This window comes from Streptomyces azureus, assembly GCF_001270025.1.
Lineage (GTDB): Bacteria > Actinomycetota > Actinomycetes > Streptomycetales > Streptomycetaceae > Streptomyces > Streptomyces azureus.
The window spans coordinates 99,741-155,984 of record NZ_DF968368.1 but is presented as its reverse complement, the minus strand read 5'-3'; the positions used below and the strand labels follow the sequence as shown (position 1 = coordinate 155,984).

The 56,244-nt window shown below is 72.0% G+C and carries 50 protein-coding genes and 3 pseudogenes (2 of these 53 running past the window's edge); 25 read left to right on the top strand and 28 right to left on the bottom strand.

Features of this window, described 5'->3' with window-relative positions; translation table 11 throughout:
• The 3 genes in view from AOQ53_RS30180 to AOQ53_RS30170 are tightly spaced (at most 21 nt apart) and all read right to left on the bottom strand, a layout consistent with a single transcriptional unit that may run on beyond the window.
• On the bottom strand, positions 1-120 hold the 5' portion of the coding sequence (locus AOQ53_RS30180) for a Dabb family protein (protein WP_059422045.1). The gene continues 1,092 nt to the left of window position 1, outside the view; the window shows 120 of its 1,212 coding nt (coding positions 1-120); the start codon lies at positions 118-120; its stop codon lies beyond the left edge, outside the window.
• 21 nt (positions 121-141) lie between these two features.
• A complete protein-coding gene (locus tag AOQ53_RS30175) occupies positions 142-669 on the bottom strand; it encodes an aromatic-ring-hydroxylating dioxygenase subunit beta (RefSeq protein ID WP_059422044.1) in 528 nt (175 codons plus the stop codon).
• On the bottom strand, positions 666-2,018 hold the full coding sequence (locus AOQ53_RS30170) for an aromatic ring-hydroxylating oxygenase subunit alpha (protein WP_063889011.1): 1,353 nt from the start codon (positions 2,016-2,018) through the stop codon (positions 666-668). The genes AOQ53_RS30175 and AOQ53_RS30170 overlap by 4 nt, the downstream gene beginning before the upstream one ends.
• Before the next feature lie 172 nt (positions 2,019-2,190).
• Here AOQ53_RS30170 and fdxA point away from each other — a divergent pair, with 172 nt between their 5' ends.
• The 3 genes from fdxA (at position 2,191) to AOQ53_RS30155 (ending at position 4,452) form a co-directional block, all read left to right on the top strand.
• The gene (gene fdxA, locus AOQ53_RS30165; RefSeq protein ID WP_408055203.1) at positions 2,191-2,538 is read left to right on the top strand and encodes a ferredoxin; all 348 of its coding nucleotides are present in this window, start codon (positions 2,191-2,193) and stop codon (positions 2,536-2,538) included.
• Positions 2,535-3,530 (top strand): NAD(P)/FAD-dependent oxidoreductase, encoded by a 996-nt coding sequence (locus AOQ53_RS30160; RefSeq protein ID WP_059422040.1) that lies wholly within the window; start codon positions 2,535-2,537, stop codon positions 3,528-3,530. The genes fdxA and AOQ53_RS30160 overlap by 4 nt, the downstream gene beginning before the upstream one ends.
• Before the next feature lie 127 nt (positions 3,531-3,657).
• Complete coding sequence (locus tag AOQ53_RS30155; protein WP_059422038.1) at positions 3,658-4,452, top strand: IclR family transcriptional regulator; 795 nt, start codon at positions 3,658-3,660, stop codon at positions 4,450-4,452.
• An 83-nt stretch (positions 4,453-4,535) separates the two neighbouring features.
• Here the strand turns inward: AOQ53_RS30155 and AOQ53_RS30150 are convergent, their stop codons facing one another.
• From AOQ53_RS30150 to AOQ53_RS30080, 15 genes are all read right to left on the bottom strand, one after another.
• Positions 4,536-4,892 (bottom strand): cupin domain-containing protein, encoded by a 357-nt coding sequence (locus AOQ53_RS30150; protein WP_059422037.1) that lies wholly within the window; start codon positions 4,890-4,892, stop codon positions 4,536-4,538.
• Positions 4,889-5,662: an HpcH/HpaI aldolase family protein gene (locus tag AOQ53_RS30145; protein ID WP_059422036.1), complete on the bottom strand. Its 774-nt coding sequence runs from the start codon at positions 5,660-5,662 to the stop codon at positions 4,889-4,891. The genes AOQ53_RS30150 and AOQ53_RS30145 overlap by 4 nt, the downstream gene beginning before the upstream one ends.
• A gap of 32 nt (positions 5,663-5,694) precedes the next feature.
• The gene (locus AOQ53_RS30140) at positions 5,695-6,858 is read right to left on the bottom strand and encodes an amidohydrolase family protein (protein WP_059422035.1); all 1,164 of its coding nucleotides are present in this window, start codon (positions 6,856-6,858) and stop codon (positions 5,695-5,697) included.
• 74 nt (positions 6,859-6,932) lie between these two features.
• Positions 6,933-7,751 carry a fumarylacetoacetate hydrolase family protein gene (locus AOQ53_RS30135; protein ID WP_059422033.1) on the bottom strand — a complete coding sequence of 273 codons (819 nt, stop codon included), beginning with the start codon at positions 7,749-7,751 and terminating at the stop codon, positions 6,933-6,935.
• Positions 7,752-7,896: 145 nt separating this feature from the next.
• Positions 7,897-8,292: a nuclear transport factor 2 family protein gene (locus AOQ53_RS30130; RefSeq protein ID WP_201785090.1), complete on the bottom strand. Its 396-nt coding sequence runs from the start codon at positions 8,290-8,292 to the stop codon at positions 7,897-7,899.
• A complete protein-coding gene (locus AOQ53_RS30125) occupies positions 8,277-8,729 on the bottom strand; it encodes a VOC family protein (RefSeq protein WP_059422031.1) in 453 nt (150 codons plus the stop codon). The genes AOQ53_RS30130 and AOQ53_RS30125 overlap by 16 nt, the downstream gene beginning before the upstream one ends.
• A 98-nt stretch (positions 8,730-8,827) precedes the next feature.
• A complete protein-coding gene (locus AOQ53_RS30120) occupies positions 8,828-9,742 on the bottom strand; it encodes an ABC transporter permease (protein WP_059422028.1) in 915 nt (304 codons plus the stop codon).
• A complete protein-coding gene (locus tag AOQ53_RS30115; RefSeq protein WP_063889009.1) occupies positions 9,739-10,920 on the bottom strand; it encodes an ABC transporter permease in 1,182 nt (393 codons plus the stop codon). Before AOQ53_RS30115 ends, AOQ53_RS30120 begins: the two co-directional genes overlap by 4 nt.
• A complete protein-coding gene (locus AOQ53_RS30110) occupies positions 10,917-12,473 on the bottom strand; it encodes an ABC transporter ATP-binding protein (RefSeq protein WP_059422027.1) in 1,557 nt (518 codons plus the stop codon). Before AOQ53_RS30110 ends, AOQ53_RS30115 begins: the two co-directional genes overlap by 4 nt.
• 29 nt (positions 12,474-12,502) lie before the next feature.
• Positions 12,503-13,591 carry a BMP family ABC transporter substrate-binding protein gene (locus tag AOQ53_RS30105; protein WP_059422025.1) on the bottom strand — a complete coding sequence of 363 codons (1,089 nt, stop codon included), beginning with the start codon at positions 13,589-13,591 and terminating at the stop codon, positions 12,503-12,505.
• A gap of 68 nt (positions 13,592-13,659) precedes the next feature.
• A complete protein-coding gene (locus AOQ53_RS30100) occupies positions 13,660-13,842 on the bottom strand; it encodes a hypothetical protein (protein ID WP_059422022.1) in 183 nt (60 codons plus the stop codon).
• Entirely contained in the window at positions 13,839-15,233 is a 1,395-nt protein-coding gene (locus AOQ53_RS30095; RefSeq protein WP_059422020.1) for an amidohydrolase family protein, read from the bottom strand. The genes AOQ53_RS30100 and AOQ53_RS30095 overlap by 4 nt, the downstream gene beginning before the upstream one ends.
• Positions 15,230-16,252, bottom strand: a complete 1,023-nt coding sequence (locus AOQ53_RS30090; RefSeq protein WP_059422019.1) for an alcohol dehydrogenase catalytic domain-containing protein — start codon at positions 16,250-16,252, stop codon at positions 15,230-15,232. Before AOQ53_RS30090 ends, AOQ53_RS30095 begins: the two co-directional genes overlap by 4 nt.
• Before the next feature lie 261 nt (positions 16,253-16,513).
• The gene (locus AOQ53_RS30085; protein ID WP_099054723.1) at positions 16,514-17,713 is read right to left on the bottom strand and encodes a PucR family transcriptional regulator; all 1,200 of its coding nucleotides are present in this window, start codon (positions 17,711-17,713) and stop codon (positions 16,514-16,516) included.
• An 11-nt stretch (positions 17,714-17,724) separates the two neighbouring features.
• Entirely contained in the window at positions 17,725-19,173 is a 1,449-nt protein-coding gene (locus AOQ53_RS30080; protein ID WP_059422017.1) for an aldehyde dehydrogenase family protein, read from the bottom strand.
• Between the two features lie 73 nt (positions 19,174-19,246).
• On the opposite strand from AOQ53_RS30080, the gene AOQ53_RS30075 reads away from it, so the two are divergent.
• The 7 genes from AOQ53_RS30075 to AOQ53_RS30045 all read left to right on the top strand — a co-directional run bounded on the left by AOQ53_RS30075 (position 19,247) and on the right by AOQ53_RS30045 (position 29,259).
• The gene (locus AOQ53_RS30075; protein ID WP_059422015.1) at positions 19,247-20,329 is read left to right on the top strand and encodes an NAD(P)-dependent alcohol dehydrogenase; all 1,083 of its coding nucleotides are present in this window, start codon (positions 19,247-19,249) and stop codon (positions 20,327-20,329) included.
• Positions 20,330-20,470: 141 nt separating this feature from the next.
• Positions 20,471-22,684, top strand: a complete 2,214-nt coding sequence (locus AOQ53_RS30070; protein ID WP_059422012.1) for a cytochrome P450/oxidoreductase — start codon at positions 20,471-20,473, stop codon at positions 22,682-22,684.
• 223 nt (positions 22,685-22,907) lie between these two features.
• On the top strand, positions 22,908-24,050 hold the full coding sequence (locus AOQ53_RS30065) for an acetamidase/formamidase family protein (RefSeq protein WP_059422010.1): 1,143 nt from the start codon (positions 22,908-22,910) through the stop codon (positions 24,048-24,050).
• A 298-nt stretch (positions 24,051-24,348) separates the two neighbouring features.
• Complete coding sequence (locus AOQ53_RS30060; protein WP_059422008.1) at positions 24,349-25,482, top strand: hypothetical protein; 1,134 nt, start codon at positions 24,349-24,351, stop codon at positions 25,480-25,482.
• Positions 25,483-25,574: 92 nt separating this feature from the next.
• Positions 25,575-26,105, top strand: coding sequence for a (2Fe-2S)-binding protein (locus AOQ53_RS30055; RefSeq protein WP_059422006.1), 531 nt, complete (start codon positions 25,575-25,577; stop codon positions 26,103-26,105).
• Positions 26,102-27,106: an FAD binding domain-containing protein gene (locus AOQ53_RS30050; protein ID WP_059422004.1), complete on the top strand. Its 1,005-nt coding sequence runs from the start codon at positions 26,102-26,104 to the stop codon at positions 27,104-27,106. The genes AOQ53_RS30055 and AOQ53_RS30050 overlap by 4 nt, the downstream gene beginning before the upstream one ends.
• Positions 27,103-29,259, top strand: coding sequence for a xanthine dehydrogenase family protein molybdopterin-binding subunit (locus AOQ53_RS30045; RefSeq protein ID WP_059422003.1), 2,157 nt, complete (start codon positions 27,103-27,105; stop codon positions 29,257-29,259). Before AOQ53_RS30050 ends, AOQ53_RS30045 begins: the two co-directional genes overlap by 4 nt.
• Positions 29,260-29,262: 3 nt before the next feature.
• Here the strand turns inward: AOQ53_RS30045 and AOQ53_RS44935 are convergent, their stop codons facing one another.
• Together AOQ53_RS44935 and AOQ53_RS46705 are read right to left on the bottom strand one after the other, a co-directional pair.
• Entirely contained in the window at positions 29,263-29,481 is a 219-nt protein-coding gene (locus AOQ53_RS44935) for a hypothetical protein (RefSeq protein WP_167745779.1), read from the bottom strand.
• A 734-nt stretch (positions 29,482-30,215) separates the two neighbouring features.
• Positions 30,216-31,013 (bottom strand): annotated as a pseudogene (locus AOQ53_RS46705) (PucR family transcriptional regulator); the annotation flags it as partial.
• A gap of 190 nt (positions 31,014-31,203) precedes the next feature.
• Here AOQ53_RS46705 and AOQ53_RS30025 point away from each other — a divergent pair.
• The 5 genes from AOQ53_RS30025 (at position 31,204) to AOQ53_RS43115 (ending at position 35,813) form a co-directional block, all read left to right on the top strand.
• Positions 31,204-32,130: a proline dehydrogenase family protein gene (locus tag AOQ53_RS30025; RefSeq protein WP_059421996.1), complete on the top strand. Its 927-nt coding sequence runs from the start codon at positions 31,204-31,206 to the stop codon at positions 32,128-32,130.
• 105 nt (positions 32,131-32,235) lie between these two features.
• Positions 32,236-33,867: an L-glutamate gamma-semialdehyde dehydrogenase gene (pruA, locus tag AOQ53_RS30020; RefSeq protein WP_059421994.1), complete on the top strand. Its 1,632-nt coding sequence runs from the start codon at positions 32,236-32,238 to the stop codon at positions 33,865-33,867.
• Positions 33,868-34,235: 368 nt separating this feature from the next.
• On the top strand, positions 34,236-34,793 hold the full coding sequence (locus AOQ53_RS40045; RefSeq protein WP_063889003.1) for a hypothetical protein: 558 nt from the start codon (positions 34,236-34,238) through the stop codon (positions 34,791-34,793).
• A gap of 88 nt (positions 34,794-34,881) precedes the next feature.
• Positions 34,882-35,424 (top strand): GNAT family N-acetyltransferase, encoded by a 543-nt coding sequence (locus AOQ53_RS30010; protein WP_059421992.1) that lies wholly within the window; start codon positions 34,882-34,884, stop codon positions 35,422-35,424.
• A gap of 248 nt (positions 35,425-35,672) precedes the next feature.
• On the top strand, positions 35,673-35,813 hold the full coding sequence (locus tag AOQ53_RS43115) for a hypothetical protein (RefSeq protein ID WP_099054722.1): 141 nt from the start codon (positions 35,673-35,675) through the stop codon (positions 35,811-35,813).
• 72 nt (positions 35,814-35,885) lie between these two features.
• Here the strand turns inward: AOQ53_RS43115 and AOQ53_RS30005 are convergent, their stop codons facing one another.
• On the bottom strand, positions 35,886-37,454 hold the full coding sequence (locus AOQ53_RS30005; protein ID WP_059421989.1) for a purple acid phosphatase family protein: 1,569 nt from the start codon (positions 37,452-37,454) through the stop codon (positions 35,886-35,888).
• 157 nt (positions 37,455-37,611) lie between these two features.
• Between AOQ53_RS30005 and AOQ53_RS30000 the strand changes: the two genes are divergently transcribed.
• Together AOQ53_RS30000 and AOQ53_RS29995 are read left to right on the top strand one after the other, a co-directional pair.
• A complete protein-coding gene (locus AOQ53_RS30000; RefSeq protein ID WP_059421987.1) occupies positions 37,612-38,655 on the top strand; it encodes a 3-isopropylmalate dehydrogenase in 1,044 nt (347 codons plus the stop codon).
• Between the two features lie 242 nt (positions 38,656-38,897).
• On the top strand, positions 38,898-39,986 hold the full coding sequence (locus AOQ53_RS29995) for a branched-chain amino acid aminotransferase (RefSeq protein ID WP_059421985.1): 1,089 nt from the start codon (positions 38,898-38,900) through the stop codon (positions 39,984-39,986).
• A gap of 67 nt (positions 39,987-40,053) precedes the next feature.
• Here AOQ53_RS29995 and AOQ53_RS41820 read toward each other — a convergent pair.
• Positions 40,054-40,594, bottom strand: a pseudogene (locus AOQ53_RS41820) (cytosine permease); the annotation flags it as partial.
• Between AOQ53_RS41820 and AOQ53_RS29990 the strand changes: the two are divergent.
• The 4 genes and pseudogenes from AOQ53_RS29990 to AOQ53_RS29975 form a co-directional block, all read left to right on the top strand.
• A pseudogene (locus tag AOQ53_RS29990) lies at positions 40,579-40,868 on the top strand (TetR family transcriptional regulator C-terminal domain-containing protein); the annotation flags it as partial. The pseudogenes AOQ53_RS41820 and AOQ53_RS29990 overlap by 16 nt on opposite strands.
• Positions 40,869-41,008: 140 nt before the next feature.
• On the top strand, positions 41,009-42,253 hold the full coding sequence (locus tag AOQ53_RS29985) for a TolB-like translocation protein (RefSeq protein ID WP_059421983.1): 1,245 nt from the start codon (positions 41,009-41,011) through the stop codon (positions 42,251-42,253).
• A gap of 301 nt (positions 42,254-42,554) precedes the next feature.
• Complete coding sequence (gene cimA, locus AOQ53_RS29980) at positions 42,555-44,159, top strand: citramalate synthase (RefSeq protein WP_059421980.1); 1,605 nt, start codon at positions 42,555-42,557, stop codon at positions 44,157-44,159.
• Between the two features lie 163 nt (positions 44,160-44,322).
• Positions 44,323-45,675, top strand: a complete 1,353-nt coding sequence (locus AOQ53_RS29975; protein WP_059421978.1) for a hypothetical protein — start codon at positions 44,323-44,325, stop codon at positions 45,673-45,675.
• Positions 45,676-45,800: 125 nt separating this feature from the next.
• Here AOQ53_RS29975 and AOQ53_RS29970 read toward each other — a convergent pair whose 3' ends face one another.
• Together AOQ53_RS29970 and AOQ53_RS29965 are read right to left on the bottom strand one after the other, a co-directional pair.
• Complete coding sequence (locus AOQ53_RS29970; RefSeq protein ID WP_059422080.1) at positions 45,801-46,979, bottom strand: Cmx/CmrA family chloramphenicol efflux MFS transporter; 1,179 nt, start codon at positions 46,977-46,979, stop codon at positions 45,801-45,803.
• A gap of 157 nt (positions 46,980-47,136) precedes the next feature.
• Complete coding sequence (locus tag AOQ53_RS29965) at positions 47,137-48,075, bottom strand: DMT family transporter (protein ID WP_059422078.1); 939 nt, start codon at positions 48,073-48,075, stop codon at positions 47,137-47,139.
• 73 nt (positions 48,076-48,148) lie between these two features.
• Between AOQ53_RS29965 and AOQ53_RS29960 the strand changes: the two genes are divergently transcribed.
• Positions 48,149-48,730, top strand: coding sequence for a TetR/AcrR family transcriptional regulator (locus AOQ53_RS29960; RefSeq protein ID WP_059421976.1), 582 nt, complete (start codon positions 48,149-48,151; stop codon positions 48,728-48,730).
• A gap of 39 nt (positions 48,731-48,769) precedes the next feature.
• Complete coding sequence (locus AOQ53_RS29955) at positions 48,770-49,342, top strand: YdeI/OmpD-associated family protein (RefSeq protein ID WP_059421974.1); 573 nt, start codon at positions 48,770-48,772, stop codon at positions 49,340-49,342.
• A 55-nt stretch (positions 49,343-49,397) separates the two neighbouring features.
• On the opposite strand, the gene AOQ53_RS29950 is transcribed toward AOQ53_RS29955, so the two are convergent.
• Together AOQ53_RS29950 and AOQ53_RS29945 are read right to left on the bottom strand one after the other, a co-directional pair.
• On the bottom strand, positions 49,398-50,183 hold the full coding sequence (locus AOQ53_RS29950) for a S1 family peptidase (RefSeq protein ID WP_059421971.1): 786 nt from the start codon (positions 50,181-50,183) through the stop codon (positions 49,398-49,400).
• Between the two features lie 217 nt (positions 50,184-50,400).
• A complete protein-coding gene (locus tag AOQ53_RS29945) occupies positions 50,401-51,000 on the bottom strand; it encodes a YceI family protein (RefSeq protein WP_059421970.1) in 600 nt (199 codons plus the stop codon).
• Positions 51,001-51,139: 139 nt separating this feature from the next.
• Here AOQ53_RS29945 and AOQ53_RS29940 point away from each other — a divergent pair, with 139 nt between their 5' ends.
• A complete protein-coding gene (locus AOQ53_RS29940) occupies positions 51,140-52,429 on the top strand; it encodes a glycosyltransferase (RefSeq protein WP_059422076.1) in 1,290 nt (429 codons plus the stop codon).
• Between the two features lie 235 nt (positions 52,430-52,664).
• Here the strand turns inward: AOQ53_RS29940 and AOQ53_RS29935 are convergent, their stop codons facing one another.
• Positions 52,665-53,543 carry a DMT family transporter gene (locus AOQ53_RS29935; RefSeq protein WP_059421968.1) on the bottom strand — a complete coding sequence of 293 codons (879 nt, stop codon included), beginning with the start codon at positions 53,541-53,543 and terminating at the stop codon, positions 52,665-52,667.
• A 15-nt stretch (positions 53,544-53,558) separates the two neighbouring features.
• A complete protein-coding gene (gene hpnR / locus AOQ53_RS29930; RefSeq protein WP_059422074.1) occupies positions 53,559-55,046 on the bottom strand; it encodes a hopanoid C-3 methylase HpnR in 1,488 nt (495 codons plus the stop codon).
• Between the two features lie 401 nt (positions 55,047-55,447).
• On the opposite strand from hpnR, the gene AOQ53_RS29925 reads away from it, so the two are divergent.
• Positions 55,448-56,244, top strand: partial view of an SDR family NAD(P)-dependent oxidoreductase gene (locus tag AOQ53_RS29925; protein ID WP_059421967.1) — the 5' portion only. The gene runs 55 nt beyond the window's last position; only the first 797 of its 852 coding nucleotides appear in the window; its start codon is at positions 55,448-55,450; its stop codon lies off the right edge, out of view.

Here is a 56,244-nt window from a genome sequence, read left to right as displayed (position 1 = left end):
GACGAAGCCGCGCATGGCCGGGTACCGGTCCGGGAAGGTGCGCAGCTCGGCCAGTACGGACTCCCGCGTGGCCTGGTCGGCTCCGTCGGCGAAACGGAAGGACAGGGTGTGTCGGATCATCGGGTCACCTTCCACCGCCGACTAGAGGATGAAGCTGAGCCGGGCGCCTGCCGCCAGCGACTCGTGGCCGAGGATCGAGCGCCGCAACCGGAAACGGAGTCCGTCCCCGGTCGGCACCAGCAGGTGGTCGTACCACCCGACGTAGGCGTCGAAGTGCCCGTCGCGGGCGCGGTGCACCACGAAGGACGCCGCCACCCGGAAGGAGTCCTCCGTGTCCCCCTCGGACAGCCGCACGTTCGACACCAGCCGGTGCGTGCGCGAGTGCGGGTTCTCGGCGTGCGCCTTGCGGGACTTCAGGCGCTTGACCCGCGCGTTCAGCAGGTCCCAGTCGTCGTCGACGAACGATCCGGTCTCGTGCGGGGACCAGCCGGGGCGGTGGTCGGTGGTCGGGATCTCGTAGCGGGCGCCTGGTTCGAAGAGGGCAAGCCAGCCGTCGTAGTCCCAGTGGTCGAGGATGTCCGCCTCGGCGTAGAGGAAGTCCTCCACCTCCTGCCGGGTGACGGTACGTCCGGCGCATCGCACGGCGCCGCGGTTGACGATCGCGCTCATCGCACGTCCCTCCCCGCCAGGAAGGACGCCGGTCGCTCGCCGTTGACCTCGATGCCGTCATCGAGCCCGGTGGCTTCGATCCAGTGCCGCCAGAAGCCCCGCATCGCGCCTTCGTCGATGGACCTGCCCTGCACGCCCTTGGCCTCGTCGGCCATGCCGCGCGACATGTCGCTGTAGTCCAGTTCGGGCGCGGCGGTGCCCGCCGTGGCCTGGATGCCGCGCTGGACCGCCTCGTACGCCTCGATGTCGTCCGGCGTCGCGAGCCCGCCCGGGCCGACGAAGCTGACGACCGTCTTCATGCGCAGGGCGCGCGTGTCGGGGTCCTCGTTGCGCGGGACGAGCTGCCAGGCACGTACGTCGGTCTGGTCGGGCGCCACCGGCTCCAGCTGCCGGATCGACAGCCCCTCGATGTCGAACAGCAGCAGGTTCGGGAACACGAACAGGATGTGGCTCTCGTCGGCCACGTAGTGCGCCCGCTTCTCCCCCAGCCGCTGTGTCATCTCGGCCCGGTGGGCCTCGGTACGGACCCGCTCGTCCTCGCCGAAGCGCGGTTCCCAGATCATGCTGATCCGTCCGCCGTGCCCGGTCAGGACCAGCAGCCCGTGGCCGTTGCCGAGGTTGTAGGCGTACTGGTTGTCGTCGGTGACGGCGTAGCCGCTCTCCCGCAGGTAGCCGACGAACGTGTTGTGCGTCGGCGCGAAGTGGTACCCGTCCATGGCGTTCTCGACGGCGAGTTTCCAGTTGCCGCGCACGCTGTAGAGCTGTGTGCCGGGCAGTGTGGTCATGCCGCCGGCGTGCTGCTGCTGGATCATCGTCATGTAGTCGGCCGCGTCGCCGAGGTACTCGAGCAGCGGTGGAACGTCGGGGTCGAAGGAGACGAAGACGAACCCCTCGTGGGTCTCCAGGCGCGGCACGCTACGCAGCCCCATCGACGCCCGGAACTCGTCGCTCGACTCGTACGCCCCGGCGTCGGGGATCGCGGCGACCTCGCCGTTGTTGCGGAACGTCCAGGCGTGGTAGAAGCACTGGAAAAGCCTGGTCGAGCCCTCGTTCTCGCGGCACAGCACGGTGCCGCGGTGGGGGCAGGAGTTCAGGAACGCGTGCACCTCGCCGGCAGTGTCCCGGCAGAAGATCAGCGGCCGGCCGCCGAGCGTACGGACCTTGAAGTCGTTGGGGTTGGGGATCTCCGTCTCGTGCCCGAGGTAGAGCCAGGTGTGCATCCACACCCAGCCGCGTTCCCGGGCGAAGATCTCCGCGCTGCGGTAGGCCTCGCGGTTGACCCGGAAGGTGAGCTGGTCCCAGTCCTCGACGATCATCGGCGCTGGGAGGGTCCGGGGGTTGCTTCCCATGGGGAGTTTGCCTCTCACAAGTCCCGACCCGAGTGGCGTGCTGTGAGACGCCATCTCGTATGTCGCATCAGAGTCCCCCAGCATTCTCAAGGTGTCAAGCATTCGTCTCGCGGTTGACACCCCGGCCCGGCACAGTCATCATCCTGTTCCACATTGAAATACACCGTCTCGCATGCTGTGCGACCGTGTGAAGGGCAACAAGCTCGTGCCGTACGTCATCACGCAGGCCTGCATCGACGTCATGGACAAGTCGTGCATGGAGGAGTGCCCGGCCGACTGCATCTACGAGGGCGACCGGATGCTCTACATCCAGCCCGACGAATGTGTCGAGTGCGGGCGCTGCGAACCCGTCTGCCCGCAGATCTCGATCTTCCATCACGAGGACCTGCCGGAGCAGAGCAAGCAGTTCGAGCGCATCAACGCCGAGTTCTTCACCCTCGGCACCGAACCGCTCGGCTCGCCCGGCGGGGCACGCAAGGTCGGCAAGGCCGGCCACGACCACCCTGAGGTGGGCGCGTGACCGGCCTCCCGGCCACGGACGCCGGCCCCGAGGCCTCCGTCGACCTGCTCATCATCGGCGCCGGCCCTACGGGGCTCTACGGCGCGTACTACGCCGGCTTCCGCGGCCTGAGCGTCGCGGTCGCCGACGCCCTGCCCGAGGTGGGCGGCCAGATCGCCGCGCTGTACCCCGAGAAGTTCATCTACGACGTGGCCGGCTTCCCCGCCGTCCGCGGCCAGGACCTTGTGGACCGGCTGGCCGAGCAGGCCGGGCGGTGGAACCCCGCCTACCTGCTCGGGCACGGGGTGACCCGGCTGGACGACACGGGCGAGGGCATCGTCGCCACGACCGACGCCGGCGCGCGGATCACCGCGGGCGCGGTGCTCGTCTGCGGCGGGATCGGCAACTTCATCCCCCGCGAGCTCCCCGTGGGCTCCGAGTACCTGGGCCGGGGGCTGCGGTACTTCGTGCCTCGGCTGAACGAGCTCGCCGGACAGGACGTCGTCGTGGTCGGCGGCGGGGACTCCGCACTGGACTGGGCGCTGTCACTGGAGCCGATCGCCTCGTCGGTGACGCTGGTGCACCGGCGCACGCGGTTCCGCGCCCACGAACGCACCGTCGAGCAGGTGCACGCGTCCTCAGTGCGGGTCCTGACGCCCTACGAGGTCGAGAAGATCTCCGGTGACGGTACGGTGTCGGAGGTCGTGGTCGCGAGCTCCGACGGCGACCCGATCACGCTGCCCGCCCAGTCCGTCGTGGCCGCGCTCGGCTTCATCGCCGATCTCGGCCCGATCGAGCAGTGGGGGCTGGAGCTGCGCCGTCGGCGTATCCTCGTCGACCCCACGATGCGCACCAGCCGGGAGCGTGTCTTCGCGGCCGGCGACATCGCCGACTACGACGGCAAGGTCAGCCTCATCTCGATCGGCTTCGGCGAAGCGGCCCTGGCCGTCAACCACATCGCCGCCCTGCTCGACCCGGCATGCTCGATCACGCCGGGGCACTCCTCCGAGTGAAGCCTCAGCACCGCTGAGAGTCCCGAAACCCTTCACGCCCGACTGCCCTGCGCCTTACCATTACTTTATTCGATACGGCGTTTCGTTTAGTGTCTTATGACCGACTACGAACAGGAGCGAGGAATCCATGCCCACGAAGGCGCGCGGCACCGGTGAGCAGGACGGCCCGGACAGGACAGCGCCGACGATCCAGACGGTGCAGCGTGCGGCGCTGATCCTCGGCTCGTTCACGGTCGGCAAGCCGCACATGAGCCTCAACGAGATCACCGCGCGTCTCGGGGCGAGCAAGGCGACCGCGCACCGCTACACGAAGGCGCTGCGGGCGGCGAACCTGCTGCGGTACGACGAGCGCACCTCGCTGTACTCCCTCGGCCCTCAGGTGCTCACACTCGCCACGGCCGCGCGTGCCGGCCTGCCGATCGTCGCCGCCGCCGAGCCGTACATGGAGGAACTGGTCAGGCGCATCGACGAGACGATCGTGCTGTCGGTCTGGGACGGCGAGTCGGCGACCGTGGTGCGTTCGGTGGACAACACCGACCACATGGTGCGTATCAGCGTCCGGGTCGGCTCGCGCCTGAACCTCACGTCCTCGGCACAGGGACGCGTCTTCCTCGCGTTCCTGCCCCCGGAGCAGGTACCGACGCTGCCTCGCGCGGTCCGCAAGTCGGCCGAGCTCACCGAGGAGCTGGAAGCCATCCGGAAGCACGGCCTGTCGGTCAACTCCCCCACGGTCAACGGGGTCCGCACGGTCGCGGCGCCGATCTTCGAGGGCGACACGATCAGCGGAACGCTGGCGATCGTCGGCACGACGGCGACCGTTTCCGACGATGTCACGTCGCCGATGGCCCAGGCGCTGCTGGAGACCGCCCGCGCGTTGTCGCAGCGGCTGGGCACCTCCGAAGACGGACCCAACGGCGGCTGACCAGTCGCGGCGCCCGCATGTCGTCCGGCCCCCACGGGATTCCCGTGTGGGCCGGACGCGTACGTGGTGAGCCCGTACGCCGGTCAGGGCAGCAGGTCGGCCCGCGGCGGGACGAAGAAGTCGATGTTCACGCAGGGGGTTTCCGTCGGCTCCACGTAGTGCTCGCTGCCGCGGGGAACGAGCAGGAACGATCCGGCACGCATGTCGTGCGCGACACCGTCCACGTAGTAGTTCGCACGCCCCTCGGCGATATGGACCAGCTGGTCGAAGTCCTCGTGCCGGTGCGGGTTGAGCGTCATGCCGGCCTCCAGCTCGTGGTGGCAGATCATCACCTCGTCCGTCGCGTAGACGCGACGGCGGACGCCCGCCCGCACCTGGGTCACCGGCAGCTCGTCCCAGTTGACGACGGTGCTGAACAGCGCTGCGTTGCGTGTGCTCACTGGTTTTCCTCTCCGGCGGCCGCTCTCAGGCCGGCCGCCAACATCTGCAGGTCCGAGCCGACGACCAGGTAGCCGGCGTCGCCGAGGCCCAGGTCCGCCGCGGCGCCCCGGGTCGGCGCCCAGCCGCCGAACGCCACCGCCGCGGAGCGGGCCGCGTCCCTCACCCGATCGACCGCGGCGCGCAGCACCGCCGGGTCCGCCGGCAGACCGAGGTCGACCGCGAGGTCGGTGCTGCCGACGAAGCACACGTCGAGAGCGGCGAGGAGATCCGGCAGCGGATCCGTCCGCGCCGTCTCGATCTGGCCGACCAGCACCGGCGGGTCGTCCTGCTCGGCTCGCAGGAATCCGGCCGGCGGGACCGCACCGAACCGGGCGGCCCTGTTGGCCAGGCTCACCGACCGGCGGCCGGCCGGCGCGAACCGGGTCGCCGCCACGAGTGCCTCGGCCTGGTCGACCCGGGTGAGCATGGACAGCTGGATTCCCGCCGCCCCCGCCTCCAGCAGCCGGTTGACGGCGGCGGCGTCCACCTCGGGCACGCGGACCAGGGCCGGCAGGCCGCACACGTCCGCGTGACGCACCAGGCCGACGGCGTCCCGCTCGGTGAGGGTGGAGTGTTCGAGGTCGACGACCACGAACACGAACCCGGCCGCCTCGGCCAGTTCCACCACGTCGGGCGACGCCAGCTTGACGAACGTGCCGACGGCTGGTCCCCCGGCCGTCAGGGCGGCTCGCAGTTGGCGCCGCAGCAGATGGACGTCACCAGCGGTCATCGGATCCTCCCCGGGCGGAATGTGTGGGTGTGTCAGGCCGGCCGCAGGCCCCGCCACGGCACGATGTCGACCTCGGTGCCGCCGTGCAGCACCACGGTCGGTTCCAGGCGCGGCGCGACGATGGTGTTGCCCGCGGCGTCGGGCAGGGTGACCTCGTCGGTCCAGTCGACGACCGTGACGTCGGCCCGCCCGCCGACCTCCAGGCGCCCGTAGCCCTCGGCGTCGAGCCCGAGCAGCCGGGCCGGCGCGACGGTGGCCCGCCGGACGCACTCCTCGAGCGGCGCGCCGAGGGCGACCAGCTTGGAGATGCTGGTGAGCAGGTCGAACACCGGGCCGCGCCAGTTGCGCGCGCTGGTGTCGGAGCTGAGGACGTCGGGCAGGAAGCCGTCGGCGATGGCGCGACGCGCCACCTCGAAGCTGAGGTTGCTCTTGCCATGGGCGGAGTCGAACAGCACGCCGCGCTCCCGGGCCTCGGTGACGGCGGGCTGCACGCGGTCGCCGTCGAGGATCCCGTGCGGCTTGCCGGTGTAGCAGTGCGCCACGATGTCGCCGGGGCGCAGATAGTCGAGGACGACGGGCAGCGGCTCCGCGGTCTCGCCGATGTGCAGCATCAGCGGGAGACCGGCCTGTTCGGCCAGCGCCACGGACTTCTTCAGCAACGGCTCCCAGTTCTCTCCGACGACGTCCTCGGAGAGGCGGATCTTGAAGCCGCGCACGATGTCGGGGTGGGCCTCGGCGGTGGCGAGCGCGTCCTCGGGGACCAGGGTGTCGGGGTTCAGCAGCTCGCCGAACCGGAAGTCGATCAGACCGAGCACCGAGACGTTGAGGAAGTTGACGATGCGCAGCGGGTTCGCCTCGACCACCAGCTTGCGGAAGGCCGCGAAGGTGGAGGCGCCGGCCGTGCCGGCGTCGGCCGCCGCGACGACGCCGCGGCGCAGGTGGGCCTCCTCGGCCGGGGCGCCGACAGCGGAGACGTACTGGAAGATGTGGGTGTGGCCCTCGACGAGGCCCGGCAGCACGGTGGAACCGGTGACGTCGATCGTGCGGGCCGCGTCGGCCGCCAGTCCCTCCCCTATCGCGGCGATGCGGTCACCGGTGACCGCCACGTCGAGCCGGGCGTTGGTGCCCGACGCCGGGTCGATGACGGTGCCGCCGGCCAGGACGAGGTCGTAGGACGACTCGGAGGAGTTGGACATCGCTGTGGGCTCCCAGGGAGTGAGGGACGGTCGGCTGACCGGCTTGGTCTACGGGGTGGTCGCACGGGCAGGCGTCACGCGGGACGCACCACGCGGGTGACGAGGGGCAGCACGCCGTCGACCTCGACGCGTATCTCGTCGCCGTCGGCGAGGAAACACGCGCGGTCCTGGCCGGTGCCGGCCGGGGTTCCGGTGAGGACGACGTCGCCGGGTTCGAGTGCGGTGAACCACGACAGCCTGCTGAGCAGATCGGGGATCGGGAAGATCATCCCGGCGCTCGTGTCGTCCTGCAGGAGTTCGCCGTTGACCCGGGTCCGTACGCGGATCGCGTCGCGGTCGCCGAGGTCGTCGAGGGTGCGGAGCGACGGGCCGAGGGGCGTGAAGCCCGGGTAGCTCTTGGCCAGGGCGGGCACGCCGGTGGTGCGCATGACATCACGCGCCGTCATGTCGTTGGCCGCGGTGATACCGGCGATCGCGGGCCAGATCTCCGACTCGCCCGCCTGGTACAGCCTGCGCCCGACGACGACCGCGATCTCCCCCTCGTAGTCGGGTTCGGTCACGGTCTGCGGGAACATCACCTGCGCGCCGGTTTCCGTCACGGCGGACGACGCGGCCAGATACAGAATCGGTTGCTCGGGCAGTTCCCGGCCGGTCCGGGCCGCCTTGGACTCGAAGTTGAGCCCGACGCCCCACACCGCGCGGGGGCGGCCCAGGGGCGCCCTGAGCGTGACCTCGTCGAATGAGACGCGCCGGCACACGGCGCGGGACGCCAGGCTCAGCAGTGAGCCCTCCTGCTCGAGGACCGCGCCGATGTGCGGGAAAGGCGTGTCCAGCAGGGCGATGGCCCCACCCTCGATCCGGCCCAGGCCGGCCTGTGTCGTCACCACTTGCATGACGGCATCTTTCAATGCGAGACGGAGCCGTGTCAAGCAATGCGAGACGCCATCATGCCAAGCGATATGCGAGCCGTAAGCTGATACGCCGACACCCCGTCCGCGCGAAAGGCGGACGGGGTGTTCAGGAGGCTGTTCCGGGGAGTCAGGCGAGCTGGCGCCGCACCTCGCCGCTGTCCCAGTAGTCCGTGCGGCGCGTGATGAGACCGCCGGCGACGGTGAACAGGAAGACCCCGCGGACGCGCACGGGACGGTCGCCCGCCGAGCGCATCCGGAACGTCATGACGTACGGCACCGCGGCCGACTCGCCGTCGACGAGGAATCGCTCGGGTGCGTAGTGCAGGTCCCCGAAGTTCTCCAGGAACCCGGTCAGCGCAGCGCGGTACTCGGCGCGGCCCCTGCGGCTGATTCCCGTCGACGACGTGTGTTCGTTGACGAAGTCCTCGGCCACGCAGGCGGCCACGGCGTCGGCGTCGTGCGCGTTCAGCGCCGCGAGGTACGCCTCGACCGCGGCGCGGGTGTCTTTCAGTGCGAACCCCACTTCTCGCGAACGGTGTCGAAGACCCGCTGGTCGTGGGAGATCTCGACGACGTTGCCGTCGGGATCCTTCAGGGCGCAGATGTAGCCGATGGGATCGGGCATCTGCCGGGGCTCCCAGTGCAGGCAGCCGAGCTCGCGGGCCCTGTCCGCGAGCGCGTCGACGTCCTCGCGCGCCGGCACCTCGATGCCGAGGTGCGCGAACGGGTGCAGCAGGCCCTGCTGGTTGCCCTTGTCCTTGTTGAACGACACCAGGACGAGCACGAACGGCGTCTCGACCTGCTTGTCGTTGGAGAGCCAGACGCTCTCACCGTCGGCGTCCTTGAACCGCTCGACCACGACCAGGGGAGTCAGCGAGGTGTAGAACGCGATCGACTTGTCGAGATCGCCGGTGGGCAGCGCGACATGAGTCCAGCGGGCCGTGGTAAGACCGGTGGCCACGGTACCTCCATCGTGAGTGGTGTGATTTCTTCGAGCGTAGGTCTGGGCGCGTCCGCGGGTCGATGTGCTGCGGACACAACGCGTGCGCGCGGAGACCGTCAGGTCGACCCGCGCACGAAGGGCCGTCCGAGTGCGGCGGGTTCCCGGTGCTGGGTGGTGAACAGCAGCATGGCGAGCAGTGCGAGCAGGTACGGGGCCGCGACGAGCAGTTGGGCGTTGAGGGTGACGCCGAGCGCCGGGAGCGCCAGGCGCATCGCGTCGGAGAGGCCGAACACCAGGCAGCCGAGCATGGTCCGGCCGAGCCGCCACGCCCCGAAGATCACCGCGGCGATGACGATGTATCCGCGCCCGGCGGTCATGTTCTGGTTGAACGATCCGACCTCGCCGACCGCGAGGTAGGCGCCGCCGAGACCGGCCAGTGCGCCGCACCACAGCAGGGCCTGCCGGCGCCGCAGGTTCACCTTGATGCCCGTGACGTCTGCGGCCTGCGGGTTCTCCCCCACCGCCCGCAGTTCCAGGCCCCAGCGGCTGCGCTCCACCAACCACCAGGTGAGTGGCACCAGCAGGATCAGAAGGAAGGCGGGCCAGCGTTCGGAGAACAGCGGCTTGCCTATGAGCGGGATGTCCTGCAACAGCGGGATCGACAGCATCCCGACCTGGTGCGAGGCGAACTGCTCCGTCGTGATCAGGTAGCTCGTCAGCCCGAGCACGAGCGCGTTCAGCACCAGGCCGATGACGAAGGTGTTGATCTGGGCGCGGTGGGAGAGGTTGCCGTGCACGAAGCCGATGACGAGTCCGGTCACGACGCCGACCGCCAGGCCGGTGGTGGCGCTGCCGGTCGCGCTGGCGGTGGCGACGGAGGTGAACGCGGCGCCGAGCATCATCGCCTCGACGGAGATGTTCATCGTGCCGGCGCGCTCGGCCAGGTACTCACCGCAGGCGACGAACGCCAGCGGCACGGTCAGCCGGACACCGCTCGCGAGGATGGTCGTGGTGCTGTCCAGAACGCTCACGCGGCTGCCCTCACCTTGGTCGGGACGACGGACACGGCGGGCGCCGTCGACGGCTTGGCACCGCGGCGCCTGCGGAAGAGATCGACGAGGAAGGGCGGCGCGACGAACGCGAGGACCAGCAACGCCTTGACGATGTCGACGAGGTAGTACGGCACGCCGGTGGCCGCGAGGAAGTCTCCGCCCGCACGCAGCACGGCGAACACGAACGACACCGGGATCGCGACCAGGGGCCGGTTCCGCGCGACGAGCGCGACGAGCAGGCCGTCCCAGCCGACGTTGTCCGAGAGCCCGGCCTGCAGCCGGTTGGTGCCGATCGGACTCGCCAGCAGCAGTCCTCCCGCCAGCCCTGCGAAAGCGCCTGACAACGCCAGGGTGAAGCCGCCGAGGGCGGCCACCCGGATACCGGTGTGCCTGGCCGTCAGCGGATTCAGTCCGACCATGCGCACCCGAAAGCCCCACCGGCTGCGACTCAGGACGAGGGCGACACCGACCGCGGCGACGAGCGCGATGAACAGGCCGGTGTTCAGCTGGAGCGACGGATACTGCCCGAAGCTCGCGAGCTGGGCGTTCGCCGGCAGGGGGTTGGACTGGGCGTCGGCGATTCCCGAGGAGTTCTGCACGCTCTCCTGCAGACCCCACGGCGTGCTGACCACGAACGCGACGAGCTGGATGGCGAGAAACGTCATCAGCAGGGTGCTCACCGGGACGTTGACGCCGCGGAAGCGAAGCATCAGAGCGCTGAGCGCGGCCCAGGCGCCACCGCCGACCGCGGCGGCGATCAGCACGACGACGACCAGCATCGGGCCTGGCATGGCCAGCCGCAGCCCGACCCAGGCTCCGGCCAGGCCGCCGATGAGCACCTGCCCCTCCTGGCCGATGTTGAACGTGCCGGCTGACGCGCAGATGCACGCACCGAGCGCGACCAGCAGCAGCGGCGCCGCGTTGAGCAGCGTCGTCGTCCATCCCGTGGTGCTGGCCAGAGACCCGGTCCATATCGCGTCCAGCGAAGCGCTCGGCGAGGCACCGGTCGCCATGAGCAGCAGCGCGGACGCGGCCCCGGCGACAGCGACGAGCAGGAGTGTGAGGCCCGCTGTCAGCCAGCCGCGGCGCCCCGGTCGGAGCCGGGCGAGGAAGCGTCGGCCGAGGTCGTCCGCATCCGTCAGGGGGGCGGCACTCATGCGGCCTCACCGCCGACCAGCATGCCGAGCCGCTCGGAGTTCGCCTCCGAGACAGGGAGTGATCCGGTGATCCGTCCGGAGGAGATCACCGCGATCCAGGTTGCAAGGGCCATGACTTCCTCGAGTTCGGTGGAGATGAGCAGCACTCCGACGCCTTCGGCGGCCGCCTTGCGCAGTCGGGCATACATGTCCTCGATGGCACCGACGTCAAGCCCGTGGGTGGGCTGCGCGGCCACCAGGACGCGCGTGCCACCGGACAGTTCCCGGGCGAGTACGACCCGCTGCTGGTTGCCGCCGGACAGACTGCGCACGGGCGCGTCCAGCGACGGTGTGACGATGCTGAACTCGTCCGCGAGGCGGCGGGCCTCGGCGAGCATCGCCCGCCGCCGCAACAGGAACCGGCCGCCGACCTTGTCGAGCGACTTCATCGTCAGGTTCTCGGCGACGCTCATGTCGAGGACGACGCCGCTTTGGTGCCGGTCCTCCGGCACGATGCCGAGACCGGCCTTCCCGAGCGCGCCGGGGCGGGTCACGTCGATGCTGCTCCCGGCGACCTCGATGGTGCCGGCGGTCGGCGGTATCAGCCCGGCGAGGACGCTTCCGAGCATCGCCTGGCCGCTGCCCTCGACGCCGTAGAGGGCGACGATCTCGCCCGCGCCCACGGTGAGATCGACGTCTTCGAGGATCCTGACCCCGCCTTGCTCGACGGTGAGTCCGGCGAGGCGCAGGACGGGCTGCCGCTGGTCGTGGGCCCCGTCGGCGCCGGTGCGTGCCTTCTGCACCGGCAGCAGGCCGAGGGCGGCGGCCTCCTCGCCCAGCGACACCTCGCGGCCCACCATCTGCTGAGCGAGTACCTGCGGCGTGGTCTCTGCCGTGACCACCCGGAAGGCGACACCGCCTTTGCGCAGGACCGTCACCCGGTCCGTGGCCCGGGCGATCTCGGCGAGTTTGTGGCTGATGAGGATGACAGCGCGTCCCTCCTCCTGCACCACCCGGCCGAGCACGGCGAACAACTCCTCCGACTCGGCCTGGGTCAGCACCGAGGTGGGCTCGTCCAGGACCAGGATCTGAGGGTTGCGCCGCAGGCACTTGACCAACTCGACGCGCTGCCGTTCACCCGCCGAGAGTGCGTCGACGCGCGCCTCAGGGTCGATCGGCAGCCCGTATCGTGCGCAGACCTCGGCGATGTCGGCACAGATGGCCTGCTTGTTCACCTTGCCGGTGTCGCCGAGCGCCACGTTCTCCCACACGGTCAGCCCGTTGATGAGGCTGAAATGCTGGTGCACCATGCCGATGCCCAGCTCGGCCGCTTCCTGCGGGCTGTCCAGCGCGACCTCCTCACCGCGCACCAGGACGGTGCCGGCATCCCGCCGGACCAGCCCCAGCAGGACCTTCATGAGGCTGGACTTGCCCGCCCCGTTCTCCCCCAGGAGTCCGTGGATCTCGCCGGCGTCGACCCTGAGGTCCACGCCGTCGCAGGCCGTGACTGATCCGTAGGACTTCGTGATGCCGCGCAGTTCAAGGATCGGAACCGCTGAGGTCGTCGATGTCATCTCTGATCTTCCTCGTCGGTATCGGCACGTCAGCCGAGGCGCTTGACCTCGGCCGCCGCGTCGATCTCCTTGTCGCCGATCTTCTTCATGAACTGCGCGAGCTTCTGGTTCTCGTCGCCCTGGCCCTTGCAGATCTTGACGGTCGGGTAGGGATCGGCGCCCAACTGCCACTCGCGCACGGTGCCCATCTTCAGGTTGTCCTTGGCGAACTCCTCCAGCGCGGCGCGGAAGTAGTCACCCGGGTCGAAGATCACGGAGATGTCGAACTTCGGGCCGGTCGAGTCGCACCGGTCGGTGCCCGGGGTGAGGGTCAGCGCGCCGCCCGCGTTCGCCAACTGCGCCGCGGCGTCGGTCGCGCCGCCGAGGTAGGGGTAGATGACCTTGGCGCCCTGGCTGATCTGTGCCTGGGTGGCTTCCTTGGCCTTCGCCGAGTCGTTGAAGTCGCCGGTGTAGGTGCTCGTCAGGGTGGTCTTCGGGACGACCTCACGGATCCCGGCCAGGAAGGCCTTGGCGGCGGCGACACTGAAGTCGGCCTTGGTGCCGGTGATGAACCCGGCCTTGGTGTAGCCGGCTGCCTTCATCTTCAAGCCCGCGGCGTAGCCGGCGGCGAACATACTTTGGTTGGGGTCGTCGGTGGACAGCAGAACCCGCGGGATCGGGGCGGAACCCGCCTGCCCCGGCATGTACCAGGCGGTCTTGCCGCAGACCGGGTCCTCGGCGGCGGGGACGGCGGTCTTGAGCTCACTCGCGGCGAGCGCGACCATGTCGACGTGCTGCTGGCACAGCGCCCGTGCCGCGGTGAGTGCGTCGCTCGGGGGCACGCTGCCGCGCTTGACGATCGTCCAGCCCTTCTCCTTGGCGAAGGCGTCCGCCGAGTCGACGAAGCTCTGGTAGTAGCCGTGGTCGTTGATGTCGCCGGGGCTGAGGACACCTATGACGACCTTGCCGTCGCCGTTGACGTCCGGCTCCTTGAGGCGGGAGTCGCTGCCGGCGCTCGCCGAGCCGGTCGCCTTGGGGGCCGTCGCCGCGTTGCCGGCGCAGCCGGAGAGCGCGAGGGCTCCTGCGAGGGCGAGGCCGACCGCGGCCCGAGGACGCCAGAACGTGCTTTTTGCAGTCATGTGCGTGGTTCCGTTCGCTGGGTGGCACCGCCCCCGGCGGGGCGGTGGGAGTGACGTGGGGATGGCGATCAGTCGGCGGGCCGGACGGCCCGGTCGAGTCCGGCGCAGGAGGCACACGGGAAACCCATCCGGCGGTCGTGACCGCCCGCGATGAGCGTGGTGGTCGTCGCGGTCGGCCGCGATACTGCCGGGTGCGGCAGCAGACGCCGCTTCTTCGCCGGCGGCGACTCGGATGTATCGAAGATGTTCAACGGCGGGTCTCCTTACTGGCGGGCGCCGGCTCCGCCGGCCAGGTGGAGCGGGGTGTGATGCCGGCGCGCCGCAGCAGGGCGGCGGATCGCTCGGCGGCGGCCGCGGCGACGGCCGCGAGATCGACGCCGGTCGGGTGCCGGTCGCGGACGACCACGCGGCCGTCGACCAGCACGTCTCGGACGGTGCGCGACACATGGCCCCACACGAGCTGGCGGGCGAGGTCGCCGCGGGGCATCCAGGCGGGGTCGCGGGTGTCGAGCACGACGATGTCGGCCGCCTTGCCCACTTCGAGGGAGCCGATCCGTTCGCCCAGGCCGATCGCCCGGGCGCCGTCGATCGTCGCGAGGGCGAACGCCTGCTCGGCGCGGACCGGGTCGGGCAGATCGCGGTCACGTTCCAGGCCGGCGAACAGATACGCCGCCAGGAGGACGTCCGGGGCGTCGCCGGCGTTGTGCGCGTCGCAGCCCAGGGCGACCCTCCCGCCCCGCCGCACCAGTTCGGCGTGGCGGGAGGCACGTGTGTACCCCTGGGCGAGACGCAGATAGGCCCCCGGGCAGGCGGCGACCGCGGTACCGGTCTCCAGGATCGCGTCGACCTCCGCGTCGTCGAGCCACACGGCGTGCCCCAGCAGCAGGCGCGGGCCGAGGACGCCCAGCTCGCGGAAGTGGACCACCGGCCGGCGCCCGCAGCGCAGCGCGTAGGCCTCGATGTCGGCGGGTCCCGGCGAGATGTGCCAGGTCAGTTGGACATCGAGCCGCTCGGCCAGGCTCACCGCTCCGGTGAAGAGCTCGTCGCTCGCGAGGTCGTGGCCCACCAGCGTCACCCACCCGGTGACGGGTCCGGTGGCCGGCAGGGAGCGGACGATGTCCTCCTGCCGGGCGAGCACCTCGTCGGCGGGCGCACCGAACGGCACGTCCTTGGTGTCCCAGCCCCAGCCGCCGACCCGGGCGCGGACACCCGCGGCGCCGAGCCCCGCCGCCACTCGTTCCGGGTAGGCCACCGTGCCCGGCTCCAGCATCGTGGTGATGCCCCGGGACAGGCACTCCACGGCGGTGATGGTCGCGGCCAGTTCGTCGTCGTCACCGTCGGCGTGGGCGTGCAGCGGGACGATCCAGTCGAATATCGACTCCTGCGAGCCGATGTGGTCCGGGATCATGCTGCGTACGAGGGGATCGACGGTCGCGTGCTGGTGGGCGTCGACCAGACCCGGGATCACGACACAGCCCGACGCGTCGATCTCCCGCGCCCCCGGGAAGCGGGCGCGCAGGTCCTCGGCCGTGCCGAGAGCGGCGATGCTGTTCCCGGACACGGCGACCGTCGCCCGGGTGAGGACCCGCCGGGCGGAGTCCATGGTGACGACGTCGCCGCCCACGATCAGAAGGTCGGTCATGGCTCGATCACGACCTTGCCGATGGTGTCGCGGGCGGCGAGCACGTCCCAGGCGTCGGCCAGATCCTCCAGCGGGAACCGGGCGGCGGTGGGCAGGCGCAGGCCGTCGGCGAAGCAGGCCGACGTGGCGGCGACGAAGTCGGCCGAGCTGTAGCCGCCGGTGCCCAGCAGTTTCAGGCCACGGTGGAAGACCTCCTGGAGCGAGAACGTCACCTGGTCGCCGCTGGTGTTGCCCATCAGCAGCAGACGTCCGCGGATGCCGAGGCAGTCCAGTGAGGTACGCCAGGTGTCGGTGCCGACGTGGTCCAGGACCAGGTCCGCCCCCGCGCCGTCGGTGAAGACCGACACCGTCTTCACCGAGTCCGGGTCCTGGTTGGGCAGCACCAGGTCCGCGCCCGCCGCGCGGGCCGCGGCCCGCTTCGCCTCGCTGCCGGCCAGGGCGACGACCGAGGCGCCGGCCCGCTTGGCCAGTGCGATGGCCGCCAGGCTGACGGCGCTGGCGCCCGCGTGCACGACGAGGGTCTCACCGGCGGCGAGTGACCCGACGGTGTGCACCGCGTGCCATGCCGTCGCGAAGGCGGTGGGCAGGGTGACGGCCGCGTCGAGCGGCAGGGACTCGGGGACCTGGACGACCGATTCCGCGGACGCCAGGACGTATTCGGCCAGCGCGCCGGGGGCGTTGCCGCCGAGGATGCGCGGTCTGACGCAGTACGCACGGTCGCCCACCGCGCAGCGCGGGCAGCTGCCGCAGCCCTGGGTGGGATCGGCGATGACCCGGTCACCGGGGACGACCGAGCCGACCGCGGATCCGGTCGCCACCACCGTCCCGGCGAAGTCCATGCCCGGCACGTGGGGAAGGCGGAAGCCCGGGATCAGGCCAGGACCCTTGAGCTGCATCAGGTCCAGGCGGTTCAGCCCGCAGTACGCGACCTCGACGACGACGTCACGCGGTCCGCACACGGGCTCCGGGACGTTCTGCAGGAACACGGCCTCGGGACCGCCGAAATCGGTCTGCACCATGGCTCGCACCGGGCGGCCTCCTCATCCTCTTCCGTCTCGCATTGCGAGGCGGTGGAACGTATTGCGAGGTACTCTGCCCCCGCCGACCGGTGCTGTCAACGCCCCTGTGCCACATCTTGGTTTCGCGGGCGTGTTGCCTGTTCGCAAGGCCGATGGCCCAGGCCACGGCAGGGTCGAGTGAGTACAGCGGCAGGGTCGCGCGGGTACACGGGAAAGCGCCGCGGCACCGGTCGGCGGCGCAGCGAAGAACGAAATGCCGGATCAGCGTCCGGCCGGCACCGGCTCGTCGTCGCCGCGCATCTGCCGGTCGTCGGCGGCGAGCAGGTCCAGGGCCGTGAGCGCCAGGTGCAGCTCCGCCGAGGCGGCGGGAAGCAGGGGGTCCGTGCCGAGGAGGTTCTTGATCTGACCCACCCGGTAGCCCACCGAGTTGCGGTGCAGATGGAGTAGTTCGGAGACGCTCTGCCGGCTGCCCCTCTCGGCCAGCCAGGCACGCAGCGTCGCCATCAGCTCCGGGCGCTGCCGGATCGGCCCGAGGTGCGTCTCGGCGTACGCCTCGAGACGTGCGCGCGGGAGGGGCAGCAGTACCTGGACGACCCCGCAGCTCTCGAAGGTGAGCAGCGGGACGTGCTGGGCCCGGGCCAGGCCGAGCAGCCTCTCGGCCTCGGCGAAGGACCGGGCCAGGCCTCCGGGCGAATCGGGGCGGGAGCCGCTCGCCGCCACTACGTGATCGGCGGACTCGTCGCCGGTCATGAGGCGCAGGCGGCTTTGCAGGCGGGTGAGCACGGCCTCGTCCGGCACCACCGTCCACGCCGTGCGGCCCTCCTGCTGCAACGGGTGCTCCAGCCAGGCGAGGGCCGTGGACCAGGCGCGCAGGCGGGAGCCGCTGTAGTGCAGTACGGCACCGGCCGGCGGCCGCTGCGGATCGATGCCCAGCCCAGCGGCCGCCACGCACACCGAGCGGCTCACCGCCCCGGACCGCAGCGCGGCGACGACGTCGGCCGGTGTGTGCTGCGCCGAGACCCCGGCCGAGTCGTCCCCGGCGCGCACGGTGCCGATGAGCAACGCGGTGAAGGCGGCACGGGCCAGCGCCCGCACGCGCGGGTCATCGGCACCCACGGTCAGCAGCACACCGGCCACCGTCGTCCCCGCACGCACGGGCAGCGCCGTGGCCCGCAGCCCGTCGAGTGTGTCGACCACCGGTCCGGCCACGCCGGCGAGCACGCCGTCCGCCACCGCGGCCGGCACTCCCGCCCCGCCGTCCGTGGCCGCCAGCGGCACGCCCTCAGCGGACAGCAGCCGCACGTGGCGGCCGGTCGCCCGCAGGAGCGCGCGGAGCACGTCCGAGTACTCGGCGCCGGCGAGCACGGCCTCGGTCAGTTCCCGCTCCAGCACGGCGGGCTCGGCGTCCGGCCCCGGTCCTTCCCGGGCCGGTCCCGGCCACGCTCCGGCGGTGGTAGCCATGGTGTCCTGTCTCAGCGGGCCAGCAGCCGGATGGCCACGCCCTTCTCCTGGGTGTATTCGCGCAGCGCCGTGTACCCGCCGCCCCGGCTGAAGCCGCTGTCCTTCTGCATGTTGAACGGGAAGCCGATCACTCCGGCGTCGTGGAACTGGTTGACCGCCACCTGCCCGGAGCGGACGTCCTTCGCCAGCCGCAGGGCCCGGGAGACGTCGTTGGTCCAGATGCAGGCCAGCAGGCCGAAGTCGGTGGCGTTCATCTGCTCGGTCGCCTCGGCGGCGTCGCGGAAGGACTGCACGGCGAGGACCGGGCCGAAGATCTCCTCGCGGGCGACGCGCATGTCCGCGTCCACCCGGTCGTACACGGTCGGCCGGACGAACCACCCGTCGCCGACGGGTGCTCCACCGGTGACCAGCCGCGCGCCCTCGCGCCGTGCGTCCTTGAGGAAGCCGCTGACGCGGGCGAACTGCGCGGCACTGACCAGCGGGCCCATGTCCAGGTCGGCTTCCCAGGGCCCGGTCTTGACCGCGGCCATGGCGGCGGCGACCCGCTCCACGACCTCGTCGTGCACCGAGGCCTGAACGAGCAGCCGGGAACCGGCGTAGCAGTTCTGCCCCGCGTTCTCGGTGATCGAGGCGACGATCGCCGGGATGGCAGTGTCGAGATCGGCGTCGGCGAAGAGCACGTTCGGGGACTTGCCGCCGAGTTCCAGTTTCACCGGGACGAGGTTCTGTGCGGCGGCCGCCATGATCGCCCGCCCGGTGGCGGTGGAGCCGACGAAACTGATGTGGTCGACGTCCGGGTGCGAGGTGAGCGCGACGCCCGCCTCCGGGCCGAGGCCCGCGACGACGTTGATCACCCCTGGCGGGAAGCCGGCGCGCCGGGCGAGTTCGGCGAGTGCGAACGGCGCCAGCGGCGCGATCTCGGACGGCTTGAGAACGACCGTGTTGCCCGCGGCGAGCGCCGGCGCGACGTTCGCGGCGGTGAGCACGGCAGGAACGTTCCACGGGATGACGACGGCGCACACGCCGTACGGCTCGGGAACCGTGTAGCCCAGGTAGTCGGGGCTGCGGGTGGGCAGCGTGACTCCGGTGAGCTTGTCGGCCGCGCCGGCGAAGTAGTCGATGATGCCGTGGGCGATGTAGATGTTCATCCGCCCCCCGGACAGTGGCTTGCCCACGTCCTGGGCCTCGACGGCCGCGAGGGCCTCGACCTCGGCGATGATCAAGTCGGCCCAGCGCCGGATCAGCGCCCCGCGCTCGCTGGGGTTGGTCGCCGCCCAGCCGGGGAACGCGCGGCGCGCCGCGACGACCGCGTCCTCGACATCGGCGCCGCCCGCGCGGGCCACCTGGGTGATCACCTGCCGGGTGGCCGGATCGAGGACGTCCAGCGTGCCGCCGTCGCGGGCCGGGACCCACTCGCCGTCGATGAAGTGCTGGGAAGAAGGGAAGTCAACAGCCGCCATAGGCCGAACCTTGACCGGTCATGTCGCGCATGTCAATATGCGGTCTCGCAATGTGAGGCAACGAGGAGGCCCTGTGCGTGCCACCGCCGCTCTGCTGGAGCACCCCGGACAACCGTTCGTCCTGACGGAGGTGGACCTCGACGAGCCCCGCCCGGACGAGGTGCTCGTCCGCGTCGCGGGCGTCGGCATCTGCGGTACCGACCTCGAGTTCGCCGGCTTCTTCCCCACGCCCGCGCTGCTCGGCCACGAAGGGTCGGGCGTCGTCGAGAGGGTCGGCGCCCACGTCACCTCCGTACGCGCGGGCGACCACGTCGCCATGTCCTTCACGTCGTGCGGCGCGTGCGCGCTGTGCCGTACCGGCTCGCCCGCCTACTGCCGCGACTTCGACGCGGTGAACTTCTCCGGCCGCCGGCCCGACGGCTCCACGGCGGTGACCCACGAGGGGCGGGAGGTCAACGCCCACTTCCTCGGGCAGTCGTCGTTCGCCGGTCACGTCGTCGCACCGGAGCGGGCGGTGGTGAAGATCGACCCGTCGCTGGATCTGCTGCGGGCGGGGCCCTTCGGCTGCGGTTTCCAGACCGGGGCCGGCGGCGTGCTCAACGTTCTGCAGCCGCGCCCCGGCTCGTCGATCGCGGTCTTCGGGGCAGGGGCCGTCGGCGTGGCCGCGATCATCGCCGCATCGCTGAGCGGCTGCGAGGTCGTCGCCGCCGTCGACGTGAACCCGGCCAAACTGGAGGCGGCCCGCGGCTTCGGAGCGACGCACACCGTCGACTCCTCGGCCGGGGCGGTCGCCGAGCAGCTGGCGGCCCTCGTCCCCGGGGGCTTCGACTTCGTGATCGACACGACCGGGCGCGAGGGCGTCCTGCGCACCGCGGTGGAGGCTCTCGGGCCGCTCGGCCGCGCCGGTGTCATCGGCATCGGCCCCAGCGAGTCGATGAGCTTCGAGTGGCGCAGCATCCTCAACGGGCGCACCGTCACCGGCATCATCGCCGGGTCCAGCCTGCCGCAGCTGTTCCTGCCGAAGTTGCTCGAACTCAACGCCAAGGGCCGGTTCCCGGTCGAGAAGATGATCACCTACTTCCCGTTCGAGCAGATCAACGAGGCCGTCGCGGCCGTCCGGTCCGGCTCGGTCGGCAAAGCCGTGCTGACCTTCTGAGCACCGGCAGCTCCGTCCACGAGACGTTGTCACCCGTGGCGGCGGCACCTTAGGGTGACCGACGCCGATGAGGCAGCAGACTTCCGGTGGCGCGGCCGGACAACACCGCGCACAGGTCCGAGCACGTGGAGCGTGCCCACCATGTCCGCCGACATCACCTCCGACATCGACTTCGACCACCACTCCGACGAGGCCAACGCCGATCCGGTCGCCTACTACGCGCGCTTCCGCGAGACCTGCCCGGTAGGCCGCTCCGCCGCCCATGGCGGCTTCCACTTCACGACGCGGTACGCCGATGTGGCCCGCGTCGCCCGCGACGACGCGACGTTCTCCTCGGCCCGCAGCGACCACGGCGGGCAAGGGGTCGGCATCGTCATCCCCAAAGGACCGGGGCTGGAGCAGTATCCGATCGAGCTCGACCCGCCGCGTTCGACCGAGTACCGGCAGCTGATCAACCCGCTGCTGACCCCGGCGGCGGTCGAGCAGCTGGTACCCATGATCGAGCGCCACGCGGCCCGCGTCGTGGACGACTTCATCGAACTCGGCTCCTGCGACTTCGTCCGCGACCTCACCAACCCGCTGCCGGCCGCGGTCACCCTGGACTGGCTCGGTTTCCCCCAGGAGGACTGGGCGAAGCTGGCCGGGCCGATCCACGACATCTTCGCCGCGCCGGCCGGCAGCGAGCGCGCCGCGCGCGGGGCCGCCGGACTGGCCTACATGGACCGGCGTATCCGCGAGCTGATCGCCGAGCGCCGCTCGGCACCACGGGCCGACGCGGTCACCACGCTGCTGGCCGGCCGGCGCGGCGACGGCAGCGAGTTCGGCGAGGACGAGCTGGTGTCGGTGATCGGCCTGCTCATCGCCGGCGGCGTCGACACCACCACCTCCCTGACCGGATCCACGCTCGTCCATCTCGCCCGCCACCCCGAGCAGCGGCAGAGGCTGATCGACTCCCTGGATCTGCTGGACACCGCGACCGAGGAGTTCCTCCGCACCTTCGCCCCGTCGCAGTCGATGGCGCGTACCGTCACCCAGGACGTCGAGGTCGGCGGCCGCCCGATGCGCTCGGGCGACCGGGTGCTGATCCCGTGGGTCGCCGCGAACCACGACCCCGCCGTGTTCCCCGACCCCGAGCGGGTACGGCTGGACCGCGACGCCAGTCGGCACCTCAGCTTCGGGATCGGCTCGCACCGGTGTGCCGGCGCGCACCTCGCCCGGGCCATGTTCCGCGCGATGATGACGCAGGTCCTGACCCGGCTGCCCGACTACCGGGTGATCGAGGAGGGGCTCGTTCCCTACCCGACGCGCGGCAATCAGTCCGGCTGGGACGCGGTCCCGGCGGTCTTCAAGCCGGGCCCCCGGGCGACCGCGTCGGCGGAAACGGTCCGCGCGCTGAGCACGCCCGCCCCGCTGCGGGTGACCGCGGTGCGGGTGGCGGCCGAGGGCGTCGTCGCCGTCGACCTCGGCCTGCCGGACGGAGGCGAACTCCCCGCGTGGCGGCCCGGCGCGCACGTCGAGCTGCGTCTGCCCTCGGGCCGGCTGCGTCAGTACTCGCTGTGCGGTGACCCCGCCGACGCCACGACGTGGCGCATCGGCGTCCTGCGCGAGCCCCGGGGCCGGGGCGGGTCGGTGGAACTCCACGAACTGGCCCGCACGGGAGCCACGTTCGCGATACGCGGGCCGCGCAACCACTTCCCGCTCACGCCTGCGTCGTCCTACCTGTTCCTCGCCGGCGGCATCGGTGTCACACCGATCCTCGCGATGGTCCGCGAGGCCGCCGGACGCGGCACGCCCTTCACCGTCGTGTACGGCGGACGCACCCGCTCCACGATGGCGTTCGCCGACGAGCTCGCCGCCGTCGCCGGCGACGCGCTCACCCTGCTCCCACAGGACGAGGCCGGGCTGCCGGACCTCCCTAGGCTGCTGGGCGGGCTGGACGCGGACACCGCGGTCTACGCGTGCGGACCGGCGCCGATGCTGGCGGCCGTCGAGCACGAGTGCGCCCGCCTGGGCCTCACCGACCGGCTGCACCTGGAGCGTTTCACCGCGGGCGACGACCTGGAGACGGCGTTCGACGCCGCGGCGAACCGGCCCTTCGAGGTCCAGCTCGCGCGCACGAGAGTCACGCTCACCGTGCCGGCCGACCGCCGCCTCATCGAGGTGCTGCGCGATGCCGTGAGCGGCCTGTCCTACGACTGCGAGAAGGGGTACTGCGGCGCTTGCGAGACCCGTGTGCTCGCCGGTACGCCGGAGCACCGGGATTCCGTGCTCAACGAAAAGGAACGCCTTGCCGGGCGTTCGATGATGATCTGCGTCGGCCGCTGCCAGGGCGACCGGCTCGTCCTGGACCTCTGAGCGCCGGTCGGCCGGCGGCCCACATCCGTCGGCCGGCCTCCTGGCACCCGTCGGCTGCCGCATGGGCCGGCCACCATCAGCCGCAACACCCTCTGCCCCAACATTGCGAGATGCCGTGTTGTCATGCGAGACAGCTTTACGGCGCGGACCTCCACAGGAAACACCACGGCAACGGGACCTTCCTAGCGTCGGGGCATCCCTTCCGCTTCACGAAAGGCGGCCCATGCCAGCGACCGACTCACCCGTCCTCGACGTTGCCGCGACCGGCTTCCCGATCCTCCAGCCCGGCCATGGAGCGATCGCGTCGACGACCTACGTCCCGGCCACGCCGGGAAACACCCTGTGGGGTCGCCTTCCGTGCGAGGCGGACGCACCGTGCGCGGTCGTACAACCGGGTTCGGTCGTCACGGTCGACACGCTCAGCCACGAGGGGGTTCTGGAGGACCAGGGCCGCGACCCGCGTGAGTTCTTCGCCCGCTACGGCGTCAGTGGCGCCCATGTGCTCGACGACGCCCAGCAGGTGGCGGACTCCGGTGTGCCGCACGACTTCGACGATGACGGGCCGCACCTCGTCACGGGACCCATCGCCGTGGCCGGCGCCCGGCCCGGCGATCTGCTCGCCGTGACCGTCCTCGGCCTCACGCCCCGGGTTCCGTACGGCATGGTCTCCGCACGGCACGGCTTCGGCGCACTCCCCGGCGAGATGCCGTCGCTGCCCGGTCCCGTATTCACCTTCGCGACCGCTCAGGCGGGCCGCCGTGGCGCCTGGGGCCGGATGGCGGTGGACCCGGCGGACGCTTCCCGCGGCTCACTGCGCTTCCCGCTGAGGCCGTTCCTCGGCGTGATGGGCGTGGCGGTGCCCGGGAACGAGCGGCCGCACTCGGTGCCACCCGGGCGTCACGGGGGCAACATCGACGTCTCCCTGCTCGGCGAGGGCACCACCCTGTTCCTCCCGGTACAGGTCGACGACGCGCTGGTCTACTTCGGGGACCCTCACTTCGCGCAGGGCGACGGCGAGATCGCCCTCACGGCGTTCGAGGCGTCGCTGCGCGCCACCGTGAAGCTCGAGGTGGTGCCGGGTGGTGCGGCTCTGCGGCCCGGTCACGGCCGCGTCGCCCCGTTCGCCGAGACGGACGACTACCTTGTGCCGATCGGCCTGGACGAGGATCTGGACGAGGCGATGCGCGACTGCGTGCGCTGCGCGCTGGACCTGCTCGCGACCGACTACGGCGTAGACCGCCATCTGGCGATGGCGTACCTCAGCGCGGCAGGCGACTTCGCGGTCTCCCAGGTCGTCGACGGAGTGAAGGGCGTCCACGGAAAGATCCGCAAGTCCGACTTCCTCGAAGTCCGCCGACCGCGTTGACCGGCGGATGCGCCGATGGGGCAAGCGAGCAGGACCCGCCCCGATGCGGATGGTGGGCGGGCCCTGCTCGTGCGGACCATTGTCGGGACCGGGTGCCGGTGGGGCCACGAGTGTGATCCGCCGGTGTGCGCGCGGCGCTCACACCCCGTGCGCGCCGCGCGCCTCCGCGCACCCGGTACTGCCCCCTCGCGCCGCCGGGTGCCGCAGGGCGCTGCGCCGTACGTGACCCCGGGTTATGCCCGTCGGCCTGCGGCGACGATACTGGCACGCGCACCTGCCCCCGTTCACAGTTGGACCCATGCCGACCTCCCCCTCCGTCCGCCCCATGACTCCCGCCACGGTGTGGCTGGCTCGCGGCCGCCATGCCGAAGGCGCCGCGGAAGACGTTCTCCGGCGCTCGCTGGAGCAGCGCAAGCGAAGTCAGGCCATCGACGACTTTCTGGAGTTGCCCGAGGCCGAGACCGAGGCCGGGACCGAGGGCGCCCCGGCACAGCGGGTCTTCGAAGCCCGCTGGCGGGTCGACGAGACGGTGACCGTACGGGCCCGGATCGGCGTGACGCCCGGGCCGGACGGCGGGCAGGAGTGGATGCTGGTCGCGGAGGCCGAACAGCCGTGGAGCGACGACTGGCCGTCGCCCGCCGGGCTGTTCTGGCCGGAGGAGCCGGACGTCGCCTGGGACCGGGACGGCGTCGCGGAGCTGTCCCTGCGGGAGATCAATCCGCTCCCCCACGACGACAAGGAGACGCGGCGCCTGTTCAGGAACGCGGTGCGCGGCGGGTGGCACATCCATGTGGTCGTCCACGAGGCGATGACCACGGACGAGCGAGGCCGGGTGCCGGTGGCGCGGTGGCTCCCGCCGGGCCTGCGGCACCGTGTGGTGGAGCACCGCGCCGCGCCCCAGCAGCACCGGGGCCTCAACTGGGCCCTGCGCGATCTGGGGGTCCAGGTGCCGCGCGGCGGTGCCGCGGTACTGCCCGGCACCCCGGCGCCGGACGGTTACGAGGCCGAGGACTTCTCCGTCCGCGCGGTCTTCCTCGACGGCTCGGAGCCCACCGACCTCGTCGACGCGGTGACGCGGTACGCCGCGCTGCCGAGACCACTGCCCGACGGCGCCGAGGAGGCCCTCACCGCGCTGCGGGAGGACTGGCACCTGCTGACTCTCCAGGAGGAGCTGGAACGTCAGCGGGGACTGGTGGCCATGTACGCCGAGGCGCTCGAGGCCATGACGAAGTCACGCGACCTGTACCGGGAGGCGGCCGAACGCGCCCACGAGGCCCTGGCCTCCTACCAGGAGTCCGCCGAGGCCGCTCCCGTGCGGCAGCGGCCCTCCGACACTCCCGTGGCGTCTCCGCTGCAACACCTCACACGCACGTTCGAACGCTTCAAGGGCAGGACCCAGCGGCCCGTGGCCCCGTCCCGGGACGAGCACTAGAGGCCGTCCTGACGGGGCACACGTGTCAGTCGTGGTCTGGTGGATACGCGTCCGTACGGCACCACGGCCCGTCCGGGAAGGTCCTCCACGACATGGGAAACGACCAGCACCACTCGGAGACGACGCTCCGCGTCAACGGCAAACCCCACACCCTCACCGTCGACCACCGGCGGGTCCTGCTGGACCTCCTGCGGGAGGATCTGGACCTCACGGGCGCCAAGAAGGGCTGCGACCACGGCCAGTGCGGCGCCTGCACGGTCCTGGTGGACGGACGGCGCGTCAACAGCTGTCTGCTGTTCGCGGTCACCCTGGACGGCTGTGAGGTCACGACCGTCGAGGGGCTCTCCGGCGACGGGGAGGAACCGCACCCGCTGCAACGGGCCTTCCTGGAACGTGACGCCTTCCAGTGCGGCTACTGCACCCCGGGGCAGATCTGCTCCGCGGCCGGCATGCTCGCCGAGGCGGCGGCCGGTCACCCCTCGCACGTCACCGACCCGGCGACGCCCTCGGCCGAGCCGGTGCCGCTGGACCGGGCGGAGATCCGGGAGCGGCTGAGCGGCAACCTGTGCCGGTGCGGTGCGTATCCCCGGATCGTCGAGGCCGTGGAGGACGTGATCCCGTGAAGGAGTTCGCCTACGTCCGCGCCGGGAGCGTCGAGGAGGCGACCGCCGCGTACGCCTCCCACGCCGGTGCCCGTTATCTCGGCGGCGGCACCAACCTCGTCGATCTGATGAAGCTCGGCGTCGAACGGCCCGCCGCCCTCGTCGACGTCACGCGTCTGCCGCTGGACGCGGTGGAGGAGCTGCCGGACGGTGCGCTGCGGATCGGGGCGATGGTCCGCAACAGCGACCTCGCGGCCCACCCCCTCGTGCGCGACCGGTACCCGGCGCTGTCGCAGGCGGTACTCGCGGGCGCCTCGGGACAGTTGCGCAACGCGGCGACGACCGGCGGAAACCTCCTCCAGCGCACCCGGTGCCCCTACTTCCAGGACCTGGCGAAGCCGTGCAACAAGCGCGAGCCGGGCAGCGGCTGCGGCGCGCGGGGCGGAGTCCACCGTGATCACGCGGTGCTGGGGCACTCCGAGCACTGCATCGCCACCCATCCGTCGGACATGGCGGTGGCGCTGGCCGCTCTGGACGGGCGTGTCGAGCTGTACGGCCCCGAGGGCGCCCGGAGTGTCGCGGCGGCGGACTTCCACCGGCTGCCCGGGGACCGGCCGGAACAGGACACCGAGATCCGCGCCGGCGAACTCGTCACCGGCGTGGTGCTGCCGGTCGGCACGGCCGGGCTGCCGTCGGCGTACCGCAAAGCCCGCGACCGCGCCTCGTACGCCTTCGCGCTCGCGTCCGTCGCGGCCGTGCTGCGGGTGTCGGACGGTGTGGTCGCCGACGTGGGGCTCGCGTTCGGGGCGCTGGCGCACCGGCCGTGGCGGGCCCGGCGGGCGGAGGAGGCGCTGCTGGGTGCGGCTCCGACCGCCGCCGCGTTCGAGCACGCGGTCGGCCTGGAACTGTCCGCGGCGCAGCCGCTGCGCGACAACGCCTACAAGGTGCCGCTGGCCCGGGGGATCGCCGTGGACGTGCTGTCCCGGCTCGCGGACGCGGCGCTGAGGAGGAGGACTTCATGACCGGCAGCGTGGGAGCCCCCGCCGAGCGCCGGGAGGGACGGGAGAAGGTCAGCGGCACCGCCCGCTACGCCGCCGAGTACCACTGCCCCGGCCGGGCCCAGGCGTGGCCCGTGCCGGCGGCTGTCGCCCGGGGCCGGGTGACCGGCGTCGACACGGCGGCCGCCCTGGCCGTACCCGGTGTGCTCACCGTCCTCACCCACGAGAACGCGCCGCGGCTCGCCGAGCCGGACGATCCCACGCTCGCCGTGCTCCAGAACCCCCGGGTTCCGCACCGCGGCTGGTTCGTGGCCCTGGTGGTGGCCGAGACCCTGGAGGCGGCGCGGGCCGGTGCCGCCGCGGTCCGCGTCGACTACGCCGCCGAGGAACACGATGTGACCCTCACCGCGTCGCACCCGGGTGTGTACGTCCCCGAGGAGGCAGGCGCCGGCTATCCGGCCGTCCGCGAACGGGGCGACCCCGACGGCGCGTTCGGTTCCTCGGCCGCCCGGGTCGATGTCGCCTACCGGGTGCCGCCGTTGCACAACCATCCCATGGAGCCGCACGCCAGCACCGCCCGCTGGGACGACGGCCGGCTCACCGTGCACACCTCCAGCCAGGGCGCCGGTGCCGTGCGGGGCGTGCTCGCCGGGCTGTTCGGCATTCCCGAGGAGCGGATCGTCGTCACCGCCGAGCACGTCGGCGGCGGCTTCGGTTCCAAGGGCACGCCACGGCCGGACGTGGTGCTCGCCGTGATGGCGGCGCGGCAGACCGGTCGGGCTGTCACGGTGGCACTGCCCCGCCGGTATCTGCCCGCTGTCGTCGGGCATCGTGCGCCCACCCTGCACCGGCTGCGGCTCGGCGCCGACGCTGACGGACGCCTCACCTCCCTCGTGCACGAGGTCACGACGCACACCTCCCGGATCAAGGAGTTCGTGGAGCAGGCGGCGGTCCCGGCGCGCGTGATGTACGCGTCGCCCCACAGCCGTACGGAGCACCGGGTCGCGGCGCTGGACGTACCCTCGCCGTCGTGGATGCGGGCGCCGGGCGAAGCCCCGGGGATGTACGCGCTGGAGTCCGCCATGGACGAACTCGCCGGCGAACTGGGCATGGACCCGGTCGAACTGCGCGTCCGCAACGAACCGGACGCCGAACCCGACAGCGGCAAGCCGTTCAGCAGCCGGCACCTGGTGGAGTGTCTGCGTGAGGGCGCCCGCCGCTTCGGGTGGGCCGGGCGCGATCCCCGGCCGGGCTCCCGCCGGGAAGGACCTCTGGTGCTGGGGACGGGTGTGGCGGCGGCGACGTATCCCGTCATGGTGTCGCCCGCCACGGCGTCGGCCCGCGCACTGCCCGACGGCACGTTCCTGGTGCGGATCAACGCCACGGACATCGGTACGGGGGCCCGGACCGTGCTCGCGCAGGTCGGCGCCGACGCCCTCGGCGTGCCCCTGGAGCGGGTGCGGATCGAGGTCGGCAGCACCGAGCTCCCGTCGGCGCCACTGGCCGGCGGCTCGTCCGGCACCGCCTCCTGGGGCTGGGCGGTCCACGAGGCCGGCGCCCGGCTGGCGCGGCGGCTGGCCGAGCACCCGGGACCGCTGCCCGAGCAGGGCCTCGACACCCGCGCCGACACCCAGGGCTCGGCGGACGCCGAGAGCGACTGGGCGCGGCACGCCTTCGGGGCGCACTTCGCCGAAGTCGCCGTGGACACGGTCACCGGCGAGGTCCGGGTCGGCCGGCTGCTCGGGACATACGCCGCGGGGCGCATCCTCAACGCCCGTACCGCACGCTCCCAGTTCGTCGGCGGCATGACGATGGGCCTGGGCATGGCGCTGACCGAGGGGAGCACGATGGACGCCGCGTTCGGTGACTTCACGGAGTCGGATCTGGCGTCGTATCACGTGCCGGTGCACGCCGACGTCGCCGCGATCGAGGCGCACTGGCTGGACGAGGACGATCCCTGTCTCAATCCCATGGGCAGCAAGGGGATCGGGGAGATCGGCATCGTCGGGACGGCCGCGGCGATCGGCAACGCGGTCTACCACGCCACCGGCGTCCGCTTCCGTGAACTCCCCCTGACGCCGGACCGGGTGCTGGCCGGGCTGCTCGACCGCCGCGCGGCCGGCCACGCCCGGACCGGTCCCGCTACAGGCGGATCCGGTCCGGTGCGGGGCGCGTAGGCGTCACTCCGCCATCCGGCGTGCCTCGGGCGCCGGCGCGGACGCCCACTGTCTGCGCGCGAGAGGCGCCACCATACGGAAGACCAGGGCGACGACGGCCGGCAGTGCCCCGCACACGGCGGCCGCGGCGGCGAGCCACGGCGGGGCGAGCGCGAGGTCCACGGCCCGGGACAGGGACGCAGACGGGAAGGAGTCCCCGTACGCCTGGGCCGCAGCCAGCACTGTGGGTACCACCACCGCCCCGGCCGGCACAGGCCACCTCCGGCGGCAGCGCGGTGAGCAGCCGGAACGGCCCGATCGACGCCCGCTGGGCGACGGGCCCCAGCCGGGGCTCGGCCGACGCGGCCCGTGCCGCCGCCGACGCCTCCCGCCAGGCCGTTCCCAGCTCGGCGAGGCCGGAGCGGGGCGTTGCGAGACCGGCGGCCGCGGCTGCCGGCTCCGCGCGAGGCGCTGCCGGCCGGGCCGGACGGAGCGGTGCCGGCCGGTCCGTGGGAGGAGGCTCCCGGCTGTCCGGCCCGGGCATCGGCGGAGGCGCCCCGCGGGCCGCCGGCCGGTCCCTGAGGGGGTGACCCGCCCGCTCCGGACGACGGAGTGCCCGTGGCAGGCCTGCCCGAGGCACGGGCAGCGGCTCCGCCCGAGGCATTGCCGGTCGCTCCGCGTGAGGCGCTGCCGGTCGTTCCGCCCGAAGTGTTGCCGGTTGCTGGGCGTGAGGTGCTGCTGGTCGTTCCGCCTGAGGTACTACTGGTTGTTCCGCCCGAGGCGTTGCCGGGCGCTCCGCGTGAGGCGCTGCCGGTCGCTTCGCCCGAGGGGTCGGCGGTTGCTCCGCCCGAAGCCGTGCCCGCTCCGCCCGCAGTGCTGCCGGTTGTCCCGCCCGAAGCACTGACGGTCGCTCCGCCCGAACCCGTGCCGGTCGCTCCCCGCGAGGTGCCGCCAGTCGCTCCGTGCGGGGTCGTGCCGGTCGTGGCCCGCGCGGCGGGGCCGCCCGGCACGCTTCCCCCGCCCGCCCGCTCCAGCAGACGGGCTGCCGCTGTCGTCGCCGGAGTCAGTACGTCCGCCGAGCGCAGGCGGATCAGGACGGCCACGCACTGGGACGAAGCCCCCCACGGCAGGGTGCACAGGGCTGTCGCGCCCGGCATCGTGCGGACCGACGGGGCGTCGTCGGGGTCGGCCGTGGGCCAGGGGGCGACGCAGAGCACCGTGTGGAGGCCGTCGGCGCGGGGGCCGAGGGCGGTGCGGAGTTCCGCGATGGCCATGTCGCGCTGCCAGTCGCGGTCGGCGGTGAGGACGGCCCGCAGTTCGCGGCTGAGGTCGGCACCGTGCTGGGCCTCGTCCGCCAGCAGCGCGCCGATCCTGGCCGTGACCTGCATGGCGGCGGACAGCTGGCGTTCACTCGGGCCGGGATCGTCGTCGAGCAGCCAGACGTAGCCGTGAACCACGCCCCGGTGGCGGACCGGCAGGCAGATCCGGCCCCGGTACACCCCGGCCTCCGGCGTCGGCGGGATACGGACCGGGCCGGTCGCACGCGTGATGCCGAAGCCCTCGAACCACGCCCGGACGGCCGCCGTGGAGCGGCGGGTGAGGATCGAGCGGGTGCGCACCGGGTCCAGGGCCGACGGATCGAGATCGCCCTCACTGTCGTACGCGCCGAAGGCGATCAGCTCGAAGTCCCGGTTCTCCAGCGTCGCGGGCGCCCCGAGCAGCTCCGAGATCTCGTCGACCAGTTCCTCGTAGTCACCCCTGTGTTCCGACGTCATCCAGGCATTGTCCCGCACTTCACAGGACCCTTCATACATCTGTCTGAGATCTGCGGCACGGATGCGTGACAGCTGTCGATGGCCGACGAACGGAGGGATCCTTAGGTTTCACGGTGGTTCTCCGTGCCGTACCCGAAGCGTCATCCGCCCGGCGTCCGGCCATCCGCTGGTTGTGCTCTGGAGGTGCCCCGTGCTGGGTCCCGTGATTCTCGCCGCGTCGCGCAGCGACCGGATGCGACGCCTGGTTTCGGCGGCCCCGGTGACCAAACAGGTCGTCGACCGATTCATCGCGGGCGAGGACGTCGACGACGTCGTGCCGGTCATCCGGGAGCTCACCGGGCAGGGCCTGGAGCTGACGATGGACGTCGTCGGCGAGGACATCACCAACCCCGCTCAGGCCGCCGCCGCACGGGACGCCTACCTGGAGCTGATCGACCGCCTGAAGCCGCTGGAGCTCGGCACCCGCGCCGAGATGTCGGTGAAGCTGTCGATGTTCGGGCAGGCGCTGGACGGCGGCCACGAACTGGCCCTGGCCAATGTCCGCCCGGTCGTCGAGGCCGCCGCCGAGATCGGCACGACGGTCACCCTGGACGCCGAGGACCACACCACCCTCGACTCGATGTTCGCCATCCACGAGGAGCTGCGGAAGGACTTCCCGCAGACGGGCTGCGTCATCCAGGCGTACCTCTTCCGCACCGAGGCCGACGCCCGCCGCCTCGCCGCGAACGGCAGCCGGGTGCGCCTGGTCAAGGGCGCGTACAAGGAGCCTGGCTCGGTCGCGTATCTGGACAAACGCGAGGTTGATCGGGCATACGTTCGGATCCTCGGGGCGTTGATGGAGGGGGAGGGGTACCCGATGATCGGGTCCCACGACCCGCGCTTGATCGCCATCGGCCAGGAGCTCGCCCACCGCGCCGGGCGAAAGCTCGACGAGTACGAGTTCCAGATGCTCTACGGCATCCGCACCGAGGAGCACCTGCGGCTGGCCGCCGAGGGTCACCGGATGCGCGTGTACACGGCATACGGCACCGACTGGTACGGCTACTTCATGCGGCGACTCGCGGAGAAGCCGGCCAACCTGCGCTTCTTCGCCCGCTCGATGCTGACAAAGGGCTGAGAGCCCAACGAGGGATGAAGCCCGACAAGGGCTGAGGCTCACCAAGGACTGAGGCTCGTCAAGGGCTGAGACCGAATCACCGCTCAGTAAGGAGTTACGGAAAACATGGACGCTGTGACCCAGGTCCCCACCCCCGTCAACGAGCCGGTGCACGGCTATGCCCCCGGCTCGCCCGAGCGTGCCCGGCTGGAGGCCAGGCTGAAGGAGCTGGCCGACAACCCCGTCGACCTGCCCTGCACCATCGGTGGCGAGAAGCGGATGGGCGGCGGTGAGGCCTTCAAGGTCGTCCAGCCGCACAACCACCAGGCCGTGCTCGGCACGTACCGCAACGCCACGCAGCAGGACGCCCAGGATGCCGTCGACGCGGCCCTGGCCGCAGCGCCCGCCTGGCGCGCGATGTCCTTCGACGACCGCGCGGCGATCATCCTGCGCGCCGCCGAGCTGCTGTCCGGCCCCTGGCGCGAGACGCTCGCCGCCTCCACCATGCTCGGCCAGTCCAAGACCGCCCAGCAGGCCGAGATCGACACGCCCTGCGAGCTGATCGACTTCTGGCGGTTCAACGTCTCCTACGCCCGCAAGCTCCTGGCCGAGCAGCCCCCGGCCAACGCCCCGGGCGTGTGGAACCGGCTGGACCACCGCCCGCTGGAGGGCTTCGTCTACGCGATCACGCCCTTCAACTTCACCGCCATCGCGGGCAACCTGCCGACGGCTCCCGCCCTGATGGGCAACGTGGTCGTGTGGAAGCCGTCCCCGACGCAGACCCACGCGGCCGTGCTGCTCATGCAGCTGCTGGAGGAGGCGGGCCTGCCCAAGGGCGTCATCAACCTCGTCACCGGCGACGGCATCGAGGTCTCCAAGGTCGCCCTGGAGCACCGCGACCTCGCCGGCATCCACTTCACCGGCTCGACCAAGACCTTCCAGTACCTGTGGAAGACGGTCGGCAACAACATCGAGAAGTACCGCACCTACCCGCGTCTGGTCGGCGAGACCGGCGGCAAGGACTTCCTCGTCGCCCACCCGTCGGCGGACCCGGCGATCCTGAAGACGGCGCTGACCCGCGGTGCCTTCGAGTACCAGGGCCAGAAGTGCAGCGCCACGTCCCGCGCGTACATCCCCGCCTCGATCTGGAACTCCGGCTTCAAGGAGGAGTGGGCCGCCGAGGTCGACGGCATCAAGATGGGTGACGTCACCGACCTGTCGAACTTCATCGGTGCCGTCATCGACGAGCGTGCCTTCGCCAAGAACAAGGCCGCCATCGACCGGGCCAAGGAGGACCCCACCTGCACGATCGTCGCGGGCGGCGCGTACGACGACTCCGAGGGCTGGTTCGTCCGCCCGACCGTCATCGAGTGCGCCGACGCCGAGAACGAGGTCTTCCGTACCGAGTACTTCGGCCCGGTCATCGCCGTGCACGTCTACGAGGACGACCGGTACGACGAGATGCTGACGCAGATGGAGTCCGTCTCCGACTACGCCCTGACCGGCTCGGTCATCGCGAACGACCGCGCGGCGGCGGCGTACACCGCGAACAAGCTCCGCTACGCGGCCGGCAACTTCTACATCAACGACAAGTCGACCGGCGCCGTCGTCGGCCAGCAGCCCTTCGGCGGCGGCCGTGCCTCCGGCACCAACGACAAGGCCGGCGCCCCGCAGAACCTGATGCGCTGGACCCTGACCCGCGCCATCAAGGAGACGCTGGTCCCGCCGACCGACTACACCTACCCGCACATGGGCTGAGCCCCGCGGCACCGACGGGCCGGGTCGTACGACCCGGCCCGTCGGCGTCTCCCGTCCGGCAGACTCCCGGGCACGGGCACGGTGACGGCCGACGACGGCGTACGGCTGTGGGTGGCGAGGTCGGGCCGGGGGCGCGCCGCTGGTGCTGTGCCACGGCGGCCCTGGCCTGTGGGAGATGTCCGAGGACGTGGCCGGCCCGCTCGGCGACCTGGCCACGGTGATCCGCTTCGACCAGCGTGGCTGCGGGCGCTCACAGCCGTGCGACGGGCCGTGGACCGTGGAGCGCTTCGTGGCCGATCTCGGCGCGTACGCCGGCACTTCGGGCTGGACCGGACGGCCCTGCTGGGCCACTTCTGAGGCGCGCGGCGTTGAGCTACGCCCTGGCCTACCCGGAGCGGGTGAGCGCGCTGGTCTACGTGGCCGGGACGGGCATCGGGCCGGAGGCGGACTGGCGCACCGAGTTCGAGGACAACCTGCTGGCCCGGCTCGGCGAGCACCCCGAACGGCTCACCCGCCGACGGGAGTTGACGGGCGGCCCGCGGCGGACCGCCGAGGAGGAGCGCGAGGGCGCGGCCCTCCAGTGGCCGAGCGAGTTCGAGGACCGCGAGCGGGCACTGGAACACGCCGAGCGGATGGCCACCCCCTGGTTCGGGAGCAACGTCGAGTGCCACAGGGTGCTCAACGCCGAGGCGAGGAGCCTCTGCGGCACCCCGGCCCTGGAGGCCGCCTGCCAGGCCCTGGACGTGCCCGTGCTCATCGCCGACGGTGCCCGGGGACATCCGGCCGCGCTCGGCGGTGGACTCACCGGAGCGGGCCCTGCCGTGCGTGTCCCGGGTGATGGTGCCGGAGGCCGGTCACCTGCCGTGGGTGGAGGATCCGCGGGCTTCCGGGAGGCGGCCGCGGCGGGTCTCGGGCCCGGGGCGTGACGTGCCCGGGGAGCGCTGGGCCGCCGCGCTCGCATAACCGGTCGAGAGCGACGCGGCCCGTTCGGATACTGGGCGGATGACCACGCCCATGACCACCCGCGCGCGCACCGCCCACACCGCCGACCTCACCCCCGCCGAACTCGACGCCGTACGGGCCCTGCTGGACGCCGCCTTCGACGGCGACTTCGGTGACGAGGACTGGGACCACGGCCTCGGAGGCATGCACGCCCTCGTGCACGACGGCTCCGGGCTCGCCGCGCACGGAGCGGTCGTGATGCGCCGGGTGCGGCACCGCGGCCGGTGGCTGCGCGCCGGGTACGTCGAGAACGTCGCCGTACGCGCCGACGCCCGCCGCACCGGCCTCGGCGGACAGGTCATGGCGGAGCTGGAACGCGTCATCGACCGCGCCTACGACCTCGGCGCGCTCTCCGCCAGCGAGGACGGCACCCGGCTCTACACCTCCCGCGGCTGGCGGCTGTGGCGCGGCCAGGTGCACGCCCTCAGCCCGCGCGACGGCGTCGTCCGCCTGCCGGATGAAGAGGACAGCACCTACGTCCGGCCCGCCCTCGCCGGTCCGCTCGACCCCGCGTGCGAACTGGTCTTCGACTGGCGCGACGGAGACGTGCTCTAGGGATCGCCGCAGGTCAGTGCGGTGCGATGTAGTCCACCGTCTCAGATAGTAGGAAGTCCGAGTAATTGTGGAGACAGACGCTCCGGTCTCCCTTAGTTTTGTAGGAGCCGAACGTCTCGCTCGACCAAGCGAATGGCGGTCGTGAGCCGGGCCCCGTGCAGGCAACCCCTGCGGCACCGCTCCCCGCCCCATCCGGCGTCTCGTAACCCTCCCTTTGCACTCCGTGCTGTCGAAGGAGTCGATTTCCCATGGCCGAGACGACCGTCCGCCGCCGAGTCCGTCACGTCTCCCGTACGAGCGAGTCCGACCGCAAGAACGCCGCCGCCGCGCTCCAGCGCGCCCTCGACCGCAGGGACAACGGAGGATCGACCGGTCACTCAGGTCACTGAGCGCATTGACCGGTCACTGAGCCGCAACACCCCTGGTCCGGGAGCCGCACCCGACGAGGCGCGGTGCGGGGCTCACGCCCCGCGCCGCACCTCGAAATGGTCGATCCGCTCACCGCTCGATGCCAGCGCCGACACCTTCAGCCTCGGCGCGGCGCCGCTCTCCGCCTCCACCGAGAGGAACGAGAAACCGCGGTAGCGCACCCGCGACCACTGCACGGACTCCGCCTTGGTGTCCCGGGACTTCGTCCACCGGAACGTGCCGACCGACTCGCGGTCGGCGGTGTTCCCCTCGTAGCTCTCCTTCACGCCGTCGGGGAAGCCGTACAGTTCCTTGCCGCCACCACCGGCCGTGACGTACACGATCCCGTCCCGCCGTGGGTCCGTCGTCCCGCCGACCGGTATCGGCCTGCCCACCTCGCCGTTCCGGATGGCGTCGGTGCGCTCGTAGACGTGGTTGTGCCCGTTGATCACCAGGTCCACCTGGTGCTTGGCGAACAGCGGCAGCCACTCGGCGCGTACCCCGCCGTCGGAGGCGTGCGTGGACGTCGAGTACGCGCAGTGGTGGAAGAAGACGACGACGAAGTCGACGGAAGCGTCGTCCCGCAGTTCGCCGAGCTTCCTGTCCAGCCACTTCGTCTGCCGGCCCTCCGTGTAACCGAAGTTGGCGGGGATCTCGTACGAGACGTCGTTCGCGTCCAGCGCGACCACGCCGACGTTGCCGTACGTGAAGGCGTACACGCCCGGTGCCGTGCGCGCGTCGAAGCCGTTGTCCGGAAGGGAGAACCGGGCGAGTTGGCCGCCGTAGCCGTCCGGGGAGTACCAGGCCTCCATGTCGTGGTTGCCGGTCGTCACCATCCACGGCACCGACCTGGCCACCGGCTCGGTCTGCTTCAGGAACCGGTCCCACTGCCCGGCGTCGAAGACGTCCGACTCCTTGCCCTTGCCGGTCGGGTCGGCGTAGCAGATGTCGCCGGCGTGGAGGTGGAACGCCGGGTTTCGGCGCAGCAGCAGACGGTCGTTGAGGGCCGCCTCCTCGCCGACGCCCTGGTCGCCGAACGCGGTGAACACGAACCGCTCGGGCGGCCTCGCGGGTGCTGTGCGGAAGGACGTGACGGTCGACCGGTGCCGCGGGGACGCCGGGTCGAAGCCCTCGTGGCCGACGCCGTAGTAGTACGTCGTGTCCGGGCGCAGTCCGTCCAGGGCCGCGTGCAGGTAGTACTGCTCGACGGCCGGCCGTACGCCCTTCAGCTCCGGGGTGTGCAGGTCGCGCAGCTCCGCCTCGATCCTGCGGCCGAGGTCGTCGGGGCGCAGGCCCACCCGGACGTACGGCCTGCGCACCGCCAGCGGCACCTGCCAGGAGATCCGCATCTGCGTCTTCGGGTCGGCGCCGAAGGCGAGGTGGCGGCCGAAGGGAGTGATGTAGGAGCCCGGCGCCTTCGACGTGCTCGGCGACGGGCTTCTGGTCGCCGTAGCGCTCCCCGGCCCGGAGCCGGAACAGCCGGTCAGCAGACCGCCCGCGACCGCGCCCGCCGTCACCAGCGTGCGGCGCCGCGACAGCCGCGTGCGCAGGTACTCGTGCTGTTCCGCCATGGTCATCCGGCGTGCGAGCTCGGGCGGGATGCCGAAGTGGGGGATCTCCATGTCGGGTCAACTTCCCAGCGAACGCCAACATCCGCCCCACGCGCGGGTGAACGGAAACCGTCGGCCGAGTGCGATCCCCGCCGGGCGGGTGCCGTAGCGCCTGTCCGCATCACGGACACCCTGTGTCATCCCATGGGACGAGGAGTAGGGTGCCCGCATGTCTCGCAGCATCAATCTCGCAGTGATTCCCGGTGACGGCATCGGCCAGGAAGTCGTGGCCGAAGGCCTGAAGGTCCTCTCCGCCGTCCTTCCGCAGGATGTGAAGCTGGAGACCAAGGAGTACGACTTCGGCGCCAAGCGTTACCACGCCACCGGTGAGACCCTCACCGACGCCGACCTCGACGCCCTGAAGAAGCACGACGCCATCCTGCTCGGCGCGATCGGCGACCCGGGCGTGCCGTCCGGCGTCCTGGAGCGCGGCTTCCTGCTGAAGCTCCGCTTCGCCTTCGACCACCACGTCAACCTGCGTCCGTCGAAGCTGCTGCCGGGTGTCGCCACCCCGCTGGCCGGCGAACCGCAGATCGACTTCGTCGTGGTGCGCGAGGGCACCGAGGGCCCGTACACCGGCAACGGCGGCACGATCCGCAAGGGCACCGAGCACGAGGTCGCCACCGAGGTGTCCGTGAACACGGCCTTCGGTGTCGAGCGCGTGGTCCGCGACGCCTTCGCGCGTGCCCAGGCCCGTCCCCGCAAGAAGCTGGCGCTGATCCACAAGAACAACGTGCTGACCTTCGCGGGGCACCTGTGGACCAACATCTTCAACAAGGTGGCCGAGGAGTTCCCCGAGGTCACCACCGAGTACATGCACGTCGACGCGGCGACGATCTACCTGGTCACCCAGCCCGAGCGCTTCGACGTGATCGTCACCGACAACCTCTTCGGCGACATCATCACCGACCTCGCCGCGGCCGTCTCCGGCGGCATCGGCGTGGCGGCCTCCGGCAACATCAACCCGTCCGGAGAGTTCCCCTCGATGTTCGAGCCCGTGCACGGCTCGGCCCCGGACATCGCCGGCCAGGGCAAGGCCGACCCGACCGCCACGGTGCTGTCCGTCGCCCTGCTCCTGCGCCACCTCGGCTACGAGGCCGAGGCCGCCCGTATCGACGAGGCGGTCTCCGCCGACCTGTCGGAGCGCACCGGCAAGCCCGCCCGCTCCACCTCGGAGATCGGCGACGCGCTCGCCGTACGAGTAGCCGGCTGACCCGCCGCTGCCTTCCGCAAGCCGCCGGGTCGCATCCGCACCCGGCGGCTTCCGCATGTTCCCGCCGGGTGTCACCATCGACCACCGGGCCGCATTCACGCCGTTCCGTCCTCCGTCGCCCCCGGGCGATAATCGAACGCGAGGCCGCGGAACGAGGGAATGCTCGGACGTCCTAGCACTGGTCACCATCAGAGCTGTACCGAGCGCGGCCCGTCACTACAACCGGTGAAGGACTTCAACCCATGACGACGCCCACGATCGAGCTCAAGCCGTCCGCCAACCCGCTCTCCGCCGCAGAACGGGAGGCGATCCTGGCCAACCCCGGGTTCGGCCGCCACTTCACCGACCACATGGTGACGATCAAGTGGACGGAGGGCCGCGGCTGGCACGACGGCCAGCTCGTGCCGTACGCGCCGATCTCCCTCGACCCCGCCACCACGGTCCTGCACTACGCGCAGGAGATCTTCGAGGGGCTGAAGGCCTACCGCCGCCCCGACGGCTCGGTCGCCACGTTCCGTCCGGAGAAGAACGCCGAGCGCTTCCAGAGCTCCGCGCGCCGGCTGGCGATGCCCGAGCTGCCGGTCGAGACGTTCATCGAGGCATGTGACGCCCTGGTGAAGCAGGACAAGGCGTGGGTGCCGGCGCACGGCGGGGAGGAGTCCCTCTACCTGCGCCCGTTCATGATCGCCACCGAGGTCGGGCTGGGTGTGAAGCCGGCGAACGAGTACCTGTTCCTGGTGATCGCCTCCCCGGCCGGCGCGTACTTCCCGGGCGGCGTCAAGCCGGTCTCCATCTGGGTCTCCGAGGACCGCGTCCGCGCCGTCCCCGGCGGCATGGGCGACGCCAAGACCGGCGGCAACTACGCGGCGTCCCTGCTGGCGCAGGCCGAGGCCGCGACGAAGGGCTGCGACCAGGTCTGCTACCTCGACGCGGTCGAGCACGAGTGGGTCGAGGAGCTGGGCGGCATGAACCTGTACTTCGTGTACGGGAACAAGATCGTCACGCCGTCCCTCACCGGTTCGATCCTGGAGGGCGTCACCCGCGACTCGTTGCTCGCCGTCGCCCGTGACCTCGGATACGAGGCCGAGGAGGGCCGGGTCTCGGTCGACCAGTGGCAGCGGGACTCGGAGAACGGGTCGCTCACGGAGGTGTTCGCCTGCGGTACGGCCGCGGTGATCACGCCGGTCGGTACGGTGAAGCGCGCCGGGGCCGAGTGGCAGCAGAGCGGGGGAGAGCCGGGCGAGGTCACGCTCCGGCTCCGCCAGGCGCTGCTCGACATTCAGCGCGGCACGGCGGAGGACAAGCACGGCTGGATGCACCAGCTGGGCTGAGTCCGACCACCCACCCGGGGCTCCGCCCCCGGAGCCCCTGCCTGTGCCCGCCCACCACCCGAATCGCTCAGGCAAGAAGCAGGGCCCTGATCGGTCGGGCAGGAAACCCGGGCTTGCTGCCTCGGCCCCGGACTCCATCCGCACGGAATCCGGGGCCGGCAGCGCATACGCCGCCCCGCCCCGACAGCAGGAAGCAGCAGTCCACCCCGCCGGTCAGCGGGCCCTCGTACGACGGCAGGGACACCGCCAGGACGCCGACGGGTGCGCCGGCCGCCCAGGGGGCGGTCGCCGGGATGTTCCAGCCGGCGCGGTACCGGCAGACGCCGCCTCGCGCGCGGCGGTTGAAGACCTGGAGGGCGTCCGCGTCGTGGATCCCGCCGTAGCGGGCGAAGCCGATGAGGGTGATGACCGCTCAGGGCGTGCCGATCGCCGTCAGCGGCAGGACGAAGGCAGTCATCGCGTTCTGCGCGGTCGAGTGGTGGTGCCCGGCGAAGACACAAGGCCGTGGCGACACGGCGACCGTGTACGTGGCCCTGGACCGTGAGGCGCGCGGCAGGATCGCGTCCAGGGCCCATCGAATACGGCATCAGGCCCGCGTCGGACGCTGTGGCTGGAGGTCTGGAACCGCTCGCGAGCGCTGCCGTCGACGCGGACGCCCGCGACCGGCAGACCGCCATCGAGGGCGTCTGGCACCGTGACCTGGTCGCCCTGCTCGCCGAGGGCATCTCGCGGGGCGAGTTCCGCAGCGTCGACCCGGACCGGTTCGCCGCCCGCCTGCGGGCGCTGCTGACCGGTTTCGCCATCCATGTGGCGATCGGCCTGCGCGGCACGGACCGGGCCCAAGCCCTCCGGCACGTACACGAGTTCCTCGCCGACAGCCTCTCGCGGACGCCTGAACTCCTGCCCGGGTTGTACTCAATACGACGGATTGACCCTGTGGTCCGTGGTGCTGTTGGCTCTGGGGAGCCCTCGGCGCGGGGCCGGGGGAGATGCGTCAACGGGGAACACAGGGGGAACAGCACATGACCAGCACCAGGAGGGCCACGTCCGTCGCGCTCGGCGTGGCCCTGGCCGTCGCGCTCGGCGGCGTCGCCGCACTGCCCGCGACCGCCGCTCCGGCGGCGTCGCGGACCGAGAAGGCGAGCGTCGCCCCGGACGGCACCGACGGCAACGCCGCCTCCGGCGGGCCGAGCCTGAGCGCCGACGGCCGCCGTCTGGCCTTCGTCTCCAGCGCGGACAACCTCGTCGCCGGCGACACCGACGGCGCCGCCGACGCCTTCGTGCGCGACCTGAAGACGGGCACGACCCGGCTGGCCAGTACCGGGGCGGACGTCGGCTCGGTCGACGACGTCGCCCTCAGCGGCAACGGCCGGTACCTGGCCTTCGGCGCCACCGACGGCGACGCCCGCAGCCACATCTGGGTCAAGGACCTGAAGTCCGGCGCCCTCCAGCGCGTCGAGGGCACCGTCGACACGGGCTACGACACCGACCGGCAGCCCGCCATCAGTGCCGACGGCCGCTACGTCGCCTTCGTCGCCCAGCAGTCCGGACTCGCGGAGGGCGAGGACCGCTGGGGGCGCGTCTACCGGGTCGACCGCACCAGCGGCGAGGCCGTCCGCGTCAGCCAGGTGCCCGCCGCCGGGGACCGGAAGACCGCCGCCACCCGCCCGTCCATCAGCGACGACGGCAAGCGCGTCGGCTACCAGTTCTTCGTCCCGCACCCCTCCTCGGGCGACTGGAGCGACGCCTACGTCCGTGACGTGCCGAGCGGTGAGCTGTTCCGGGTCGACCAGGCACCGGAGGGTCTGAAGTCCGACGGGCAGACCGAGTTCCCGCAGGTCAGCGCCGACGGCCGGTACGCCGTCTTCAACTCCTTCGACTCGCAGCTGACCCCGGGTGACACCAACAAGGGCCACAACGTCTTCGTCCGCGACCTGAAGACGGGCGAGCTGCGCCGGATCGACACCGCCGACCCGGCCGCCTTCACCGCCCACCCGCGGCTCAGCGCCGACAGCCGACACCTCGCCTTCGTCTCGGCCGACCCGGGCGACACGGACCGCACGACCCGCGCGTACGTACGTGACCTGCGCACCGGGCGCACGGTCCTGGCCAGCCCGGACGCCGAGGGCGGCCCGAACGACCAGAGCGTGTCCGCCCCGGCGATCGACCGGCACGGCCGCCAGGTCGCCTTCAGCAGTTCCTCACCCGACCTCGTCCCCGGCGACACGTACGACACCTCGCACGTCTACGTCCGTCACATGAGGTGACCGACCGCATCCTGAGACAACCGTGAGCGAGGCGCGGGGGTTGTGCCAGACTGCCCCCGTGCTCTCGTTCGCCATGATTATTGGCAGCAGGCGCGCCGGTCCGCAGTGACCGCCACGTACGACCAGGTACGGGCGGACACCGTCGTCCTCGACCCGCGCGCAGACCTCTCGCACCCGCGAGAGGTTTTTCGCATTTCTGGCCCACCCGCAGCCGGAGGCGAGAGCGCGAGGGAGTATGTGAGGGCGGTGGAGCCGGTCATTCCGGTACGACCGAGATCCCATCCTCAGGAGCCTTGACACCATGACCGCAACCAGCGAGCTGGACGATTCCTTCCACGTCTTCGACACCACCCTGCGCGACGGCGCCCAGCGGGAGGGCATCAACCTCACCGTCGCCGACAAGCTGGCCATCGCGCGGCACCTGGACGACTTCGGCGTGGGCTTCATCGAGGGCGGCTGGCCGGGCGCGAACCCCCGGGACACCGAGTTCTTCGCCCGCGCCCAGCAGGAGATCGACTTCCGGCACGCCCAGCTCGTCGCGTTCGGCTCCACCCGCCGCGCCGGCGCCACCGCAGCCGAGGACCCGCAGGTCAGGGCGCTCCTGGAATCCGGCGCGCAGGTGATCACGCTGGTCGCCAAGTCGCACGACCGCCATGTCGAGCTCGCCCTGCGCACGACCCTGGACGAGAACCTGGCGATGGTCCGCGACACGGTGTCGTTCCTGAAGGAGCAGGGCCGCCGGGTCTTCGTCGACTGCGAGCACTTCTTCGACGGCTACCGCGCGAACCCCGAGTACGCCAAGTCGGTCGTCCGTACGGCCTCGGGGGCCGGCGCGGACGTGGTGGTCCTCTGCGACACCAACGGCGGCATGCTCCCGGCGCAGATCCAGGCGGTCGTCGGCACGGTCCTGGCCGACACGGGCGCCCGGCTCGGCATCCACGCCCAGGACGACACGGGTTGCGCGGTGGCGAACACGCTGGCCGCCGTCGACGCGGGCGCGACGCACGTCCAGTGCACGGCCAACGGCTACGGCGAACGCGTCGGCAACGCCAACCTGTTCCCGGTCGTGGCGGCCCTTGAACTCAAGTACGGCAAGCAGGTCCTGCCCGAGGGCCACCTGCGCGAGATGACGCGCATCTCGCACGCGATCGCCGAGGTCGTCAACCTCACGCCCTCCACGCACCAGCCCTACGTCGGCCTCTCGGCCTTCGCGCACAAGGCCGGCCTGCACGCCTCGGCCATCAAGGTCGACCCGGACCTGTACCAGCACATCGACCCCGAGCAGGTCGGCAACACCATGCGGATGCTGGTCTCCGACATGGCCGGCCGCGCCTCCATCGAGCTCAAGGGCAAGGAACTCGGCATCGACCTCGGCGGCGACCGCGAGCTGGTCGGCCGGGTGGTCGAGCGGGTGAAGGAACGCGAACTCAGGGGCTACACGTACGAGGCGGCGGACGCCAGCTTCGAGATCCTCCTGCGCACCGAGGTCCAGGGCAAGCCGCTGCGCTACTTCGAGGTCGAGTCCTGGCGTGCCATCGTCGAGGACCGGCCCGACGGTTCCCACGCCAACGAGGCCACGGTCAAGCTCTGGGCCAAGGGCGAGCGCATCGTCGCCACGGCCGAGGGCAACGGCCCGGTCAACGCGCTGGACCGGGCCCTGCGCGTGGGCCTGGAGAAGATCTACCCCCAGCTCGCCAAGCTGGACCTGGTCGACTACAAGGTCCGCATCCTGGAGGGCAAGCACGGCACCAACTCGACGACCCGCGTGCTGATCTCCACGTCCGACGGCACGGGCGAATGGTCGACGGTGGGCGTCGCCGACAACGTCATCGCCGCAAGCTGGCAGGCCCTGGAGGACGCGTACACGTACGGGCTTCTGCGGGCGGGAGTGACCCCGGCCGAGTAGGCGGGCGGCGACGGCGCCTTCCGCGCCGTCGCCTCAGCCGATCCGTTCCGTCCGCACCTTCCCTGCTTTCCCTGCCTTCCGCGCACCGGCATCCCGAAATCCGTGCTCCGACCGATATCCCTTTCGGTGTCGGTTCTGTGTCGATTCGGGTAGCTTCGAACATATGAAGGCCGCACTGGTGCGTACCCTCGTACGTCTGCTGATCGTGCCGGTCGTCGCCGTACTGGCGGCGCTCATGGTCGGTGCGCCCGGTGCGCACGCGGCCACCGACCTCTCGAAGGTCGCCGAGGAACTGCGCGAGAACCCGGTCTACGTCGATCCGGCCGCCTCCGGCCAGCTGGCCGAGTCGGACGCCGAGGCGCTCGCCGACAAGATCAAGGACGCGGACAAGCCCGTCTTCGTGGCCGTGCTCCCGGCCGACTTCCCCACGCAGGACCTCTTCCGGAACCTCCGCACCGAGACCGGCGTCACCGGCCTGTACGGAATCCGTCTCGGCGACGAGTTCGACGCCCGTGCCGACAGCTCGGTGATGAGCCGCCAGGCGGTGTCCAACCTGGTCACGGCCGTGCGTGACGCGGGCGACGTCAAGGCCCAGCTGAACGACTTCGTCGACGACGCCCTGCGCAACGTGGGCGGCTCGGCCCCCAGCAGCTGGAGCGACGGCTCCGGCACCGACGTGCCGGTCGGCGGCCTGGTCACGGTCGGCGCGCTGATCGCGGCCGGCGGCGCGGGTGCCTACGCGCTGGCCCGCCGCAACCGCCGCCGCCACGAGGAGGAGCAGCGGGCCGCGCTGGAGAAGCTGCGCGTGGTGGTCGACGAGGACATCACCGCCTTCGGCGAGGAGCTCGACCGCCTCGACTTCCACCCCGGCGAACCCGGCGCCGACGACGCGATGCGCGCCGACTACGAACGCGCCCTGGACTCCTACGAACAGGCGAAGTCCCTGATGGCCGCAGCGACGAAACCGGAGGACGTGCGGGCCGTCACCCAGGCCGTGGAGGACGGCCGGTTCGCCCTGGCGCGACTCGCGGCCCGCCGCGAGGGCAGCCCGCTGCCGGAACGCCGCCCGCCCTGCTTCTTCGACCCCCGCCACGGCCCCTCGGTCGCCGACGCGAGCTGGACGCCGCCGGGCGGCGCCACGCGCGACGTCCCCGTCTGCGCGGCCGACCGGACCCGGCTCGCCGAGGGCCGCGACCCGGTGATCCGCGAGGTCGACACCGAGTACGGCCGCCGCCCGTACTGGGAGGCCGGCCCGGCGTACGGCCCCTGGGCCGGCGGCTACTTCGGCGGCGGCATCCTGCCCGGCCTCCTCATCGGCACCATGCTCGGCAGCATGATGGCCGCCCCCGCCTACGGGGCCGACTACGGCTCCGGCTACGGCGACTTCGGCGGCTACGAGGGCGGCGACGTCTCCGGCGCGGACTTCGACACCGGCGACTACGGGGGCGGCTTCGGTGACGGTGGTTTCGGCGGCGGCGACTTCGGCGGGGGAGGGGACTTCGGGGGCGGGTTCTGACGGGAGTGGCGACCGGCCCCGCCGGAAGGCTCACGACCGGCGGGGCCGGGCCCGCCCTCCGCGCGACAGGCCGAGCGTGGTGGCCGTGCCCAGTCCCGATCGTTGCCCTGATCCGATCGTTGCCCTTAGTCCGCGGCAGCGGCCACCTCCCGGCCCAGCACCCGCTCCCGCTGCCGCCACACGACCCCGGCCACCACGCCCGCCAGCGCGACCAGCCCCGCGCTGACCCACACCGGCGACCGGTACCCGAACCCCGCGCCGATCACGAGACCACCGGCCCAAGGTCCCAGCGCGGCACCCACGTTGAAAGCGGCCGTGGCGAAACCCCCGGCCAACGTGGGCGCGCCCGGTGCCGCGTACAGCACCTGCGAGATGAGCGTGGAGCCGACGCCGAAGGACAGCGCCCCCTGGGCGAAGACGAGCCCCAGTGCCAGGACCGGGTGCCCGGCCCCGAGTGCCAGGAGGCACCAGCCCAGGCACACGGCGACGCCCCCGCCGGCCAGGACCGGCACGGGGCGCCGGTCGGCGAACCGTCCCGCGGCGGTCACCCCCGCGAACGCCCCGGCCCCGAACAGCGCGAGCACACCGGGAATCCAGGCGCTGCCCAGCCCCGTCACCTCGGTGACCAGCGGCGCGAGATAGGTGAAGGTGCAGAACGTCGCGCCGTTCACGAGGGCGCCCAGCAGCAGCGTGACGACCAGCCGAGGGCTGCGCAGCGACCGGAGTTCACCGCGCAGCGCGGGCGGCGCACCCCCGGCCGTACCGCCCGGCACCGACCTCGCCACCGCCGCCAGCGCGGGCAGCGACAGCAGCGCCACGGCCCAGAACGCCGCACGCCAGCCCCACAGTCCGCCCAGCACGGCCCCGGCGGGCACCCCGGCCACGCATGCCAGCGTCACGCCGCCCAGCAGCATGGACGTCGCCCGTCCCTTCGCCTCCGCCGGGACCATGCCCACGGCGGCCACGAGGGCGACGGCGAGGAACCCGGCGTTGGCGAGCGCCCCCACGACCCGGGTGGCGAGCAGTACCTCGAAACTGCCGGTGAGAGCACCGACGACATGGACGGCGAGAAACACGACGAGGAACGCCAGCAGCGCACCCCGCCGCGGCCAGCGCCTGGCGAGCCCCGCCACCAGCGGCGCTCCTACGGCCATCCCCACCGCGAAGGCGGAGGTCAGCGCCCCCGCCGCGGGAACGGACACCCCCAGATCCCGCGCGATGTGCGGCACGAGACCGGACAGCATGAACTCGGACGTTCCCTGCGCGAACACGGCAAGGCCCAGCAGAAGAAGAGCGAACGGCATGAAGAAACTCCGCACCCTGAAGCAGACGTCGGACACGACAGGTCGGACGGCTTCCGGCAGCGGAGCGAACGGGCTTCAGCGGCCCGGCAACACGAGCAGCCACCGGAGAGCCGGTGGCCGCACTCTGGACGCCTCGGGGCTGGACATGCGGGAGACGTTAGGCGGGCCCGGGTGACCGGGTCCACCGGTTTTCCTCCGGCTCGCTCCGGGCGGCGGTCCCAGCCTTGTCCTTCCGGCCGCCGCCGCGGTGGACGACGACCACGGCCACGAGGCAGACGGCCAGGCCGAGAGCGGTCTGCACGCCGAACGGCTCACCGAACATCAGCGCGCCCCAGACGGCCGTGACCGGGGCCATGAGGAACATCAGCGTGTTCACCTTCGTCACCCCGGAGCGCTTCAGGATGAGCCAGTACAGCCCGTACCCGCCGAACGTGGATAGACCCACGAGCCACGCGACGGCCATCCAGAACCCGCCCTCGGCGGGCGGCGCGGCGGCTCCGGTGCTCAGGGCCAGCGCGGAGAAGAGGACGGCGCTGGTGGCGCAGTGGACGGTCAGCGACACCGAGGGGGCGACCCGCGAGCGGGACCGGCTCTCCAGGAACGTGGCCGCGACCAGGGACAGCATGCCGAGCAGCGGGACGGCGTACGCCCACCAGGCCACGCCGGTCCCGGCCGCGGCGTCGGCCAGGGTGACCACGGCGACGCCGCTCAGCCCCAGACCGAGGCCGATCCACTGCCGGCCCGAGACGTACTGCCCCAGCAGCGGCCCCGCGAGGGCCCCGGCGACGAGGGGCTGGACCCCGTCGATCAGGGCCGTCGTGCCGCTGGAGACACCGAGCTGGATGGCGTAGTAGACGCTGAGCAGGTAGCCGCTCTGCGACAGCACGCCGATGACGGCCTGCCGGGTCACGTCCCGGGCGGTGAGCCCTCGCCAGGCCTCGCGCATGACGACGGCGACGGCCACGAGGACGACGGCCAGCGGCAGGAACCGCCACATCAGGACCGTGATCGCGGACGCGTTGCCCGCACCGAGCTTGGCCCCGATGAACCCGGAGCTCCAGCACAGGACGAAGGCGACGGAGAGCAGGATGTTCACGGACATCACAACCAGTAGACAGATCGGTATACCTGTTCCCGAGCCACTATACAGATCGGTATACTCGGGTGTCATGGGTACCACCGCCAGCCCGCGCCGGATCACGATGACGCCCGCCGCCCGCCGCGTCCTGGAAGCGGCCGCCCGGCTGTTCTACGAGCGCGGCATCCACGCCGTCGGAGTCGACCTCATCGCCGCCGAGGCCGGGGTGACGAAGAAGACCCTCTACGACCGCTTCGGCTCCAAGGAGCAGATCGTCGTGGAGTACCTTGCGGACCGCGACGAGCGCTGGCGGGCCTTCCTCGCCGAACGCCTCGACGCGGCCGGGCCGGAGCCGAGGGAGCGCGTCCTGGCGGTCTTCGACGCCACGCGCGCCTGGTCGGCGCAACACAGTCCCAAGGGATGCAGCATGGTCAACGCGCACGCGGAGATCAGCGACCCGGCTCACCCGGCCCACCGGATCATCACCGGGCAGAAGCAGTGGATGCTCGCCCTGTTCACCCGCCTCGCCTCGGACATCGCCCCGGAGGGAGCCGACGCCCTGGCCCGGGCGCTGATGCTGCTGCACGAGGGCGCGCTCGTCGCGCACGGCCTGGGCATCTTCCCGGACGCCGTCGCCCACGCCCGCGAACAGGCACGCGCGCTGCTCGCATAGCGGACAGCATCTGGCCTACTCGCTCCCTACGGTGGTGTCATGACCGCCTCCGGAGACCCTCTCCCCTTCGCGACCGTGGCCGACCTGGACTCCTGGCTGACCGCACACCCCGCTCCGCACCCCGGCCTCTGGGTCAAGGTCGCCAAGAAGGGTTCGGGCATCTCTTCCGTCAGTTCCGCCGACGTCAACGACGTGGCGCTGTGCCACGGGTGGATCACCGGGCAGCGCAAGGGACTCGACGAGTCGTACTACCTCCAGAGGATCACCCCGCGGCGCCCGGGCAGCCTCTGGTCCATGGTCAACGTCCGGCGGGTCGAGGAACTGACCGCCGCCGGGCGGATGCGGCCCGGCGGGCTCGCGGAGGTGGCGGCCGCGCGGGCGGACGGACGGTGGGAGGCGGCGTACGCGTCCCAGCAGGAGGCCGAGGTCCCGGAGGCCCTCGCGGCGGCACTGGAGCGGAGCCCGCGGGCCGCGGCGGCCTTCGAGGCGCTGGGACGGACCGACAGGTACATGGCGATGCTCGGCGTGCTCCGCGCCCGGACCCCGCGGAGCCGGGCGGCGCAGGTGGCGGCGGCGGTCGCGAAGCTGGAGTCCGGCCGGAAGGCCCGGTAGGACGGGGGAAGGGCCCGGCACCGTACGGCGCCGGGCCCGCAAGCTGTGGGGCGGGTCAGAGTGTCGACGCCGCCGAGGCGATGGCGGAGGCGAACGTCGAGACCTCCGTGTAGACGCCGGGGGCCTCGGGCCGGGCGCAGCCCTCACCCCAGCTGACGATGCCGACCTGGATCCAGGCGCCGGCGTTGTCCTTGCGGAACATGGGGCCGCCGGAGTCGCCCTGGCAGGTGTCGACACCGCCCGCGTCGAACCCGGCGCAGATCTCCTCGTTCGCGACGAGGCCGCTGTACAGGCCGCCGTAGGCCTTGCAGGCGGCGTCGCCGACGAACGGCACGGTCGCCTTCAGCAGGTAGCGCTGCTGGGAACCGCCCTCGCGGTTCGCGCCCCAGCCCGCGACGGTGAAGTCGCCGGTGTTGTACTCCGCGGTGGTGGCGATCTTCAGGGTCGGCAGGTTGATGGGCTGGGCGAGCTTGATGAGCGCCCAGTCCTTGCCGGTGCCGTTGTAGCCGGGGGCGCGGAGCACCTTGGTGGAGCGGACCTGGACGCGGCCGCTGGTCGACTGGAGGTCGACGACCCCGGCCGTGGCGGTGATGCTCGTGTTGTTGCCGGAGCGGCCCACGCAGTGCGCGGCCGTGAGCACGATCTGCTGGGTGTAGAGCGCGCCGCCGCAGCCCATGGAGAGCCGGACCATGAACGGGAACTCGCCCTGCGCGGCCCGCGTCCCGCCGACGACGGGCGACGGGGCGGCCTGCGCGGCGGAGACGGGCTGAAGGCTGGCGATCGCGAGCGCGGCGGCCCCGAGGGCCGCGCATCTCTTCAGGGCCGTGAGGAATCTCTTCAACGTGATGCCTTCCGTGGGGGGTTGACTGGGGAGGTGCAACCGAAGCATCAAATTGACGGGCTCATGACAGCAGCTGGGCAAAAAGAAACGTCCATGTGCTGGCATGGACTGGTCAAAATTCTGCTGCTGGATTATGAGAACGCCGCCGGTCCTTCCACAAGGGGTGCGATTCGGCCAGACCGGCCCGGCGGTACGCCGCCGGGCCGGCCGCGCGGGCTCACGCGTTCCTGATCGCCGAGATGTCGAAGTTGAGCTTGATCTTGTCGGAGACCAGGACGCCGCCGGTCTCGAGGGCGGCGTTCCAGGTCAGACCCCACTCGGAGCGCAGGATCTCCGCCTTGCCCTCGAAGCCGACGCGCTCGTTGCCGAAGGGGTCCTTCGCGGCGCCGTTGAACTCGAGGTCGATGGTCAGGGGGCGGGTCGTGCCGAGGATCGTCAGGTCGCCGGTGATGCGGTAGTCGTCGCCACCGAGGGACTCCGCCTTCGTGGAGCGGAACGTCATGGTCGGGAACTCGTCCGCCTTGAAGAAGTCCGAGCTCTTGAGGTGGCCGTCGCGGTCGGCGTTGCCCGTCTCGATGCTGTCCATCACGACATCCAGGGAGGCCGTGGACAGGGAGGGGTCGGTGCCGTCGAGGTGGAGCGTGCCGGTGAAGTCCTGGAAGCTGCCCTTGACGTTGGTGACCATGGCGTGCCGGGCGACGAAGCCGAGCGTCGAGTGCGCGGGGTCGATCGTGTAGTCGCCGGTCAGAGCGGCCAGGTCCGGCCGCGCGGCGTCGGTGCCGGCGGTCTCGGTGTCCTTGCGGCTGAAGATGCTCATGGGGGTACGCCTCCTGCGATGAATGTTGAACGTTGAACTATGTAACGCGACCCACCGTAGACCTATTCCGGTTCAACGTTCAACATTATTGGCGGGCGTGTCACGATTGGGCCCGCGGCGCGAGTGGTACCCGGTGATCATGACCTCGGTCGCGGTCCTGGTCGAGCTGCTGCGGAGCAGCACCTCGGGCGGCCATGTGAAGTGCTGGGAGCGTTTCGCGGAGAGCGCCGCCCGCCTCCCGGAACAACTGCCCGACGGCGTCCGGCCGGGCCTCGACCTGACCGTCTACTTCCTCGGCGAGCGCGAGCGGGTCGACGTCCTCTCGCCGCGCGTGCGCGTCGTCACGCTCCGCCCGGTGCTCGGAACGGCCGCCCTGACCTCGGCCGACGGCGCGGAGGACGTCACCGATCTCGCCCCGTACCACCCCCGGCTCGCGGCCCTGCTCCCGCGGCACGACGTCTGGCACCTCACCCACTGCTTCGCCTACGCCACCACCGCCGTCCGCCTCGCCCGCAGAGCCGGCCCGGCACCCCGGCTGCTCGCCTCCGTGCACACCGACGTCCCGCTGCTGGCCTCGGTCTACGCCCGCTGCCTGGCCGGCCGGTGGCTGCCCGGCGACCACCCGGCGCCGGGCGAGTTCCTCGCGGACCTGGCCGAGAGCCGGCTGCGCCGGCGGCGGGACCGGCTCCTCGACGGCTGCGAACGCGTGCTGGTACCGACCCCCGCCGAGCGGGCCGAACTCGCCCGCGTCCTCGGACCGCACCGGGTCGGCCTGCTGCGCCGCGGCGTCGACCACCAGCGCTTCCGCCCCGACCCCGGCGCTCGCGCCCGGCTCGGCCGCGAGTACGGCGTCCCGGCCGGCCGTCCGCTGGTGCTGTTCGCGGGACGGCTGGATGCGACCAAGGGCGTGCCACTGCTGACCGAGAGCGTGCGGCTGCTGCGCGAGCGCGGCCGGGCCGTGCACCTCGTCATGGCCGGCTCCGGCGCGGAGGCCGGGCCCGTCCGGAACGCCCTCGGCGCCGACGTCAGCCTCCTCGGCCCCCTCCCGCAGGAGCGGCTGGCCCGGGTATACGCCGGCTGCGACGTCTTCGCGTTCCCCTCCCGCACGGAGACCTGCGGCAACGTCGTCGCCGAGGCGATGGCCAGCGGCCTGGCGGTCGTCCTGCCCGAGGGCGCGCGCACCACACAGTGGCTGACCGCGCCGGGCCGCGACGGCATCGTCGTACGCCACGACGACCCGGGGGAGTGGGCGGACACCCTCGGAACGCTTCTCGAGTGCCCCCACCTGCTCTCGGCGGTACGCCACCACGCGATCACCACGGCCCGCGACACCCACCCCACCTGGGACCGCGTCCTGACGGAGGACCTCCTCCCCGCCTGGCTTCCGGGCGTACGCCCCCGACGGACGGAGGACACGCGGGCGGCGTGAGGGACCGGGGGCGACGCGGCTCCGGCCAGGTCCCCAACCGTCTGGACGACCCCAGGCCCAGGCCGCCTTGGCCGTGCCTCAGCCTGGCAAGCCCACTGCGCGGAGTTGGTGTCGGGGCCGGGGGGGGGCAGCCCGGCGGAGCGGGGTGCCGCTGCGCCCACCCGTGCCGCCCCCGCGGCACGACTGCCCGCAGCTCGGGCGGCCCACAGCCGTCGGCAACGGTGCCGCCCGTACCTCACCGCCCCTCCCCAGCCCCCCGCCCCCGCAACGCCGCGATCACCGGCGACGAGTCCAGGCTCGCGATCCCCGCCCCCACCAGCACCAGCCCCGCCACCGTCACGACTGACACCGGCCACCCCGCGTGGATCGTCTCGCCGAAGACCGCCGTGCCCACCGTCACGGCGACCACCGGCTCCGTCGCGTCCAGGACCGTCATGCTCGCCGCGAGCGGGCCCTGCTGGAAGGCGCTCTGGATGAGGAGCAGGCCGCCGATGCTGGCGAGGATCAGGGCGTAGGTCTGCCAGGCCGAGAGCGCCGCGAGCAGGCCGTGGCGCAGGCGGTCCACCGTCGCCGCGAGGAGGACGGACTGGGTGCCCATCACCGCCCCGGCGGCCAGGGCCGTCGCCGAGGCCCGCCAGGGGCCGGACAGCAGCCGTGCGGTCGCCAGCGCGCAGCACACCAGCGCAGCCGTCGCGCCGAGCACCAGCAGCCAGGACAGCAGGTCCGCCGCGTCCGGCCGGCCGCCGTGCGGCCGGGCCGAGGCCAGGGCCAGCACCAGCCCGGCCGCCACCGCGAGCGTGCCGAACCACTCGCGCAACCCCAGCCGCATCCGGTGCAGCCGCGCCGACAGCGGTACGGCGAAGACCAGCTCGGCGACGATCAGCGGCTGCACCAGGCTGAGCGGCCCGTACGCCAGCGCCAGCGACTGGAAGCCGTAGGCGAGCACGGCGAGTGCGATGCCGCCCAGCCACACCCGGTCACGCGCCAGATGGGCCAGCAGGCGCGGTGACAGCGCCTCCGCGTCCGGGCGCCCGCCCGCGGCCCACTGCTGGAGCACTCCGGCCACGGCGAAGCAGACGCCGGCGGCGAGGGAGGCCAGGACCGCGATCGGCATGCCGGGCGCGGGGAGTCAGTCGGTCGTCCGCCGGGACGGCGCGCCCCGGGTGTGGATGTACAGCGCCCGCCGGTCGCCGACGTCGAGGTGCTGTGGCAGGGGCAGTTCGAAGCGCACCGGCCGGCCGTGGTCGGCGAACTGCCGGCGCGGGTTGTAGACCTGGTTGAACTTCCACAGCATGCGGGCGAAGTTCGTCTGGCCGTGCAGCAGGTTCCGGGTCAGGACCCGGGCCGCGCCCACGGCGGTGCGCAGGCCCAGGTGCTTGCGGTTGATGACGGCCTGGGTGCGCACCAGTTCCTCGTAGAAGCGCTCCAGGGGGAGCGTGGTGGGCACGACGGCGTGCTGGATGTCGAAGAGGCGGTAGTCACGGGTGGTCAGGCGCCGCGACTCGGTGTGCCAGATCTCCGTACCCGGATACGGTGTCATCACCGTGAAGTGCACGATCTCCGGCACCGCCAGCGCGAACTCCCGTACCACCCGGAAGCGTTCCTCGTCCCAGGACGGATCCACGATCAGGTTGACGGCGACCTTGATGCCGAGGCGCCGGGCCGTCTCCAGAGCGCGGACGTTCTCGTCGGGGCTGACCCGCTTGCGGTACAGGTCCAGGCCCTCCGCGTCGATGGCCTCCATCCCCAGGAACATGTACTTCAGCCCCAGCCGGGCCCACCGCTCGAAGACCTCGGGGTGGCGCAGCAGGACGTCGCTGCGGGTCTCCAGGTAGTAGCGCTTGCGGATGCCGCGCCGCTCGACCTCCGCGGCGATGGCGTCCCCGTGTTCGGGCCGGATGAAGGCCACGTCGTCGACGATGAAGACGTTCGGCTCCCGGATGTTCGCCAGGTCCTCGGCCGCCGCCTCGGGCGCGGCCTTGCGGTAGCTGCGGCCGTAGAACGTCCACGCCGAGCAGAACGAGCAGTCCCACGGACAGCCGCGCGTGAACTCGATGGAGGCGCACGGGTCGAGCTCGCCGATGAAGTACCGTCGGCGGGCGCGCATCAGGTCCCGCGCGGGCAGCGGCGTGTCGATGCCGTGCAGCATCAGCGGCGCGGGACCCCGGCCGGCGGCCGTGACGATGCCGGGCACGCCCGCCACGCCCCCGTCGCGGACCGCCTCCAGCAGCGGCGCGATCGCGGGTTCGCCCTCGCCGCGCACCACCGCGTCCACCGCCCCCTCGGCCTGCTCCAGCACGTCCTCGGCGACGAAGGAGACGCTGTGCCCGCCCAGGAACACGAAGCAGTCCGGCACCGCCCGCTTCACCTCGGCGGCCAGTTCGATCGCCTCCGGGATGTTCGCCAGGTAGTTCAGCGAGATGCCGAGCGCCTCCGGCCGGAAGGACCGCACCTCGCCGCGCAGCGTCTCGCGGCTCAGCACCTGAAGGTCCACGACCCGCACCTCGTGACCGGCCTCGCGGGCCGCGCCCGCCACTCTTTCGAGGCCCAGGGGCTCCAGCCGCAGGAAGATCTCCGAGTACATCAGGGCGCTGGGATGGACGAGCAGCACACGCATGGTCACCTCGCCACGGGGAGCCGTACCGGACACGGGTGCCCCCTACGTAACCCGGCGCGGCCGGTCCGTGTGGCGCCCATACCGCCGCCTGGCGGCACCCGGCGGCACGCAGGGGTGGTTCTGTCGCATCCCGTGCGCGGGGGCCCGGCCCGCAGACCGCCCACGGCACGGCGCACGCCGGACCGGGTGAGCCCGGCCCGCCGGAGCGGCCTCAGCACTGGCGCGGGACCCCGCGGTGGCGGTGTCCTGGAAGACGAGGTTCCGTTTCAAGGGACCGGCATGGAGACAGACGGCGTTCCGTTCCCAGGGACCCTCACCGAGACAGACGGCGTTCCGCTCCCAGGAACCCTCACCGAGACAGCCGAGACCACGGCGGACGTACAGCGCAGGGAGACCGACCGATGACACTCACCGGCTCCGGCTCGGCCTACGACCCACCGGCGGGCCCCGCCCCACGCCGTCCTGCGGCCCCCTACCCGGCGCGCGAGCACGGGCCGCCGCGGCGCCTGGACCGGCGCGTGGCCCTCGTCACCGGGGCCTCCTCGGGCATCGGGGCGGCCACGGCACGGCGTTTCGCCATGGACGGCTGGCAGTTGCTCCTCACCGGGCGCGACCGGAACCGCCTGGAGCAGACGGCGTCCGGCACCTCGGCCGTCGTGCTGCCCGCCGACCTCGCCGCCCCCGACGGTCCGCGCCTGCTGGCCCGGTCCGCGCTGCACACGACCGGCCGGGTCGACGTCCTGGTCGCCGGGGCGGGCATCGGCTGGGCGGGCCCGTTCGCCACCATGCCGCACACCGACATCGACCGGGTGCTGGCCCTGGACCTCAACGCCACGCTCCACCTCGTGCGCGAGGTGCTGCCCTCCATGATCGCGGCCGGGCGGGGCCGGGTGGTGCTGCTCGGCTCGATCGCGGGCTGCGTGGGCGTACGCGAGGAAGCGGTGTACTCGGCCGCCAAGGCCGCTCTGGCCGCCTTCTCCGAGGCACTGCGCCAGGAACTGCGCGGCACGGGCGTGGGCGTGACCCTCGTCGTGGCCGGGCCCGTCGACACGGCCTTCTTCGCCCGCCGCGGCAGGCCCTACGACCGGTCCCACCCCCGGAAGATCTCGCCCGGCAGCGTCGCCGGCGCCGTCTGGGAGGCCGTACGCGAGGAGCGCGACCTGGTCTACGTCCCCGCCTGGCTGGCCCTCCCGGACCG

Excerpts from the sequence above, each read along its gene's own strand:
- AOQ53_RS30175 (WP_059422044.1), bottom strand. The coding sequence starts at position 669 with ATGAGCGCGATCGTCAACCGCGGCGCCGTGCGATGCGCCGGACGTACC.
- AOQ53_RS30170 (WP_063889011.1), bottom strand. The coding sequence starts at position 2,018 with ATGGGAAGCAACCCCCGGACCCTCCCAGCGCCGATGATCGTCGAGGAC.
- fdxA (WP_408055203.1), top strand. The coding sequence starts at position 2,191 with ATGCTGTGCGACCGTGTGAAGGGCAACAAGCTCGTGCCGTACGTCATC.
- AOQ53_RS30155 (WP_059422038.1), top strand. The coding sequence starts at position 3,658 with ATGCCCACGAAGGCGCGCGGCACCGGTGAGCAGGACGGCCCGGACAGG.
- AOQ53_RS30145 (WP_059422036.1), bottom strand. The coding sequence starts at position 5,662 with ATGACCGCTGGTGACGTCCATCTGCTGCGGCGCCAACTGCGAGCCGCC.
- AOQ53_RS30140 (WP_059422035.1), bottom strand. The coding sequence starts at position 6,858 with ATGTCCAACTCCTCCGAGTCGTCCTACGACCTCGTCCTGGCCGGCGGC.
- AOQ53_RS30135 (WP_059422033.1), bottom strand. The coding sequence starts at position 7,751 with ATGCAAGTGGTGACGACACAGGCCGGCCTGGGCCGGATCGAGGGTGGG.
- AOQ53_RS30115 (WP_063889009.1), bottom strand. The coding sequence starts at position 10,920 with ATGAGTGCCGCCCCCCTGACGGATGCGGACGACCTCGGCCGACGCTTC.
- AOQ53_RS30110 (WP_059422027.1), bottom strand. The coding sequence starts at position 12,473 with ATGACATCGACGACCTCAGCGGTTCCGATCCTTGAACTGCGCGGCATC.
- AOQ53_RS30105 (WP_059422025.1), bottom strand. The coding sequence starts at position 13,591 with ATGACTGCAAAAAGCACGTTCTGGCGTCCTCGGGCCGCGGTCGGCCTC.
- AOQ53_RS30095 (WP_059422020.1), bottom strand. The coding sequence starts at position 15,233 with ATGACCGACCTTCTGATCGTGGGCGGCGACGTCGTCACCATGGACTCC.
- AOQ53_RS30090 (WP_059422019.1), bottom strand. The coding sequence starts at position 16,252 with ATGGTGCAGACCGATTTCGGCGGTCCCGAGGCCGTGTTCCTGCAGAAC.
- AOQ53_RS30085 (WP_099054723.1), bottom strand. The coding sequence starts at position 17,713 with ATGGCTACCACCGCCGGAGCGTGGCCGGGACCGGCCCGGGAAGGACCG.
- AOQ53_RS30080 (WP_059422017.1), bottom strand. The coding sequence starts at position 19,173 with ATGGCGGCTGTTGACTTCCCTTCTTCCCAGCACTTCATCGACGGCGAG.
- AOQ53_RS30070 (WP_059422012.1), top strand. The coding sequence starts at position 20,471 with ATGTCCGCCGACATCACCTCCGACATCGACTTCGACCACCACTCCGAC.
- AOQ53_RS30065 (WP_059422010.1), top strand. The coding sequence starts at position 22,908 with ATGCCAGCGACCGACTCACCCGTCCTCGACGTTGCCGCGACCGGCTTC.
- AOQ53_RS30060 (WP_059422008.1), top strand. The coding sequence starts at position 24,349 with ATGCCGACCTCCCCCTCCGTCCGCCCCATGACTCCCGCCACGGTGTGG.
- AOQ53_RS30055 (WP_059422006.1), top strand. The coding sequence starts at position 25,575 with ATGGGAAACGACCAGCACCACTCGGAGACGACGCTCCGCGTCAACGGC.
- AOQ53_RS30045 (WP_059422003.1), top strand. The coding sequence starts at position 27,103 with ATGACCGGCAGCGTGGGAGCCCCCGCCGAGCGCCGGGAGGGACGGGAG.
- pruA (WP_059421994.1), top strand. The coding sequence starts at position 32,236 with ATGGACGCTGTGACCCAGGTCCCCACCCCCGTCAACGAGCCGGTGCAC.
- AOQ53_RS30010 (WP_059421992.1), top strand. The coding sequence starts at position 34,882 with ATGACCACCCGCGCGCGCACCGCCCACACCGCCGACCTCACCCCCGCC.
- AOQ53_RS43115 (WP_099054722.1), top strand. The coding sequence starts at position 35,673 with ATGGCCGAGACGACCGTCCGCCGCCGAGTCCGTCACGTCTCCCGTACG.
- AOQ53_RS30005 (WP_059421989.1), bottom strand. The coding sequence starts at position 37,454 with ATGGAGATCCCCCACTTCGGCATCCCGCCCGAGCTCGCACGCCGGATG.
- AOQ53_RS30000 (WP_059421987.1), top strand. The coding sequence starts at position 37,612 with ATGTCTCGCAGCATCAATCTCGCAGTGATTCCCGGTGACGGCATCGGC.
- AOQ53_RS29995 (WP_059421985.1), top strand. The coding sequence starts at position 38,898 with ATGACGACGCCCACGATCGAGCTCAAGCCGTCCGCCAACCCGCTCTCC.
- AOQ53_RS29985 (WP_059421983.1), top strand. The coding sequence starts at position 41,009 with ATGACCAGCACCAGGAGGGCCACGTCCGTCGCGCTCGGCGTGGCCCTG.
- cimA (WP_059421980.1), top strand. The coding sequence starts at position 42,555 with ATGACCGCAACCAGCGAGCTGGACGATTCCTTCCACGTCTTCGACACC.
- AOQ53_RS29975 (WP_059421978.1), top strand. The coding sequence starts at position 44,323 with ATGAAGGCCGCACTGGTGCGTACCCTCGTACGTCTGCTGATCGTGCCG.
- AOQ53_RS29970 (WP_059422080.1), bottom strand. The coding sequence starts at position 46,979 with ATGCCGTTCGCTCTTCTTCTGCTGGGCCTTGCCGTGTTCGCGCAGGGA.
- AOQ53_RS29960 (WP_059421976.1), top strand. The coding sequence starts at position 48,149 with ATGGGTACCACCGCCAGCCCGCGCCGGATCACGATGACGCCCGCCGCC.
- AOQ53_RS29955 (WP_059421974.1), top strand. The coding sequence starts at position 48,770 with ATGACCGCCTCCGGAGACCCTCTCCCCTTCGCGACCGTGGCCGACCTG.
- AOQ53_RS29945 (WP_059421970.1), bottom strand. The coding sequence starts at position 51,000 with ATGAGCATCTTCAGCCGCAAGGACACCGAGACCGCCGGCACCGACGCC.
- AOQ53_RS29940 (WP_059422076.1), top strand. The coding sequence starts at position 51,140 with ATGACCTCGGTCGCGGTCCTGGTCGAGCTGCTGCGGAGCAGCACCTCG.
- AOQ53_RS29935 (WP_059421968.1), bottom strand. The coding sequence starts at position 53,543 with ATGCCGATCGCGGTCCTGGCCTCCCTCGCCGCCGGCGTCTGCTTCGCC.
- hpnR (WP_059422074.1), bottom strand. The coding sequence starts at position 55,046 with ATGCGTGTGCTGCTCGTCCATCCCAGCGCCCTGATGTACTCGGAGATC.